This window comes from Mesorhizobium sp. M5C.F.Cr.IN.023.01.1.1 (genome assembly GCF_003997585.1).
GTDB lineage: Bacteria > Pseudomonadota > Alphaproteobacteria > Rhizobiales > Rhizobiaceae > Mesorhizobium > Mesorhizobium wenxiniae.
The window spans coordinates 1-57,671 of sequence record NZ_RZSU01000037.1; the positions used below are offsets into that span (position 1 = coordinate 1).

45 protein-coding genes and 1 riboswitch (1 of these 46 running past the window's edge) are annotated in these 57,671 nt (G+C 63.2%); of the genes, 13 read left to right on the top strand and 32 right to left on the bottom strand.

Features of this window, described 5'->3' with window-relative positions; all coding sequences use genetic code 11:
• Nucleotides 1–156: 156 nt before the first annotated feature.
• The 7 genes from EOA78_RS16605 to oiaX form a co-directional block, all read right to left on the bottom strand.
• The gene (locus EOA78_RS16605; RefSeq protein ID WP_127316059.1) at nucleotides 157–648 is read right to left on the bottom strand and encodes a 6,7-dimethyl-8-ribityllumazine synthase; all 492 of its coding nucleotides are present in this window, start codon (nucleotides 646–648) and stop codon (nucleotides 157–159) included.
• A gap of 77 nt (nucleotides 649–725) precedes the next feature.
• A riboswitch (FMN riboswitch) is annotated at nucleotides 726–974 on the bottom strand.
• Nucleotides 975–1,098: 124 nt separating this feature from the next.
• Entirely contained in the window at nucleotides 1,099–3,387 is a 2,289-nt protein-coding gene (locus EOA78_RS16610) for a xanthine dehydrogenase family protein molybdopterin-binding subunit (protein WP_127316060.1), read from the bottom strand.
• Nucleotides 3,388–3,396: 9 nt separating this feature from the next.
• Nucleotides 3,397–4,383: a xanthine dehydrogenase family protein subunit M gene (locus EOA78_RS16615; protein WP_127316061.1), complete on the bottom strand. Its 987-nt coding sequence runs from the start codon at nucleotides 4,381–4,383 to the stop codon at nucleotides 3,397–3,399.
• A 3-nt stretch (nucleotides 4,384–4,386) separates the two neighbouring features.
• Nucleotides 4,387–5,046 carry a 2Fe-2S iron-sulfur cluster-binding protein gene (locus EOA78_RS16620; RefSeq protein ID WP_127316062.1) on the bottom strand — a complete coding sequence of 220 codons (660 nt, stop codon included), beginning with the start codon at nucleotides 5,044–5,046 and terminating at the stop codon, nucleotides 4,387–4,389.
• Between the two features lie 90 nt (nucleotides 5,047–5,136).
• Entirely contained in the window at nucleotides 5,137–6,021 is an 885-nt protein-coding gene (locus EOA78_RS16625) for an AraC family transcriptional regulator (RefSeq protein ID WP_127316100.1), read from the bottom strand.
• Between the two features lie 167 nt (nucleotides 6,022–6,188).
• Nucleotides 6,189–7,523: a four-carbon acid sugar kinase family protein gene (locus EOA78_RS16630; protein ID WP_127316063.1), complete on the bottom strand. Its 1,335-nt coding sequence runs from the start codon at nucleotides 7,521–7,523 to the stop codon at nucleotides 6,189–6,191.
• A 12-nt stretch (nucleotides 7,524–7,535) separates the two neighbouring features.
• Nucleotides 7,536–8,786 carry a 3-oxo-isoapionate-4-phosphate decarboxylase OiaX gene (oiaX, locus tag EOA78_RS16635; RefSeq protein WP_127316064.1) on the bottom strand — a complete coding sequence of 417 codons (1,251 nt, stop codon included), beginning with the start codon at nucleotides 8,784–8,786 and terminating at the stop codon, nucleotides 7,536–7,538.
• Nucleotides 8,787–8,929: 143 nt separating this feature from the next.
• Between oiaX and EOA78_RS16640 the strand changes: the two genes are divergently transcribed.
• Entirely contained in the window at nucleotides 8,930–9,643 is a 714-nt protein-coding gene (locus EOA78_RS16640) for a transcriptional regulator NanR (protein WP_127316065.1), read from the top strand.
• Nucleotides 9,644–9,645: 2 nt separating this feature from the next.
• Here the strand turns inward: EOA78_RS16640 and EOA78_RS16645 are convergent, their stop codons facing one another.
• From EOA78_RS16645 to mtnK, 9 genes are all read right to left on the bottom strand, one after another.
• Nucleotides 9,646–11,484: a hypothetical protein gene (locus EOA78_RS16645; protein WP_127316066.1), complete on the bottom strand. Its 1,839-nt coding sequence runs from the start codon at nucleotides 11,482–11,484 to the stop codon at nucleotides 9,646–9,648.
• Complete coding sequence (locus EOA78_RS16650; RefSeq protein ID WP_127316067.1) at nucleotides 11,481–12,518, bottom strand: Gfo/Idh/MocA family oxidoreductase; 1,038 nt, start codon at nucleotides 12,516–12,518, stop codon at nucleotides 11,481–11,483. The genes EOA78_RS16645 and EOA78_RS16650 overlap by 4 nt, the downstream gene beginning before the upstream one ends.
• Nucleotides 12,518–13,582 (bottom strand): ABC transporter permease, encoded by a 1,065-nt coding sequence (locus tag EOA78_RS16655; protein WP_127316068.1) that lies wholly within the window; start codon nucleotides 13,580–13,582, stop codon nucleotides 12,518–12,520. The genes EOA78_RS16650 and EOA78_RS16655 overlap by 1 nt, the downstream gene beginning before the upstream one ends.
• Complete coding sequence (locus EOA78_RS16660) at nucleotides 13,575–15,131, bottom strand: sugar ABC transporter ATP-binding protein (protein WP_127316069.1); 1,557 nt, start codon at nucleotides 15,129–15,131, stop codon at nucleotides 13,575–13,577. The genes EOA78_RS16655 and EOA78_RS16660 overlap by 8 nt, the downstream gene beginning before the upstream one ends.
• Entirely contained in the window at nucleotides 15,128–15,787 is a 660-nt protein-coding gene (locus EOA78_RS16665; protein WP_127316070.1) for a DUF2291 family protein, read from the bottom strand. Before EOA78_RS16665 ends, EOA78_RS16660 begins: the two co-directional genes overlap by 4 nt.
• Nucleotides 15,788–15,863: 76 nt before the next feature.
• A complete protein-coding gene (locus tag EOA78_RS16670; protein WP_127316071.1) occupies nucleotides 15,864–16,805 on the bottom strand; it encodes a D-ribose ABC transporter substrate-binding protein in 942 nt (313 codons plus the stop codon).
• Nucleotides 16,806–17,105: 300 nt separating this feature from the next.
• The gene (locus EOA78_RS16675) at nucleotides 17,106–17,933 is read right to left on the bottom strand and encodes a phosphogluconate dehydrogenase C-terminal domain-containing protein (RefSeq protein ID WP_127209653.1); all 828 of its coding nucleotides are present in this window, start codon (nucleotides 17,931–17,933) and stop codon (nucleotides 17,106–17,108) included.
• A 359-nt stretch (nucleotides 17,934–18,292) separates the two neighbouring features.
• Entirely contained in the window at nucleotides 18,293–19,384 is a 1,092-nt protein-coding gene (mtnA, locus tag EOA78_RS16680; protein WP_127316072.1) for an S-methyl-5-thioribose-1-phosphate isomerase, read from the bottom strand.
• The gene (gene mtnK / locus EOA78_RS16685; RefSeq protein ID WP_127316073.1) at nucleotides 19,381–20,652 is read right to left on the bottom strand and encodes an S-methyl-5-thioribose kinase; all 1,272 of its coding nucleotides are present in this window, start codon (nucleotides 20,650–20,652) and stop codon (nucleotides 19,381–19,383) included. Before mtnK ends, mtnA begins: the two co-directional genes overlap by 4 nt.
• A 136-nt stretch (nucleotides 20,653–20,788) precedes the next feature.
• On the opposite strand from mtnK, the gene EOA78_RS16690 reads away from it, so the two are divergent.
• Genes EOA78_RS16690 through EOA78_RS16700 form a run of 3 tightly spaced genes read left to right on the top strand, consistent with a single transcriptional unit; the run spans nucleotide 20,789 to nucleotide 24,484 of the window.
• On the top strand, nucleotides 20,789–22,315 hold the full coding sequence (locus EOA78_RS16690) for a sugar ABC transporter ATP-binding protein (RefSeq protein ID WP_127316074.1): 1,527 nt from the start codon (nucleotides 20,789–20,791) through the stop codon (nucleotides 22,313–22,315).
• 57 nt (nucleotides 22,316–22,372) lie between these two features.
• On the top strand, nucleotides 22,373–23,368 hold the full coding sequence (locus EOA78_RS16695; protein ID WP_127316101.1) for an ABC transporter permease: 996 nt from the start codon (nucleotides 22,373–22,375) through the stop codon (nucleotides 23,366–23,368).
• A gap of 60 nt (nucleotides 23,369–23,428) precedes the next feature.
• Nucleotides 23,429–24,484 carry a substrate-binding domain-containing protein gene (locus EOA78_RS16700; RefSeq protein ID WP_127316075.1) on the top strand — a complete coding sequence of 352 codons (1,056 nt, stop codon included), beginning with the start codon at nucleotides 23,429–23,431 and terminating at the stop codon, nucleotides 24,482–24,484.
• Nucleotides 24,485–24,553: 69 nt separating this feature from the next.
• Here EOA78_RS16700 and EOA78_RS16705 read toward each other — a convergent pair whose 3' ends face one another.
• Both EOA78_RS16705 and EOA78_RS16710 read right to left on the bottom strand, forming a co-directional pair.
• Nucleotides 24,554–26,608 (bottom strand): bifunctional aldolase/short-chain dehydrogenase, encoded by a 2,055-nt coding sequence (locus EOA78_RS16705; protein ID WP_127316076.1) that lies wholly within the window; start codon nucleotides 26,606–26,608, stop codon nucleotides 24,554–24,556.
• Nucleotides 26,609–26,695: 87 nt separating this feature from the next.
• The gene (locus tag EOA78_RS16710) at nucleotides 26,696–27,661 is read right to left on the bottom strand and encodes a sugar-binding transcriptional regulator (protein WP_127316077.1); all 966 of its coding nucleotides are present in this window, start codon (nucleotides 27,659–27,661) and stop codon (nucleotides 26,696–26,698) included.
• A gap of 188 nt (nucleotides 27,662–27,849) precedes the next feature.
• Between EOA78_RS16710 and EOA78_RS16715 the strand changes: the two genes are divergently transcribed.
• Nucleotides 27,850–29,487: an acyl-CoA synthetase gene (locus EOA78_RS16715; protein WP_127316078.1), complete on the top strand. Its 1,638-nt coding sequence runs from the start codon at nucleotides 27,850–27,852 to the stop codon at nucleotides 29,485–29,487.
• A 159-nt stretch (nucleotides 29,488–29,646) separates the two neighbouring features.
• The gene (locus EOA78_RS16720) at nucleotides 29,647–30,102 is read left to right on the top strand and encodes a DUF417 family protein (RefSeq protein WP_127316079.1); all 456 of its coding nucleotides are present in this window, start codon (nucleotides 29,647–29,649) and stop codon (nucleotides 30,100–30,102) included.
• A gap of 114 nt (nucleotides 30,103–30,216) precedes the next feature.
• Here the strand turns inward: EOA78_RS16720 and EOA78_RS16725 are convergent, their stop codons facing one another.
• Both EOA78_RS16725 and EOA78_RS16730 read right to left on the bottom strand, forming a co-directional pair.
• On the bottom strand, nucleotides 30,217–31,113 hold the full coding sequence (locus EOA78_RS16725) for a PhzF family phenazine biosynthesis protein (RefSeq protein WP_127316080.1): 897 nt from the start codon (nucleotides 31,111–31,113) through the stop codon (nucleotides 30,217–30,219).
• A gap of 186 nt (nucleotides 31,114–31,299) precedes the next feature.
• Nucleotides 31,300–31,653 carry a VOC family protein gene (locus tag EOA78_RS16730; RefSeq protein WP_127316081.1) on the bottom strand — a complete coding sequence of 118 codons (354 nt, stop codon included), beginning with the start codon at nucleotides 31,651–31,653 and terminating at the stop codon, nucleotides 31,300–31,302.
• A gap of 241 nt (nucleotides 31,654–31,894) precedes the next feature.
• Here EOA78_RS16730 and EOA78_RS16735 point away from each other — a divergent pair, with 241 nt between their 5' ends.
• The 4 genes from EOA78_RS16735 to EOA78_RS16750 all read left to right on the top strand — a co-directional run bounded on the left by EOA78_RS16735 (nucleotide 31,895) and on the right by EOA78_RS16750 (nucleotide 38,674).
• Nucleotides 31,895–32,503 (top strand): TetR family transcriptional regulator, encoded by a 609-nt coding sequence (locus tag EOA78_RS16735; protein WP_127316102.1) that lies wholly within the window; start codon nucleotides 31,895–31,897, stop codon nucleotides 32,501–32,503.
• Between the two features lie 54 nt (nucleotides 32,504–32,557).
• The gene (locus EOA78_RS16740) at nucleotides 32,558–33,718 is read left to right on the top strand and encodes an efflux RND transporter periplasmic adaptor subunit (protein ID WP_164783790.1); all 1,161 of its coding nucleotides are present in this window, start codon (nucleotides 32,558–32,560) and stop codon (nucleotides 33,716–33,718) included.
• A 248-nt stretch (nucleotides 33,719–33,966) separates the two neighbouring features.
• Nucleotides 33,967–37,113 carry an efflux RND transporter permease subunit gene (locus EOA78_RS16745; protein WP_127316082.1) on the top strand — a complete coding sequence of 1,049 codons (3,147 nt, stop codon included), beginning with the start codon at nucleotides 33,967–33,969 and terminating at the stop codon, nucleotides 37,111–37,113.
• 67 nt (nucleotides 37,114–37,180) lie between these two features.
• Nucleotides 37,181–38,674 carry an aldehyde dehydrogenase family protein gene (locus tag EOA78_RS16750; protein WP_127316083.1) on the top strand — a complete coding sequence of 498 codons (1,494 nt, stop codon included), beginning with the start codon at nucleotides 37,181–37,183 and terminating at the stop codon, nucleotides 38,672–38,674.
• A gap of 166 nt (nucleotides 38,675–38,840) precedes the next feature.
• Here EOA78_RS16750 and EOA78_RS16755 read toward each other — a convergent pair whose 3' ends face one another.
• The 12 genes from EOA78_RS16755 to EOA78_RS16810 form a co-directional block, all read right to left on the bottom strand.
• Nucleotides 38,841–40,550 (bottom strand): APC family permease, encoded by a 1,710-nt coding sequence (locus EOA78_RS16755; protein WP_127316084.1) that lies wholly within the window; start codon nucleotides 40,548–40,550, stop codon nucleotides 38,841–38,843.
• A 363-nt stretch (nucleotides 40,551–40,913) separates the two neighbouring features.
• A complete protein-coding gene (locus EOA78_RS16760; protein WP_127316085.1) occupies nucleotides 40,914–43,283 on the bottom strand; it encodes an aminomethyltransferase family protein in 2,370 nt (789 codons plus the stop codon).
• A 305-nt stretch (nucleotides 43,284–43,588) separates the two neighbouring features.
• On the bottom strand, nucleotides 43,589–44,218 hold the full coding sequence (locus EOA78_RS16765; RefSeq protein WP_127316086.1) for a sarcosine oxidase subunit gamma family protein: 630 nt from the start codon (nucleotides 44,216–44,218) through the stop codon (nucleotides 43,589–43,591).
• Nucleotides 44,211–47,195 (bottom strand): sarcosine oxidase subunit alpha, encoded by a 2,985-nt coding sequence (locus EOA78_RS16770; protein WP_127316087.1) that lies wholly within the window; start codon nucleotides 47,193–47,195, stop codon nucleotides 44,211–44,213. The genes EOA78_RS16765 and EOA78_RS16770 overlap by 8 nt, the downstream gene beginning before the upstream one ends.
• A complete protein-coding gene (locus EOA78_RS16775) occupies nucleotides 47,195–47,470 on the bottom strand; it encodes a sarcosine oxidase subunit delta (RefSeq protein ID WP_127316088.1) in 276 nt (91 codons plus the stop codon). Before EOA78_RS16775 ends, EOA78_RS16770 begins: the two co-directional genes overlap by 1 nt.
• A 16-nt stretch (nucleotides 47,471–47,486) precedes the next feature.
• On the bottom strand, nucleotides 47,487–48,740 hold the full coding sequence (locus tag EOA78_RS16780; protein ID WP_127316089.1) for a sarcosine oxidase subunit beta family protein: 1,254 nt from the start codon (nucleotides 48,738–48,740) through the stop codon (nucleotides 47,487–47,489).
• A gap of 92 nt (nucleotides 48,741–48,832) precedes the next feature.
• Nucleotides 48,833–50,140 (bottom strand): type III glutamate--ammonia ligase, encoded by a 1,308-nt coding sequence (glnT, locus tag EOA78_RS16785; RefSeq protein WP_127316090.1) that lies wholly within the window; start codon nucleotides 50,138–50,140, stop codon nucleotides 48,833–48,835.
• A gap of 47 nt (nucleotides 50,141–50,187) precedes the next feature.
• Nucleotides 50,188–51,516, bottom strand: coding sequence for an FMN-binding glutamate synthase family protein (locus EOA78_RS16790; RefSeq protein WP_127316091.1), 1,329 nt, complete (start codon nucleotides 51,514–51,516; stop codon nucleotides 50,188–50,190).
• Between the two features lie 6 nt (nucleotides 51,517–51,522).
• Entirely contained in the window at nucleotides 51,523–52,254 is a 732-nt protein-coding gene (locus tag EOA78_RS16795) for a GXGXG domain-containing protein (RefSeq protein ID WP_127316092.1), read from the bottom strand.
• 4 nt (nucleotides 52,255–52,258) lie between these two features.
• Nucleotides 52,259–53,155, bottom strand: a complete 897-nt coding sequence (locus tag EOA78_RS16800) for a glutamine amidotransferase family protein (RefSeq protein ID WP_127316093.1) — start codon at nucleotides 53,153–53,155, stop codon at nucleotides 52,259–52,261.
• A gap of 132 nt (nucleotides 53,156–53,287) precedes the next feature.
• On the bottom strand, nucleotides 53,288–53,506 hold the full coding sequence (locus EOA78_RS16805; protein WP_127316094.1) for a hypothetical protein: 219 nt from the start codon (nucleotides 53,504–53,506) through the stop codon (nucleotides 53,288–53,290).
• A gap of 22 nt (nucleotides 53,507–53,528) precedes the next feature.
• Entirely contained in the window at nucleotides 53,529–54,926 is a 1,398-nt protein-coding gene (locus tag EOA78_RS16810) for an ammonium transporter (protein WP_127316095.1), read from the bottom strand.
• A gap of 167 nt (nucleotides 54,927–55,093) precedes the next feature.
• On the opposite strand from EOA78_RS16810, the gene EOA78_RS16815 reads away from it, so the two are divergent.
• The 3 genes in view from EOA78_RS16815 to EOA78_RS16825 are tightly spaced (at most 14 nt apart) and all read left to right on the top strand, a layout consistent with a single transcriptional unit that may run on beyond the window.
• A complete protein-coding gene (locus EOA78_RS16815) occupies nucleotides 55,094–56,227 on the top strand; it encodes an aminomethyltransferase family protein (protein ID WP_127316096.1) in 1,134 nt (377 codons plus the stop codon).
• Nucleotides 56,228–56,241: 14 nt separating this feature from the next.
• Nucleotides 56,242–56,838 carry a dimethylamine monooxygenase subunit DmmA family protein gene (locus tag EOA78_RS16820; protein ID WP_127316097.1) on the top strand — a complete coding sequence of 199 codons (597 nt, stop codon included), beginning with the start codon at nucleotides 56,242–56,244 and terminating at the stop codon, nucleotides 56,836–56,838.
• Nucleotides 56,835–57,671: the 5' portion of a PDR/VanB family oxidoreductase gene (locus EOA78_RS16825; RefSeq protein WP_127316098.1), read on the top strand. Its footprint extends 129 nt past the window's final position; only the first 837 of its 966 coding nucleotides appear in the window; it begins with the start codon at nucleotides 56,835–56,837; its stop codon lies off the right edge, out of view. The genes EOA78_RS16820 and EOA78_RS16825 overlap by 4 nt, the downstream gene beginning before the upstream one ends.

Sequence of the window (57,671 nt, forward strand, 5' to 3'; positions counted from 1 at the left end):
CCACAGCGCTTTTGAGATGGCGGGGATGCGCGGCCAGGATGCCCTCCAGCATCTCGTCGACAGTGCGGTTGCCGTCGTTGATGATCTTCTTGGTCTGCACCTGCATCCTCCCGATTTCGGTATTTTCGCAAATAGTACAGCGCGTTACCGGGATTTCTACCCGGTGACGGACATTTCAGCGGCGATACGCTCCCGCGCGGCCAGGATCTGCATGCAGGCATTGGCTGCCTCTTTGCCCTTGACCTTGAAGTGCTCGAAGAAGAAGTGGTGATGGTCCGCGCCGTCATGGTAGTTGTGCGGGGTGAGCACCGCCGAAAGCACCGGCACGCCGGTGGACAGTTGCACGTTCATCATGCCGTCGATGACAGCGCTCGCCACGAATTCATGCCGATAGATGCCGCCATTGACGACAAACGCCGCGCCGAGGATCGCTGCATAGCGGCCGGTCAGGGCCAAGGTCTTTGCATGCAAGGGAATCTCATAGGCGCCCGGCACATCGAAGACATCGACGGCAAAGCGTTTCTCTCCGAGAACGGCCAGTTCCGCCTCGAACGCTTCAACGCACTGGTCGACGATGTCGGCGTGCCAGCGCGCGCGAATGACGGCGACGCGGATCGTTTCATAATCTTTCTGGGAATGCTGATTCATGGGTCCATCCTTCCGTTTCGATCCAGAATCAGGACGCACGATACGGAGTCCGAGCCGCAAAAGCGGACCGTGTTCCATTTCGTTCTCTTCCATCCGGACTGTGACCGTCGGCTCCGGAATCACACCGGATCTGCTGACCCCTCCACTAGAGCGACGCGCGTCCTTTTGGACGCGCAAAGGACGCTCTAGCACCTTGAATCTCCGCATCGTGCTTTCCGAAAATCAGTTCTGATTTTCGGGCCGATGCGGTGACCGGAAAGCGCTCGCGGGCTTGGGCCGAGACCCTTACCGCCGGTGGGGACTTTCACCCCGCCCTGAGAACATTGACGGCGTTTGTATGGAAGGGCCGGATAGCGCTGTCAACCAACGTCGTTGCGGATGGCGCAGGAATAGCGATCCGTTCCGATACCTGATCACCCTGAGGGCAGGGGAGCTGATACGTTGCCTGCGTTAAAGGGCGATCACGGGCAAGGCCGGCAGCACCTTGTCCAAGGTGATGGGAAATTCACGCACTCGCACACCGGTCGCGTTGTAAATGGCGTTGGCGATAGCAGCCCCCGCACCGCAGACGCCGAGCTCGCCGAGACCCTTCGCGCCGAGTGGATTGGCCTTATCGTCATGTTCCTCGAGGAAGACGACCTCCATCTCGGGGACGTCGCCATTGATTGGGACGTGATACTCCGCAAGGTCGTGATTGACGAAGTGGCCGTAGCGCGGGTCGAGCACCGTCTGCTCCATCAGCGCGGCACCGATCCCCCAGGTCATGCCGCCGATGATTTGCGAGCGCGCGGTCTTGGCGTTGAGGATACGGCCCGCGCCCATCACAGCCAGCATCCGGCGCATGCGGATCTCACCGGTATCGCAATCGACTGCGACCTCGGCGAAATGCGCTCCATAGGAATGCTGCGAATAAGCCTTGTATGACTGGGTGGTAGCGCCTGCGGCTACGGAGCCTTCGGCCTCGAGCCCGTCGGGAGCGATCCTCCGGATGAGGTCGGCCAGGCCTGCCGACCGCTGGCCGAACCTGACTTCGCTGTCGGCAAAGCTTGCCTCGGTGGCGTTCGCGCCGCGCAATGGCGAGGCTTCGCTCGACCGCGCCGCCTCCAGGATCCGTTGCTTGAGGGCGTTGCAGGCGTTATGCAGCGCCGAACCCGCGCTTGCCGCGCCCCAGGAACCGCCGGAGCCGGCCGTACGCGGGAAGCGGCTGTCGCCGAGCTCCACTTTGACGGACGAGATCGGCACGCCGAGGCTCTCCGCGGCGATCTGGGTCAGGATCGTATAAGTGCCGGTCCCGATATCGGTCATGTCGAGCCGCGCCGTCACCCGACCGTGCCGGTCGATCGCAACCCGCGCCGTCGCCGCGCCGATGTAGTTCGGACGGATCGCCGCCGCCATGCCGCAGCCGATGAGCTTCCGGCCCTCTCGGGTGCGGCCGGGTGTCGGGTCTCTCCGCTCCCAACCGAAGCGGCGGGCGCCTTCCTCCATGCAGGCCACGAGATTGCGGGTGGAGAACGGCACGCCGCGCTCGGGATCCTGCGCCGGTTCGTTGCGGGTCCTGAGTTCGATCGGGTCCAGGCCGAGCCGCTCGGCGAGCTCATCCATGGCGCATTCGAAGGCCAGCATGCCGGGCGCTTCACCGGGTGAGCGCATCCATTCGCCGCGGTTGATATCCAGCGGAACCAGGCGATGGCGGGTGAGACGGTTCGGCGCCGCATAGAGCGAGCGGGCAAAAACCGCCGTTTGCTCGCAGTACTCCTCGAAGCTGGACGTTGCCGACCAGACATCGTGCGCGATCCCGGTGAGCCGCCCGTCGGCGTCCGCGCCGAGACGTACCTGTTGGATCATCTCTGCGCGGTGACCGGCATTGGCGAACATCTGCTGTCGCGTCAGCGCGATCTTAACGGGACGCTGCAGGACCTGCGCTGCAAGCGCGGCCAGGATTGTATCGGAATGGGCAATCAGCTTGGAGCCGAAGCCTCCGCCGATGAAGGGGCTCACGATACGCACACGCTCGGGCGGGATGCGAAGCGTGCTGGCGATCCCAGCCCGGAAGTTCGCGAGTGTCTGCGCCGATGTATGGATCGTCAGCTCGTTGCCTGACCAGGCGGCGAGCGTCGCATGGGGCTCCATCGGATTGTGATGTTCGAAGGGGGTCCGGTAAGTAGCATCGATCTTGACCGGAGCCGCCGCAAAGGCGCTCTCGAAGTCGCCGACCACGCTGTCGGTCTCGAAGCCGGCGTTGGTCCGCTTCGGTGCATAGGCGTCGGCCACACGCCCCGGCAAATCGTAGAGACCCGGCTCCTCGTCGTAGCGCACTTTGATGAGGCTCGCCGCAGCGCGTGCCGCCTCGAACGTCTCCGCGACGACCAGCGCGACGGGCTCATCGTAATACCGCACCCGCTCGCTGTTGAGCGCGGGCCGGGCGCGGGTGAAGACCTCCGGCACGGTCGGCGTGACCGCCGGGCCGAAATCCGGCTGGGCCGGCGCATTCCGGTGCGTCATGATGAGCAGGACTGCCGGCGTCCGTTCGGCCTCGGCCGTGTCGATCTCGGCGATGCGCCCCTTGGCGACGGCGGCACCGAGAATATAGCCATAGGCTGTTCCGTCCAGCGCATTCTCGTAGGCGTAGGTGGCGCCCCCTGTCACTTTGAGCGGACCGTCGATGCGGTCGATTGGGCGCCCGATGATGCCATCGCGTGTTTCGGAAGGGCGGTTTTCGCTGGTCTTCGTCTCTGTCATCGTGTCACCTCACGCACTCTCGACGGCGGCAGCGAGCGTGTGCCGCATCGTCCGTTTCGCCAGCGGGATCTTGAAATCATTGCCGCCATATCCGACGGCTCCGGCGAGCGCGGCTTCGGCCGCATCGGTAAAGGCGCCGTCGGACGCCGCCGCTCCTGCGAGCGTTCGCTCCGCCTCCGATGCGCGCCAGGGCTTCGCTGCCACGCCGCCCATGGCGATCCGAGCGCTTAGGACACGGTCGCCGCTTTTCTCGACGATTGCTGCCACCGACACCAGCGCGAAGGCGTAAGAGGCACGGTCGCGCACCTTGCGGTAAACCTGCCGGCCGGGCGGCGGCGGCGGCAGGGTGACCGCGGCGATCATCTCGCCGTGGCCGAGCACGGTCTCCACATGGGGCATCGCCTCGGGCAATCGATGGAAATCGTCGATCGGGATCGTGCGGGTCTCGCCGCCGGGCGATATGGTCTCGATCCTGGCGTCGAGCCCGGACATGGCGACCGCCATGTCGGAGGGATGCACCGCGATGCAGGCTTCGCTCGCGCCAAGTACGGCGTGCATGCGATTGAAGCCCTGAAGCGCCGCGCAGCCCGAACCCGGCTCGCGCTTGTTGCAAGGCATGTTGCGATCGTAGAAGTAGGGGCAGCGCGTTCGCTGCAGGAGATTGCCGCTGGTCGAGGCCTTGTTGCGTATCTGGCCGGACGCTCCCGCCAGCAGCGCTTGCGTGAGCATTGGGTAGCGTGACCTCACCCGCGGATCGGCGGCGAGATCGCTGTTGCGGACCTGGGCGCCGACCCGAAGCCCGCCTTCCGCCGTCTCCTCGATCCGATCGAATGGCAGCCGGCTGATGTCGACGAGATGCGCTGGGCGCTCGATCTCGAGCTTCATCAGGTCGAGCAGATTGGTGCCGCCGCTGATGAACTTGGCGCCCGGCCGGGCCGCAACCGCGGCGGCTGCCTGCTCGGCATTTGCCGCACGTTCATACGTGAAGGATTGCATTGCTCACGCCTCCTCTGCCGCGTCGCGGATTGCAGCGACAATGTTCGGATAAGCGGCACAACGGCAGATGTTGCCGCTCATCCGCTCGCGGATCTCGGCATCGGTGAGAGCGACAGAAGCCGCCGCCACGTCAGCGCTCGCGTGGCTCGGCCAGCCGGCCCTGGCCTCGCCCAGCATACCGACCGCGGAGCAGATCTGGCCCGGCGTGCAATATCCGCACTGGAAACCATCGCGGGCGACGAAGGCGGCCTGCACCGGGTGCAGCCGGTCGCCCTCGGCAAGGCCCTCGACCGTGGTGATCTCGTCGCCTTCATGCATTGCGGCAAGCGTCAGGCAGGAATTGATCCGGCGCCCGTCGACGAGCACCGTGCATGCGCCACACTGGCCGTGGTCGCAGCCTTTCTTCGAGCCGGTGAGACCGAGATGGTTGCGCAGGGCGTCGAGCAGCGTCGTCCGCGGGTCGAGCTCGACGGCAAAATCCTTCGCATTGATCCGTAGGGACATCGGCATCGTCGGTACCGGCGTGGGCGAGGCGGCCGCCGTGACGCTGTCGGCCGGCTCGGCGTCAACCGGTATACCGGTAGCCAGGAGGACGCCGGTTGCCACTCCGCCCTCCAGCACCGTGCGACGCGTCGGCCCGCTCCTGCTGTCTGTTTTGGCCATGCATGATCTCCCAGTCGCAGTTCTGTCACTCATCGACACTGGAGGTGGGGGTCCACGCGGCGGCTTTCTTTCAAGAAATCGGCGGCAATGTCAGGATTCCGGAGAAGAATTCACCCGATAGACCCGAGGCGTCGTGCCCCTGAGACGCCGGAAGGTCGTGGTGAAGTGGCTCTGGCTTGAGAAGCCGAGCCGAAAGGCAATGGTGCCGATCGACAAACCCGTTTCGCGCAGCAGCATTTCCGCTCGCCGCACCCGTTCCTCGATCACATAGGCATAGGGTGCAAGGCCGGTCGTCGCCTTGAAGCGGCGGGCAAAACTGTCGACGGCCATATCCGCGACGGCTGCAAGCTCGCTTAGCGAAATGTCGGAGTTCACATGTGCATTGATATGATCCCGGACTCGACCAAGCGCCCGGCGGCTGAGACAGCCCTGACGTACAGACGCGTGTTGATCCCGGTTCAGGTTGGCCACGCGGAGGCTGACGAGGGCGACCAGATGCTCGACATAGGCCGTGTCCGGCTTATGACCGAGTGCCATCTCGTCGCGAAGCGAACTCAGGAGCGTGGCGATGACCGCGTCTTCCTTGTTCACCAGGATCGGCAAATCTCTCAGGCGTTCGCATCCGGGAAGCCCGATATCGGGATCGATCCACAAGGCTGAATAGGAGAGGTTTACATCGCGATAGAAGCCGAGCCGCTCCGCGCCCGCGGGGACGAAGGTGAGGGCTCCGGGACGATCCATTCCGTCGTAGAGGGATCCTGCCTCGTGCCGGATAGATGTATGGGACGTTCCGCCTTCTTCGGTCAGCACGATCAGATGATGAGGCGCCGTCCAGCGGAGTTCCGCCTCCCGGCACGCCCACCGCCGATTATCGAAAACGATCGAGGAGCTGACCCACGACGCGGTATGCAGGGGCTCCGACTTCTCCTCTTGGCTCCGAATCCGTCCGTCACCAAGCAACGGTCTGAATGACATCGCGGCATCCCGCTGGTTCACTCGCGGAGCCGTGGTCAGCCCCGGCTTGAGCGCTTGCGCCGCCCCGCCGCTACGCATATGGCGGCTTATGTGGGACAGGCATCGTGCGTTGGTAACCGCGCCGTGTTCAAAAACTCGTGAGATCAGGAAGATCAAGCGCCTTCCTGTCAAACGCCGAGCCCATCGCGGATGGCGCAGAAATAGCGATCGGTTCCGACCTGGCCACCCTTGAGCGCGACCTCCAATCCTTCGATCGCCTTGACGCGCGAGTGGGCGACGCAAAGCGGCGAGCCAGGCGAGGCGGGCAGCGGCATCCGCACCGTCAGCGCATCGACGCCCATCTGGCCGAGTGCATGGCTCGACGTGTCGCCGCCGGCGATGACCACGCGCTGCAATTTTTGTTCGATCGTCAGCTCGCGAAGAAGTTCGCCGAGGCCGCGGCCAAGCTTGTGGCGGGCGCCTGACTGCCGGTCGATTTCGGCGCCGCGGTCGGCTGCTGGTCCAAGCGCCGTGTAGAGGACGACGCTGCGCCCGGCCTCCAGACTGGCGCGACCGCTTGCTGCCGCGCGAGCGATCGCCTTGTCGGAATCCTCTGAGATCAGTTCGACAGGGTCCACCTCGATCCCATCGAAACCGTCCGTTAAAGCATGCCGGATCTGTCGTTCCGTTGTCGGCGAACAACTGCCCGAGACCACCGCGATCCGGTCGGCTGCACCCGGCGGCGAAATGCTGGACTCGGCACTGACGGTTCCGTTAGACGCCCATTCGGCCAGCAGCGCATACTCGATCCCGGAAGAGCCGACGACGAAAGTGCCGCCCGGACTGCGAACGCGCCATATCTCCTTGCCGGCCAGTGCCTGACTTTCCAGGCTGTCGACATCGACAAGCACAATGTCACTAGCATTTTCGATCAGGCGATCGAACGCTTCCGATCGGGACGCCGACTGCAGCGTCGCGAGGTCGACCAGTCCCGAGGTGAGGTCTGTCTGCCGCGACAGATGGATCAGCAAATCGGATTCATCCATCGGGGTGATCGGGTGGCGGCTCATCACGGGATGGCGATCGATACGGAAATATTTGTCGCGGTAGGCCGCGAACAGATGGCCGAAGGCGGTGTAGCGCTTGAGCTGCGGCGCGCCGACCACCAGCGGCACGCTTTCCTGGCTGAAAACCGAGCGGCCAATCTCGATCGCCCGGCCGATGCTGCCGATCGCCGGACTGGAATCGAAGGTCGAGCAGACCTTGTAGTGGCAGATCTCGGCATTCAGGGTCTTCAGCCAGGCGAAGGCGTCCCGCAGATGTCCGTCCATCCATTGCGGCGTCTCGCTGCGGCTGGTGCCGGCCAGGCCGACGGCGCGGCAATGCCTGAACTGCGAAAGCAGGGGCTCGTCCGGCTGGCGCATGAACAGCACGGTCGGCACACCGCCGAGCTCGAGCGCCTCCATGACGTCGGTCGAGCCGGTGAGGTCGTCGCCATAATAACTGAGAAGCAGGTTTTGCATGGCGCGCTTTGCTCAGGCGGCTTTGCCGTCGCCGAATTTCTCGATCGACCGCGCCAGTTCGGGATGGCTCAAGGCGAACTTCGCCAGCGGTATGCCATCGACCGCCGCCCGCCAGGCTTGCTGCACGGCGCGCACGCCGGCACCCGGCCCGTCCGGGTGGCTGACGATGCCGCCGCCGCAGAGATAGAGAAGATCGACCGTTCGGCCGGTTCGCTCAAAGGTTTCGGGGGCCTGTCCGCCCCACTGGCCCGAACCGGCGACCGGCAATGCGCAATCATCAGGCGAAAAGATCGGCGTGGTCACCGCCTTGAACGATTCGACGAATGACCAGTCCGGCTCCCAATATTTCGAGGCGATGCCATTGATCTGGAATTGATCGACGCCGAGCAGCCGCCAGAACTGCTGCCAGACCTTGAAATCCATGCCAAGCCCGGGGTGACGGGTGAGAATGTCCCAGCCGTTGCGGTGGGCGTGGATCACCAGGCTGGAGCGCTTTCTGAGGAAAGCCATGCCGCCGAAGCCGACGGAGTTGATGTTGACCACAGCGCAATTGCCGCCGGCCTTCGCCACCAGATCGTGGTTGCGCATCATCTCGTCAGGATCGGCATGCGAGATGCCGAAGGCATACATGACCTTTTTACCGGTCTTCTGCTCATGGTCGAGGACGAGCGGCATGATCGCCTTCACCCGTTCCGACAGGGGCGAATAGGCAGGGCTCATCAGCTTCTCGTCGTCCTTGATGAAATCGACGCCGGCGGCGATCAGCTCACCCACCATCTCCGCCGTTTCGCGCGGTCGAAGCCCCAGCGCCGGCTTGACGATCGTCCCGATGATCGGGCGGTTCTCCACGCCGGTCAGTCGGCGGCTGCCGGTGACGCCGAATTGCGGACCGGGATGGGCGCTGCGATACTCATCCGGCAGCTTCATGTCAACGACGCGGATGCCGGACAGGCCCTTGATCGAAAAGGCGCCACCGATGGCGATGGTCATCAGCGCCGAAAGATCGGTACCGATGGCATCCAGCGGAAACGCGATCTCGACATCCGCGCGCTTGAAGGGCCCGTCGCCGGCTTCGGGAAGCGATGGATAATCGGCGTCCGGCAGATGCTGTATCGCCAGGACGCGTGCCGCGACCCGCGCCTTGAGCTCTTCGGTCTCGCCGGGCAGCGCGACGAAGGTTCCGGTCGACTGATCGCTGGCGATCTTGGCCGCCAGCGCCTCGATGCTCGCCGAGGTCTCGATGCGATAGGTGAGGGTGATCATAGCTCGAAAAAAGTTCCCTGATCTTCGAAATCTGGTATAATGAGTACATAAGTATTGCAAGCGATATCCTGCTCTCGCGCAGGCATTCCGGCAATCGTGGCGACAATGTTAAATAGACACCGATCAAGGAGTGATTCGCGACGATGAACCGTTCGGAGCCGATCGTCCGGCGCAAGCTTTCCGACGAAGTATTTTTGAGGCTGAAGCGCCTGATCACCAGCGGCGAATTGCAGCCAGGCGACGACATGCCGTCGGAGCGCGAACTGATGGAGCGCTTCGAGGTCGGCAGGCCTGCGATCCGCGAAGCGATGCAGGCGTTGAGCAATATGGGTCTTGTTGCGATCTCGCACGGCGAGCGGGCGAAAGTGCTTCAGCTGACCGCCAAGTCGATCATCAAACAAGTCGACGGCGCGGCCAAGATCATCCTGTCGTCGTCGAAGGACACGCTGGAACACCTCAAGAGCGCGCGCATCTTCTTCGAGCGCGGCATGGTCAGGGAGGCCGCCGAAAAGGCCACAGCAGAGGACGTTCAGCGGCTGCGGGCCACCGTAGCCGAACAGCGGAGCTTTCGCGGCGATTCCGAGGCCTTCATATCCGCGGACATGAAGTTTCATACCCAGATCGCGGCAATATCCGGCAACCCGATTTATGTCGCGGTCAGCGAAGCGATGCTTGGCTGGCTGAAGGAATATCACACCGAGATGCTGATCTGGACCGGCAAGGAAAACTTCACGCTGACCGAGCACGAAGAGATCATCGGGCGCATCGAGCAGAAGGATGCGGACGGAGCCGAGAAGGCGATGATCAAGCACCTCGAGCGCTCGCGCGCGCTCTACGTGATGAATTCCGGCAACTGATTTCACCCGATCCGGGTGATCGCGTAAGGCGGCATCACAAGGTGGCGTCGTTCGAACCCGGAAATATCAACCGTCACTTCGCTCGCCGTCAGATTCGCCAGCCACATGACGGTCTGGCCCGCGGGAGAACGGCCGGCCAGCGTGAGCACCCGCGTCTCATCGCTAGTCCTCGCCGCTATGTGCCTGAAGCCGGCCAGTTCGCAAAGGCCCTTGATGGCCTCGAAAATCGGCCGGGGTTCACCTTCGCCGACGGGTTCCCCGGATGCCGCCAGCACGCCGAACGGTCCGGTGAAGCTGGACAGCGTGAGCATCTCCAGCCCGGCCGGGGCGACGCGCGCGGCATAGCCGATCGTCCATGCTGCCGCGAACATGCCGGCATGGCGAGAATCCCGGTCGGCCATTGCGATGCGCTGACGGTGCGGATTGGCCTTGGTCGCACCGCCATAGGGGTTCTGCCGCATGGCGATGGTCGACGGGCCGATTCGGTAGTGTTTTGGCCCGAAGATCGCCCGCACCGATGCAGTGATGAAAGGCAGCGCCTCCAGCGATTGCATGACGCTGAGATCGTCGGCGGCGTGCACGATCGGGCATGTGCAGTGGGTGACGAAATCGAGCAAATCGGCGGGAACGCGCTTGCGGTTCAACTCAGTGAAATAGCTGAACATGCCGCCGCCGAGTCGGATATCGGGAAAGGCGCGCCGCGCGGCGGCATAGACGTCCTCGAGCGGCGGACATTCAGGCCATGCACTTCCCGGCGGCGTCGACTGCCGGTCGACCGAGGGCGAAACGGCGATGGCCGAGAGCTTCAGCCCGGCCTGTCGCACCGCATCGGCGACGCCTGAAAGCTCAGCGTCGAGATCGCCAACGCAGGAAACGACGCATTCAAGCGTCGTATCGACCGGGCGGGCTGCGGCGAGCCGGACATAGGACTGCAAGGCTTCGAGGCCGTGGCCACGCGTCGGGTCGTAGTGGAACATCAGCTGTTGCGGGCCAAGCGCGGACAGTGTCGGAAGGTTTGCCAGCGCCGCCTCGACCTCATCCGGGTAGATGATCATGCCGATATCCGGTAGTGCCGGTCCGGCTTCGCCGAGCTCGACGCGGATGTATTCGGCGGCTGTTGCGGCAGCCGGCGCCTTCACGTCGCCTGAGATGCGCAAGCTGATTGTCTGGCGCAGAGTCTCGCCGGCAGGCAGCACATAGGGCCATGGCAGCGCGAGCGGCCGGACATAGGTCTTGTACGACGCGTCCGACCAGTTGCGCTGGTCCTCCATCTCGAACACGTCGCCTTCCATCCGGCATTCGGCGGTGACGCCGGGCCGGACCTCATGGGTGATCGCCCGCAAATCCTTGAAAGGCTGCCAGGGATCGATCAGCTGCGGAAGCTTCGTTTCCACCACGCTGCCGTCGGTGTGCTCGACGGTGATCGGGCCCCCGGCCAGGCCGGCGATCGGATGCAGGATGCAGAAGCCGCAGCGATTGGTCTCGAAATCGTCTTCGGGACGCGCGCTCACGTCGAAAACCAGCTGGCCGTCGGCGGAACCTTCGATCGTCGCGCGAAAGTCGAGCCGGCTTCCCTTTGGTCCGACGCAACTTGCCGAATAGCTGACGGAGAAAGTGTCGGCACCCTGGTCGATGACTAGATCCGTGAGCGCCGGCTCGTAAGTGCCCCAGTCGCGGTCCCTGATGACATAAGCGATGGTGCGCAGCACTTCGATGCCGCCGTGGCGGATGGTGCGCAGATTGCCGTTGACAAAGTCGGCGCTGAGTGCGCCGGCGCGCAGCCTGACCGGCTCGGCCTCGACCGCGCGCGTGCCATAGAGGAGGAAGGCGTCGGCGGTCATCTCAGCAAAGTGTCGAGCTGCACCGGCTCACGGCTCGCAGCGCCCGCATAGGCGGCCTCGACCAGGGCCAATGTCCTGAGATTGTCCGCACCCGAGGTTGCCGGCTCGGTCCCGTTCGCCAGGCAATCGACCCAGTGCTTTTGGATGGCGACGACGCTTTCCTGGATGTTGTGCCATGGTCGCGATGCCCATGGCAGCAGCGGTGGCGAGACGTCGCTGACCGCGGTTCCGTTCCTGCCGGTGACGGTGAGCCGGTAATCCTGCTCGAGCCGGATGGTGCCGCCGCTGCCGTCGATCTCGACCAGCGTCTGCGGAAACGGCTCGGTGGCGAGCTTGGTCGCATAGCTGCAATCGACCACAGACGTTGCGCCGCTCTTGTGGTCCATCAGCATGGTTGCGACGTCCTCGCCGGCGATCTCAGGATTAATGCGAGCGGTTCGTGTCGTGATCGTCAAAACTTCGCCCAGCAGAAAGCGGGCAATGTCGAGACTGTGGATGCCGAGGTCCTCGATGATGAAGCGCTTTCCCGTCGCCAGATAGGGCTGGCCGGAGAACACGTCATAGGCCGAGCGGAACGAGATCCGTCCGAAGAAGGGTGTGCCGATTTCTCCGCTGTCGAGCACGGCGCGCACCGCCTGGATCGGCGACTGCCAGCGAAAATTCTCATGCACCATCAGCGGCACGCCGGCGTCAGAGCAGGCCTTCGCCATGGCCTTGGCGTCGGCAAGCGTCGGCGCGAACGGCTTTTGGCAGATTGCCGGAACGCGATGCCGCGCCGCCATCTCGACAAGCGGACGGTGGCTCGGCGCGGTGGTGGCGATATCGACGAAATCCAGTCTTTCGCCGGCAAAAAGTGCTGCCGCGTCGGTATAGCGCCGCGTGATGCCGAACTGGTCGCCGACTATCCTGAGCCGTTCCGAATCGCGGTCGCAGATGGCGACGATCGAGGCACCGGCGATGTCGCGCCAGGCGTGCATCTGGTTGACAGCAAAGAAGCCGCAGCCGATCAGCGCTCCACGCAGTTCCGCCGCCATCAGCCCGCCTTTGCCATCTGCATTAGCGTCACGCGGCTCTGCAGCCGGCGCTGCGCCTGGTCGACGACGACAGCGACGATGATGACAAGGCCCTTGATCACCATCTGCCAGAACGAGCTCACCCCCATCATAACCAGCCCGTCGGAGAGAATGCCGATGACGAAGGCACCGACAATGGTGCCGCCGATCGTGCCGCGGCCGCCCGACATCGAGGTGCCGCCGAGCACCGCCGCTGCGATGGCGTTGAGCTCGAAGCTCTCGCCGGTCGCCGGATGCGAGGCCATCAGCTCGGACGAGATGATCAGGCCGACGACCGCCGCGCAGAAGCCGGAGAACATGTAGACGAACATCTTCACCATGTTGACCCTGACGCCCGAAATCCGCGCCGCCCGTTCGTTGCCACCGACGGCGAAGATGTGGCGGCCGAGGGGGGTGTATTTGGCGAGATAGGCCGCCCCAAGTGCTACGACGACAAGTAACCATATCGAAACCGGCAGGCCGAGCAGCCGGCCGGCGCCGAGGAAGCCGAACCCGGTCGTACCCAGATCGGGCTTGCCGACAAGGTTCGGGAAGGTGCGGCCATCGGACGACAGCAGCGCCAGGCCGCGTGCGACATAGAGCACGCCGAGCGTGGCGATGAACGGCGCGACATTCAGCCTGGTGATCAGCAATCCGTTGACGGCGCCGATCAATATGCCGACCGCCAACGTGATCAGTGCGATTTCGAAGACGTTGAAATAGATCGTATAGCCGACCTGCAGGTCGATGCCGTTGAGCACGAGATAGCCGGCGACCATGCCGCACAGGCCGACGATCGAGCCAACCGAAAGGTCGATGCCTCCGGTGATGATGACGAAGGTCATGCCCATGGCGAGGAAGGCGTTCAGCGCCACGTGCTTCGACATCAGGATCAGGTTGGCGGCCGACAGGAAATTCGGTGCCGCGATCGAGAAGAAGATCAGGACGGCGATCAACGCAATGAACGTCCTCGCCTTCATCAGCGTCAGCAGGACGGAGCCGCTCGAGGCGGAGGCAACTGAGGCCTTGGCCGGGATGTCAGTCATGGGCGTGGCTCTCCGTGTGCGGGACCGGTCCGTGGCCAAGCGCCGATGCGGCGACAAGTGCCGCCTCCGTCGCCTCGGCGCGATCGAACATGCCGGTCAGTTTTCCATTGCTCATCACCGCGATCCGGTCGGACAGCGCCATCACCTCGTCGAGATCCGAGGTGGCGAAAAGTATGCCCAGTCCGTCGCGGGACAGTTTGCGCATGGTGCGGAAGACGTCGGCCTTGGCGCCGACATCGATGCCGCGGCTCGGTTCATCCATCAGCAGCACCTTGGGTCCGGTGAGCAGCGCCTTGCCGATGACCACCTTCTGCTGGTTGCCGCCCGACAGCGACGAGACCTCTTGCGCCGGATTGGCGACCTTGATCGCCAGCTCCCGCACCATCTGCGTCACCGCCTGGTTTTCCTTGGCGCCACGGATATGGAACAGGCGGACAAACCGCGACAGGCTGGCCAGCGTCAGGTTGCTGGCGACCGAGAGGATCGACACCAGCCCTTCGCGCTGGCGGTCCTCGGGGATCAGCGCCAGCCCGCGCCGGATCCGCCGTGTCGTGTCGCGCTCTCTGATCTTTTTGCCGGCGATGAAGATCGCTCCGGTGGCATGGCTATGGCGTCCCATGATGCAGTCGAACAGCTCGCTGCGTCCGGCGCCCATCAGGCCGTATATGCCGAGAATCTCGCCGGCGCGCAGCGACAGCGAGACGTGATCGACCGCAAGCCCGCCGGTCACGCGCGGCAGGCAGATGTCCTCGGCGCGGAATATCTCTTCGCCCGGAACATGGCCGTCGGCCTTGGCGAAGTCCTTGGCGTCCGAGCCGATCATCTGCCGCACGATCCATTGCGTGTCGACGTTTTTCATCTTCTCCTGGCCGGTGATCCGCCCGTCGCGCAGCACGGTGATGTAGTCGCCGATGCGGATCAGTTCCTCGAGCCGGTGCGAGATGTAGACGATCGCCACGCCGCGCGCCTTGAGGTCGGCAATCACCTTGAACAGGATCTCGACTTCCGCCGCGCTCAGCGCCGAGGTCGGTTCGTCCATGATCAGGATGCGCGCATCGAGCGAAACCGCCTTGGCAATCTCGACCAGCTGCTGCTGGCCGATACGCAAATCCTCGACCAGCATGTCCGGCCGGATGCCGGCTTCCAGCCGCTCGAGGAATTCCGCCGCGCGGCGCTCCTGTTGTCGGCTGTCGATCTTGCGGAACCGGTTGGTGATCTCGCGGGTGGCAAAAATATTTTCTGCGACCGTCAGGTTGCCGAACAGGTTCAGCTCCTGAAACACCATGCCGATGCCGCGATTCACCGCGTCCCCGGATGAGGAGAAGGAAACCTCTTCGCCCTCCAGGATTATGCGGCCGAGCGTCGGCTGCTCGACGCCGGCGATGATCTTCATCAGCGTCGATTTGCCGGCGCCGTTTTCGCCGACCAGCACGTTGACCGCGCCCTTGCGCACCTCGAAATTCGCGCGCTTGACCGCGACGGTGCCCGAATAGACCTTGGAGACGTCTTCCAGCGTCAGGATGACATCGTCATCGGTGGCGGCAGTCATGGCTTCGGCCCGATCTCTGCCTCCGCCGGCGTCACCAGCGGCAGGTCCTGGCCGCTGCCGATGACATAGGCGCCGACAACCCTGACGCTCCGGCCCTCCAGCGCGTCGCGCGGCAGCTTGGAAAGCACCGTCTTGTCGGCGTAGATGTTGAACGCCTTGCCGAACTGGGCGAAGTCGATCTGGTTGGTGAAATCGTTGAACTGGATGAAGTCGAGACTGTCGCGCAGCGCGGTGCCACGCATTGCGGGTCCGATCTGCACCCGCGCATCCGCCTTGCCGTCGCCGTCGGCATCGACATCCATGGTTGCCGCGCGTGACTGTGTATTCGCCGCAACAATCTTGCCTTCGAGGCGAACCGAGATGGTCCATGGCGAATTCGCCTGCTTCTTCGGATTGCCATACTTGGCGCCGGCAGCCGCTGGATCGGCTTTCGCCAGGGCGTGAACCTCGGAAAATGGCCCGGCCTTCTGCTGGAGATAGGGCACCGCCTTGGCAGCCCAGATATCGCCGACCATCTTGTCCGCATTGAAGGCCGGAGGGTTGCCGCCGTTTTCCGCTGACGGTGTCGGAAGGATCTTGCAGGCGGTCAGGCTGACGCCGACGGTCACGGCAAGGATCGGCGCAGCGAGGATCGAACATGTCGGCTTGTTCGGCATGGCGGTCAGGGCACCCAGTAAATGGAAGCAAGGGACGAGCCGGAAGCTCGTCCCTTGCGATTGATGTCACACCGGCTCAGTTGGTCAGCGCGAAGGTTTCCAGCTTGGCGGCATTGTCGCCATTGATCAGGACGCAATCCATCAGCTGCTTTTCCTCGGCCGGAGACTTCTTGTTCTTGATGAAGTCGTTGGCCTGCTCGACTGCCATCTGCGCCTGCGCATAGGCCGGCTGCAGGACTGTGGCCTTGATGCCGCCTGAAGCGATCGAATCGCGCACGTCATTCGATCCGTCGAACCCGACGACGATGACATCCTTGCGGCCGGCGGCGGCAAGGGCGGCATAGGCGCCCATCGCCATCGTGTCGTTGCCGGAGATCACGCCCTTGATGTCCGGGTTAGCTTGGAGGATCGATTCCATCTTGGAATAAGCTTCGGTCTGGCTCCAGTTGGCCGACTGCTGCGCCACCATCTTCAGGTCCGGATAGTCGTCGATGACGTCGTGATAGCCCTTCGAGCGAATGCCGGCGTTGGTGTCGGATTCCTTGCCGACCAGCTCGACGAAATTGCCCTTCTCGCCCATCAGCTTGACGAACTCCTGCGCGCCGAGCTGGGCGCCTTGATAGTTGTTGGAGACGATCTGCGCGACGGCGACGCCGGTGGCGTTGATCTCGCGATCAATCAGGAAGGACGGAACGCCCGCGTCCTTGGCCTTCTGCACGGCGGCGACGGTGGCGTCGGCGCCGGCATTGTCGAGGATGATCGCCTTGGCGCCGCGGCCGATCGCGGTGTCGATCAGCTCGGACTGTTTGTTGGCGTCGTCGTCGTGGACAAGCACCAGCGTTTCGTAGCCGAGTTCCTTAGCCTTGGCTTCCGCTCCGACAGCTTCCGCCTTGAAGAACGGATTGTCGTGCGAGGGCGTGATGATGGCAATGAGATCCGCCGCATAGGCGGGTGCGGCGGTGCCAAGCGCCAGCATGCCGGCAAAAGCCGCAAGTGTCATTCTGCGAGTGAGTTTCATGAATTCCTCCCGTTTGAAAAGCCCTGATCAACTCAGGCCACTGTCTGCATTTCAATTCGTCATGCGGCACAAGAGATTGCGGATCGCTTCAGTGTCAAAACCGTTTGCCGGCTTCCTCTGAACGGATCGTCGCACCCCAGTCCCAGCCGTCCTCCGCTCGCCCAGGCCTCGAACTCCTGACGAGGCCTGATTTGCCCGAGCTTACGAACAGCTAAGCCAACTGGTATAATGAGTCAATCACTAATTCAGATGATCTGTACCCGGCCTTTCCTTCTCCCGCAAAGGGAAAGCATCTCAGCCTCAGGTGATGCGCTGAATGCTCGCTGCAATCTCTTCCGGCTCGAAGACCCGCTTCCAGTCGTCACGCATCAAGACCGGCTTGCCGAACTCGATGGCCTTGTTGCAGGCGTCGGAGAACACACCCTTCGTCTCGCCGAAGATGACGGCGCCGAGCACGTTCATGTGGCCAAGCAGGAAGTCGAGTGCGGCCTGCTGGTCGACCCCGCGCGCGACGACCTCGTCGACCGCTTCCTTCATGACGACCAGCAGCGAGGCGCAGACGGTCTCCGAAAGGCCCGGCTCGAGCAGCGCCATCTGGTCGACCGTGACGCGATGCGATCGCATGACAGGGGCCCAGATGATCTTGGCGATCGCTTCGCCCTTGGCGAAATCTTCCTCCGGTCCCTGCATCAGCGCGCTGACCATATGCTGCTTGGCCTTGACGCCGCCGAAATAGTCCTTCTTGGCCGCCATATCGGTCTCGTCGTTGAAGATCGGCGGATGGCAGGGATGGGTGACGAAATAGGTCAGGTCCGGCCGCTTGGGCAGATGGCCGGCGAAAGGTGCTGCGGCGTCCAGCACGACGACCATGGTGCCGGCAGCAAGCTTGCCCTCGATGCTGGCCGCCACCTTGCCGATATGGGTGTCGGGAACCGCCAGGATGACCACCTCGGCGCCATCCAGGGCTTCGTCGGCGCTGACAGCGTCAATGCCCAACCCCGTCTTTAGCCGCTCGCGGCCGACGTCGCTGACCTCGACATGGCGGATCGTGTAGTGAGAGCCGCGAAAATTGGTCGACAGGCGGTAGCCCATTTTGCCGCCGGCACCAAACAGCGCAATCGTTGTCATCTTTGCCATACTCCTGATCTCGAACGATGGCTCTGCCAATCGTCATCTTAGTAGCTGGTATAATCACCCTACCAAGCTTTGGCAACTGCATAGGAATCGGATGCGGCCCGCTCCCTCAGTGTCGTAGGTTGTTAGCATCACCCACCGCATCGACGGACGATCGCGTCGCTTTAACGTGTCCGCGTGCCGGCGAGGCGAGCACCAGGATGTCACGCAGAACCGGCCGTCATCAAAATGCCGGCTGTCAGAGATGAGCTACTCTGAATGAGACGCAATACCGCGCCCTTGCTGCGGATAAGGACAGCTGGACTCTCGGTTATCCGCTGATGCCGCTTTCGAAAGTCAATGGAGCCGGATCATCAGCGTCCGGGAAACATTGCCTTCAAGCCTTCGCGCGACGCCTTGGCGACGCCGCGTTCCGTTATCAATCCGGTGACCAGCCGTGCCGGCGTCACGTCGAAGGCCGGGTTCGCCGCGGGTGTCGTTTCCGGCGAGATGCGGACCTGCGCAACCTCGCCATTCGAGGTCTTGCCCCAGACCAGCGAAACCTCGTCGCTGGAGCGCTGTTCGATCGGGATTTCGGCCAGCCCGTCACCCACCGTCCAGTCGATGGTCGGCGAAGGCAGCGCGACATAGAACGGCACGTCGTTGTCGGCAGCGGCCAGCGCCTTCAAATAGGTGCCGATCTTGTTGCAGACATCGCCGTCGGCGGTGGTGCGGTCCGTGCCAACGATGACCATGTCGATCTGGCCGCGCTGCATCAGATGGCCGCCGGCATTGTCGACGATCAGCGTATGCGGCACGCCATGGCCGGCCATCTCCCATGCGGTCAGCTGAGCGCCCTGGTTACGCGGGCGTGTTTCGTCGACATAGACGTGAACGGGAATGCCCGCTTCCGTTGCCAAATAGATCGGCGCCGTGGCGGTGCCGTAGTCGACGGTGGCCAGCCAGCCGGCATTGCAATGGGTCAGGATGTTGACCGGTTCTCCCGGCCGCTTGCGCACCGCGATTTCCTTGATGATTTCAAGGCCATTAACGCCGATGGCCCGATTGAGGCCGACATCCTCGTCGGCGATTTCTCCGGCGCGCCGGTAAGCAGCCTCGGCGCGTTGTCCAGATGGAAGCGGCCGCAGGAAACCTCGCATCTCATCGAGCGCCCAACGCAGATTGATCGCGGTCGGGCGCGTTTCGTGCAAGACCTCCCAGATGCCGTCGAGTGCTGCATCGGATGGATCGTCGGCCATCTGCATGGCGACGCCATAAGCGGCGGTGACGCCGATCAGTGGCGCGCCGCGTACCCACATGTCGCGGATCGCCGTCGCGATGCCGGCAACCGTGCCGACTTTTTCCACGCGGAAATCATGCGGCAGCCAGCGCTGATCGATGATGTCCACCGAACGGCCGTCGTCGCTCAGCCAGATGGTGCGATAGTGACGGTCGCCGACGTTCAAATTCTGTTCTCCCGTTCGATCAGCGCGGCCAATTTGTTGACCTCGTCGATGCTGTGAATCTGGCGCCGGTTGACGGCGATCTGACGGCCGAATTTCAGCGCCTTCGCCTCACATGTGGCGCGCAGATCCTCGTCGGCAATGGTCTCGAAATCAGCGTTGTGCGCGAGGCCGAGAATGCGCCGGTGGATCTCGATCCCGGCAAAGCCCAGCAGGTCGTCCCAGATCGAATGCAGCACATGGTCGAGCGCCTGCTCGGCGCCAAGTCGGTCGCCCTGATCCTCGAACAGGCTCTTCTGGTAGAGCATGCCGGTGCGTTCGGTTCGCCAAAGATGCGCAAACTCGGTGCGGAACACCGACCATGTCTCGACGGTCACATCGAGCAAATAGCCGCGCATGGCGTCGCGCTTTTCCTTCTGTTCGTGACCGCGCTGCGAAAAGAACGCCATCCAGAAATTGGCGAGCAGCATGCCGACATCGAAGGCCATCGGCCCGTAGAAGGCGAATTCGGGGTCGATCATCCGCGTTTCTGAGTCGGTGACCATGATCGAGCCGGAATGCAGGTCGCCGTGCAGCAACGCCTCAGCATTGGCCGCGAAAAGATGCTTCAGCCGTTGCGCCTCGACCTTGAGATCGCGGTCGGCGCGCAGCTCTGCGACGATGCCGTCGAGCTGCGGGCTCGTATGCCGGTTCATCTTGGCGTCGAAATACGGGTCTGAGAAAACCAGGTTCTCGGTAATGTCGCAGAGCTCGACATTGTCGGCGAACAGCGCCAGATCCGCCTTGCGATCCTTGGTTACCATATGCAGGTCGGAGCCGCGAAACAGGGTGCGGGCCATGAACAGGCCGATATCCCTGGCGATGTTCGGCAGCTGGCGGCCCTCGATCAGCGCCCGCCGCAAGATGATGTGCGGCGACAGATATTCCATGATGATCAGCGCCTGGCCCTCGTCGAAGTGATGGATCGCCGGCACCGAGCCTGGCGCTCTCGCCTCTTGCCGCGTCAGCGCGTGATATTCGAAGAAGGAGCGCTTCAACGGCAGCGGCCAGCTGTCGCCGACCAGGCGAACATAGGGCAGGGCCTGCTTGACGACGGCAGCACCCGTGGCGCCCTCGACGATGAAGACCAGGTTCAGATTGCCGTCGCCGACCTCGCGGACCTTCCAGCGGGCCGTGTCCTTGCCGATATGCGAACACAGCGCCTCGTTGGCGCCAAGGCGTGCCGCCAATGTCTCGACGGACAGTGCTTCGAACGGCGATTTCCCAGTCATCCTCACCCTCCCGCTTATGTGCTCCCATCATAATGGAGCCATGGCGGTCGGGCCAAGCTAGGAAGCTCTCTGGCAATTGTCAATCGTGTTGACAATTGACGGAACAGTCCCTAGCGTCATGGTCAGGGAGGAACGAATGGGCAATGATGCCGTGTTCCGCGTCGACGGGCTGAGGAAGTCCTTCGGCCATATCGAGGTGCTTGGCGGCGTCTCGCTCGATTTGCATGCCGGCGAAGTAACCGTGCTGATGGGCGCCAACGGCGCCGGCAAATCCACCCTGGTCAAAATCGTCAGCGGCATCTACGAGCGCGGCGGCGGCGCGATGAGCCTCGCCGGCCACGACTTCGCACCGGAGGACTTCGCGCCAAAAACGCCGGCGGAGGCGATCCGCGCCGGCGTCGTCACCGTTCATCAAAACATCAATGACGGTGTCGTCGCCGACCTCGACGTCGCCACCAATTTGACGCTCGACAGGCTGAGCGGCAGCGGCGCGCCGACCCTGTTCAATCCGGGCCGGGTGCGTCGCGAGGCAAAAGCGGTTGCCGACCGCATGGGGCTGGCCATCGACCTGAAGGCCCGGATCAGCGATCTCTCGCTGGCCGACCGCCAGATGGTGGCGATTGCCCGCGCCATGGCGCATCAGCCGAAGGTCCTGATCCTCGATGAGCCGACCTCCTCTTTGTCCAGCGCCGAAGCCGACCGGCTGTTCGCGCTGGTCGACAGGCTACGCGAGCAGGGCGTCGCGATCCTATACATCTCGCACCGCATGTCCGACATCAGGCGGCTTGCCGACCGGATCGTCTCGATGCGAGACGGCGTCATCTCAGGTGTTTTCGACCGCAAGCCGCTCGATTATGAAGGCGCCGTCAACGCCATGCTTGGCCGCAAGATCCACCTCGACCGGATCGTCGCCAGGAATTCGGCCAAGCCTGTCCTGACGATCGACGGGTTGCGCATTGCAGAAGGCTCCATGCCGATCTCGCTGACGCTCGGCGACGGCGAAGTCGTTGCCATCACCGGCCTCGTCGGCGTCGGCAAGACCGCGCTCGCGGAGACGCTGTTTGGCGTCCGCAAGCCGCTCACCGGGACCATGACGTTGAACGGAAAACCCTATGCTCCGGGTTCGACAGGCGAGGCGATCGCCGCCGGCGTGTTTCTCGTCGCCAAGGACCGGAGCGAAAACGGGATCGTCGGCGACTTCAACATCCAGGAAAATATCAGCCTGCCGTTCCACCGGCGGATGTCGCGTATGGGCGTTCTCAAGCGCCGCATCGAGCGCGCCACCGCCCGCCAGCAGATTCGGGAACTGGGCATCGTCTGCCGCTCGGAGAAGGACGAAATGTCAGCCCTTTCCGGCGGCAACCAGCAGAAGGTGATGGTCGCCCGCTGGATCTCGCAGGCGGCAAAGCTGTTCATTCTGGACGAGCCGTTTCAGGGCGTCGACATTTCGGCCAGGCGCGACATCGCCGCCAAGCTGCGGGCGAGCGCGAACGGCCGTGCGACGCTGCTGTTCGTCACTGAACTCGACGAGGCGCTGGAGACCGCCGACCGCATCCTGGTGATGTCGGAGCAGACAATCGTTGGCGAACACCGCAACGCCGACATCGACCTCGAGCGCTTGTTGGCCGAAGTGGCGGGCAGGCCGTTGCACAGCGCAGCGTGAGGGCGGGCAGATAATGGGACGTGGAATGGAGAGGGCATGGGTTCGGGTTTGGTAAGGATGGCAGCGCGCGACCATGCCATCCGCTATGGCTTCATCGTTCTGCTGTTCGGGTTGATTGCATATTTCGCCATCGCCGCCGATGGCTTCGTCTCGCCGCAGAGCGCCGTCTTCATCTTCCAGTCGGTCGCCATCACCGGCGTGCTGGCGCTCGGCGTCACCGCCACCCTCGTCGTCGGCGGCTTCGACCTGTCGATCGGCTCCGTCGCCACCAGCGCCATGATGGCAGCCGCCTATGTCATGGTGGTGCTGGAGCAGAACGCCGTCGTCGCGGTTGTCGCCTGTCTCTTGATCGGTGCCGTTGTCGGCCTCATCAATGGCTGGCTGATCGTCTATATGCGCGTACCGGACCTTCTGGCGACGCTCGGCATGATGTTCCTGCTCGTCGGCCTGCAGCGCATTCCGACCGAGGGCCGCTCGATCGCCACCGGCATGACGATGCCCGATGGCGCGGTCGCCAATGGCACGTTCGGCGCTGGTTTCCTGGCGCTTGGCCGCCACCGCTTCGATTTCTTCATCCCCAACCTCATCCCGGTTTCGGTAGTCGTCTTGCTCGTGCTTGCGGTGCTGATCTGGTTTTTTCTCGAATACACCCGTTTCGGACGCATGATGTATGCGGTCGGCAGCAACGAACGGGCTGCCGAACTGGCCGGCGCGCCTGTCAAGGCATACAAAATCTGGGCCTACGTTATTTCAGGGGTTTTTGCCTCGATCGGCGGCATTTTGCTCGCTGCCCGGCTTGGACGCGGCGACATCGCCTCAGGTAATAATCTCCTGCTCGACGCTGTCGCCGCGGCGCTCATCGGCTATGCGGTCCTCGGGGCCGCCAAGCCGAACGCCTTCGGCACGGCCGTCGGTGCGGTGTTTGTCGGCGTGCTGCTGCAGGGCCTGACGATGATGAACGCGCCCTACTACACGCAGGATTTCATCAAGGGCGGGGTTCTTGTGGTTGCCCTAGTCTTCACCTTCGCCCTTTCCGGCAGGGGCAAAAGGTAGGGTTCGGCAGATAGGATTTCGACCGGCTGAAATTTGAGTTCAACAAGTGGAGGAGACAACATGAAGATCACGAGAAGACTTTTGGGGAAGGCAGCACTCGGGCTTGCCGGCGCCGCGCTGCTGATGCAGGTCCCGGCGATGGCGCAGGACCGGCCGGCGCCGTTCGACAAGCCCGGCGCCGTCAAGATCGCGCTGGTCCGCTATCTCTCGACCGGTGACTTCTTCCAGGCCTATCTGTCCGGTGTCGAAGCACAGGTCAAGGCGCTCGGCGTCGATCTACGCGTCCTCGACAGCCGCCAGGACGCCGCCCTTCAGGCGGATATGGTCGACCAGGCCATTGCGCTTGGCGTCCAGGGTATCATCATCCAGCACGGCTTGACGGAATCGATGAAGGAAGCCGCCCAGCGCGCGGTCGACGCCGGCATCAAGGTCGTAGCGTTCGACGTCAACGTCGAAAACCCCAAGATCCCGCAGATCGAACAGTCCGACCGCGACCTCGCACGCCTCGCGCTCGAACAGGCGATCAAGGACAATGGCGAGAGCTGGAAGGCCGGCTATGTATATGTCGCCGGCATCGCGCCGCTCGACCGCCGCAACGAGACCTGGGTTGACTTCAAGAAGAAATATGCGGGGATCAACGAGGCGGCGATGTTCGGCACGCTCGACAATCCGATCGCCAATTCCGTCGCCAACCAGGCCCGCTCGGTGTTGTCGGCCAACCCCGACATCAAGGTGATGTTCGCGCCCTATGATGAATTCGCCAAGGGCGTGAAGATCGCCGTCGACGAGGCGGGGTTCAACAAGGACATCAAGATCTATTCGGCCGATATATCGACCTCCGACATCGCCGCGATGCGCGAGCCCGACAGCGCCTGGGCGGCAACCGCCGCCACCAATCCGGCCGTCGTCGGCCAGGTTTCGGTGCGCGCGCTGGCGCAGCTTTTGGCCGGCGAAGACCCCGGCCACAACGTCATCGTGCCGCCGACGCTGATCACCCAAAAGGATCTGATCGACAAGGACATCAAGAACATGGAAGACCTTTCGGCCAAGCTGCCGCAGTTCGCCCATGCCGATGTCGCGATGCCGGCCTGGATGCCGAACCCGAACGCCAAGTAGCTTTTTATCGCAGGCAAAAGGAAAGAGCGGCTTGCGGGCCGCTCTTTTGCGTCTGGACTGTTCTTGAGCCTACCGCAGCGCCGCAGCGATGTTGCCGCCGTCGACCGTCGTGACACTGGCGGTGGTCCGCTCGGCCAGCGCCTGATGCAGGAAAGCCTGGGCCACGTCTTCGGCCGTCCCTTCCTGACCAAGCAGATTGCCCGCCATATATTCCTTTTCCGACACGCCGCGCGCGCCCGAACGGCTGGCGATCATGGCGTCGGTAAGCAATCCGGAACGGATGCGATCGGCGTTGACGGCATTCGAGCGGATGCCATGGGCGCCATAGTCGAGGGCATACTGCCTGGACAGGAACAGCGTCGCCGCCTTCGGGATGCCATAGGCGCCGAACTTCGGACCCGGATTGATCGCCTGCTTGGAGGTGTTGAAAAGGAGCACGCCGCCGGTGCCCTGTTCGAGCATGATCCGCACCGCGTTCTGCGCCGCCGACTGGTGGGCGAAGAAATTCAGCTCGAAGCTCTTGCGCAAAGTGGCGTCGTCGAGTTCGCCGATCCGGCCTTCCCAGGCAGCCCCCGCATTCGAGACGAGAATGTCGAGGCCGCCGAAGACGGCCACCGCCTTGTCGAATGCCGCGCGCATCTGCGTCGGATCGGTGATGTCGGCGCCGATGCCGATCGAACTGTTGCCGGCTTTCTTCGCCGCTTCCGCCGCCCTTGACGCATCGAGATCGACGACGACGGCATGGGCGCCGTTGTCGGCGAACAGCTTTGCCGTGGCGGCGCCGATTGCGCCGGCGCCGCCGGTGACCAGCACAACCTGGCCGGTCAGCGGCTTCGGCTTTTTGGAGGCGAGCTTGGCCTGTTCCAGCGACCAGTATTCGAGCGGGAACAGGTCGGCTTTGGACAGCGGGCGGAAATCGCCGACCGCTTCGGCCCCGCGCACCGCCTCGATCCACATTTCACCGACGTCGGAGGCAATCTTCGCATCCTTAAGCGTTCGGCCATGGCCGAACATGCCGAGGCCCGGCACCAGCGTCAGCCGCGGCATCTGGTCGAGCATCGTGCGCTTCACATCATCGAGCGCGTCGTTGGTTTCGAAGTAGGCGCGATAGTCCCTGGCGAATTTCTCGACATGTTGGCGGATGACGGATTTGTAGTCGCCGATCTTGTCTGCGTCGGGCGCCGGCAGCGCCATCGGCCCGGTCTTGATGCGGATCGAAAGGTCGGGCGTCGATACGCCGCGCCCGGCATAATCGGCAATCCTGGCCGAATTGATGAAATCGACGATCGCCTCCGAGGTGCGGAAATCGCTGATCATGCGGTCGAAGCGGCCTTCGCCGCGCGCTACTGCCACTGAGCCGCGCAGCATCGGCGCAATGTCCGCAGGCTTGGCCAGCTTGGCCGGCAAGGCGGCTTTTTCGGCAAGCGGCTTGCCGTGGCTGGCGATGAACTCCTCGGCGGCGTTCACATAGTGGATCATCCGGTCGTAGGCCTGTTTGGCATCATCGCCGAACGTGAAAATGCCATGCTTGTCGAGGATCAGGCCTTCGACCGCCGGGTCGGCGTCGAAGACATCGGCAGCCGCCTTCGCCAGGTCGAAGCCCGGCATGATGTAAGGCACGAACCCCATCTTGCTGCCGAAGACTTTCTTGCTCAGGGCCTCGCTATCATCCTGGTCGACGATGGCCAGAACGGCGGTCGAGTGCGTATGGTCGACGAATTTATGCGGCAGGAAGGCGTGTAGCAGCGTCTCGACCGAGGGGTTCGGCGAAGACGGGTCGATGAGGTTCACTCGCTGCAGGGCGACCATATCCTCGTCGGAGAGTTTCTTGAGCGACCGCGCCTTGAGCAGGGGGCCGAGCTTGACCGCCGGCAGGCCCTGCGGCTCGATGACGCCCATGTCCCAGCCGCTGCCCTTGACGCAGAGTACGTCCCATTCGTCGCCGACGAGGTCGGTGGCCCTTGTCTTGCAGGATGTGTTGCCGCCGCCATGCAGGACAAGCCGCGGTTCGCCGCCCAGTAGCCTTGTCGTATAGACGCGCAGCGCCAGGTCGCGGGCGACACCCTTTGTTGCATAGTCGGCAACCAGCTTCTCCGCGTCGCCGTCATTCCACAGGTTCTTCATGTTCGCTTCGTCCGATTTGCTCTCGTTGTGAAACAGGAATGCCGCGACGCCTTGATGACAATTAGTCCGCGGCTGGAATTGTGTTCTCTAGGCGACCTTTTCCGCCGCCGGTCCGGCATGATCGAGCAGCCGTCGCGCCATCCGGGCGCCGACCACCAGATGCGTGCACAGCCCACCTACGATCGCCGCCACCAGCGGTTCGAATTTGCTGTCCTCCTGCACCACCACGAGGCGCTTTTCAATTTTGCGCAGCGATGACAGCTCCGCCGAAATGATCCGCCGGTTGTAGCTGCAGTCGAGCGCTTTGCCTTGCGCGTCGATGATCTGCCCGGCGATGACGCCGGCAGCCCCGGCACGGCGCAGCACCTCCATTTCGCTCGCAGTCAGCGCGCCGCATTTGACAACATGGCTGTCGGCGTCGACGGTGCCGACCGAGTAAAGCGCCAGGTTGCACGCACTGATGCCCGACAACTGCTCGCGGATCACCGGCTCGGCGCGCAGGCCGCGTGCCAGTTCCTCTGTCGTCAGCACCAGCGGTGCGTAGAAATTGAGCCCCTTGGCGTTGAGCCGGCGTGCGATTTCCATGGTGCATTGGTCGGGCCGGTAGGAATAGGGGGCTCCCAGATTGCCGCAGAGCTGCACCACCGTGACATCCTGCAGATCGGCATAGGACATGATGTCGGCGATCGTATAGATGGTCCTTCCCCACGCGACGCCGATGCGGTCGCCCTTCTTGATCAGTTCGAGAAAGACGCTGGCGGCCAGCACCGCGATGTCGGTCGACGGATCGGCGACATGGCCGTTTTCCGGCGCGATCCAGACGGCATCGAGCTTCAATGCGTCTTCGAGCTTGCGCGCCATGACATCGTCGGTGAAAAGCTGGGTCGAGGTCGAGATGTTGACGATGCCGGTCTCGCGCGCCTTGCGCAGATACATGGCGACCGAGGCTCGGGAAATCTTGAGCTGGCTGGCCACCTGGTCCTGACGCAGGCCATGGGCATAGTAGAGCCAGGCGGCCTTGTGGATAAGCTGTTCTGCCGGTCGGATCGCCATGCCATCTCCTAGTTGACATTATTCATGGCTCTCGACAAAAGTCAAACCGAGCAAGGGTAAACGATGCCCTTTCGCTCGCTGAATCTAGAACTTCATTGTGCCAAATGCGCTCTATCGTGGCATCGTTGATGGTGACGCGTCGGAGGCCTGTGGTTAGAAGGTTCGAGAAAGATATTGGGGAGGACGGGATGGGCAATCCCTACGAACAGGATCTCGACAGGAATCCAGCCAACCACCAGCCGCTGACGCCGCTCAGTTATCTGGAGCGGGCGGCAAAGACCTTTCCCGACCATGTCGCCGTCATCCATGGTCGCCAGCGCACGACCTATCGTGATTTCTGGCGGCGGTCGCTGAAGCTTGCCTCGGCGCTGCAGAGGCGCGGCGTCGGCAAGGGCGACACCGTCACCGTGATGCTGTCCAACACGCCGCCGATGTTGGAAGCGCATTTCGGCGTGCCGATGACCAAGGCGGTGCTGCATTCGCTCAACACCCGCCTTGACGCCGCGGTCATCGCCTTCCAGCTCGACCATGCCGAAACCAAGGTGCTTGTCGTCGATCGCGAATTCGCAAATGTCGTCAGCGAGGCGCTGGCGCTGGCTAAGGTAAAACCGCTGGTCATCGACTACGACGATCCCGAATACGCCGCCGACGCCCCTTACCCCAAGGGCGAGCGGATCGGCACGCTCGACTACGAGAACTTCGTCGCGGGCGGCGACGAGGATTTCGCCTGGTCTATGCCCGACGACGAATGGGACGCGATCTCGCTCAACTACACGTCCGGCACCACAGGCAATCCGAAGGGCGTCGTCTATCACCATCGCGGTGCGGCACTGATGGCCTACGCCAACACCATCCATGCCGGCATGGGCAAGCACGCGGTCTACCTGTGGACGCTGCCGATGTTCCACTGCAATGGCTGGTGCTTTCCGTGGACGCTGGCCGTACAGGCCGGCACCCATGTCTGCCTGCGCTGGGTGCGGCCGAAGCCGATCTACGACGCCATCGCCGATCACGGCGTCACTCATCTGTGCGGCGCGCCGGTCGTCATGTCGGTGCTGATCAATGCCAGGGACGAGGACAAGCGGCAATTTCCGCAGACGGTCACCTTCAGCACGGCCGCAGCACCGCCGCCGGAAGCGGTGCTGTCGGGCATGGCCGATGCGGGCTTTGCGGTCATCCACCTCTATGGCCTGACCGAGACCTATGGCCCGGCCGTCGTCAACGATTGGCATGGTGAATGGGATGGGCTGGAGAAGGGTCTCAGGGCGGCGACGAAGGCCAGGCAAGGCGTGCGCTATGCTGCGCTCGAGGATCTGACGGTGATGGACCCCGAGACGATGGAGGAGACGCCGGCTGACGGCGAGACGATCGGCGAGGTCATGTTCCGCGGCAACATCGTCATGAAGGGCTATCTGAAGAACCGCAAGGCGAGCGACGAGGCCTTCGCCGGCGGCTGGTTCCACTCGGGCGACCTCGGCGTCAGGCATCCCGACGGCTACATCCAGCTCAAGGACCGCTCCAAGGACATCATCATTTCCGGCGGCGAGAACATCTCATCGATCGAGGTCGAGGAGGCGCTTTACAAGCATCCCGCCGTCGCCTCCTGCGGCGTCGTCGCCAGGCCCGATGACAAATGGGGCGAGGTGCCGGTCGCCTATGTCGAGCTGAAGCCGGGCAGGGCGGCGACCGAAGCCGAGATCATCGATCACTGCCGCGTGCTGCTCGCCCGATTCAAGGTGCCGAAAGCGGTGATCTTCGCCGAAATCCCGAAGACCTCGACCGGCAAGATCCAGAAGTTCAGGCTGAGGGAGATGGCGAAGGGGTAGGCAGGTCAGGACCATAATCCGTGTCAGATCATTGTTGGCCCAGCTAAGCCAACATGAACGGAGCAAAATAGATCCCTCAGTGTCGGATCGAGTGCCTCCCGATCGTCCTCGATACAGAACCAAGCCGACGGAAGAAGATCTAGCAGGAGGAGCATTCCGATGGAGAACACCGCGGTCAGCAAAGCGGGGCGAATTCTCGCTCTGATCGGGGTCATACTGCCGCTTCTCATGATCGGCGGGATGAAGTTCACGGCTGTTGAGATCGAGGCGTTGAGGCCGCTGATCGGCGGCACGCCTTGGCTCGCCTGGATGTATCCGGTATTCGGTGAAGCTGGTGCCTCTTATGTGCTTGGCGTCGTCGAGATCGCGACCGCGCTTCTGCTGATTGCCTCTCCCTGGTCGACGCGCGCCGGTGTGGCCGGTGGGGCATTGGCCGCGCTGATTTTCCTGGTCACCTGTTCGATCATGGTTGCCCTGCCGATCTGGGAGCCTGCGCTCGGCTTTCCCGCGCTCGGTCCCGCCGGTCAGTTCCTGATCAAGGACATTGCGCTGCTCGGCATCGCGCTTGTCATACTGGGCGAAAGCCTGAACAGACTAAACAGATCGGCTACCTAAGCGGATCCAAGTCGAAGGCGAGTGGCAGAATCACGTCATCAGCGCAAATGGCGGGCTACTGCGAATTTGTGGGACGGGCACAGGTTCGCCGCGGCCACCGGACTACACATTCGACTAGATCGAAAACGCTCCGCTCGCCACCACGATGCCGCGTCCGGAAACGCTCACTGAGCCGGCATCTACACCTACCTCAATGATGCTGGTACGTCCGAGAGTAGTGCCTTGCTCGACCTTGATTACGCCGGGCTGTGCAAGACCGTGTGCAACGAGATGTGCGGCGAGCGGACCAGCCGCCGTTCCGGTTGCCGGATCTTCGGAAATGCCGACGGTCGGGTTGAAAAAGCGTGCATACGCTGTGGTTCCGGGCTGCAGCGGATCGAGTGAGAAGACGTAGCAGCCTTCCCCGCCGACCTCGTTGAGCAGGTCGAAAAGTTGTTTGGCATCAGGCGAAATCCGGTCGACGGCTTGGCGATCGCGGATTGGCACCAGGAGATGGGCAGCCCCAGTCGAGACCACCTGGCAAGGCACAACGTCCGCCGCTATTTCTTCAGCATTAAGGCCGAGTGCCGTGGCAAGAGCGCCAAGGTTTGAGAGCTGCCGGCCGGCCACTGGGGCTTCTTGCCGCATAATGATCTTTTCGAGTTTCCCCTGGCTTTGCCAGATGGCCAATGGATACACCAAGTCGCCGATCTGTTGATGAAACCGTGTAGGGCCATCGCCCAGCTCGAGCCGCCCCGCTGCAGCGAGCCACCACCAAGCCCCTAGCGTGTTGTGTCCGCCTGCACCGAAAACCTCTACGCCTTTCGGCGTGAAAGAGCGCAATTTCCAATCGGCGTCCGGCCGGGTCGCCGGCAGGACAAAGGTGGTCTCGGACTGGTTGAACTCACGTGCAATGTTCTGCATGAGCTCGAGCGCCAACTCGCCACCGCCGTCCACAACCGCAAGCGAATTGCCCGTCAGCGGCGCCACCGCGAAGACATCGACGAAATGAAATGGAATTGTTCTGCTCATGGTTTCCTCCGGTGACCGCGGCCGTTTGCGTTGCTCGGCTGAATGTTTGGAAGGTCGCCAATGTCCCGCATTGCAGAACAATCTCTAATGCATGTCGCGCAAAGTGTGCAGCGGTTTTGCGATAGCGACATGCACAAAACAACAACCTAAAGCGCGTCGCGTGAGGCCGGTCAAATGCGACGCGCTTTAGCGAAGATGCGAGAGCACGTTGAGCAACTTGCCGGTCGGGTCGGCAATGAAGAAACGTCTTACGCCCCACGGTTCGTCGATCAAATCATAGACCACTCTGCAACCGATCTCGTTTGCGCGAAGATACACCTCGTCGACATTGTCGACCTCGATCGACAGATCGGGTACGGGGGTGCCTGAGCCGCCCTCGCTGGCGATGCTGATCTGGGGGATGGTTGTTTCCCCGGATGCCAGCGTTACCAGCCACCCGTGGTCCATGACGGCATCGAGCCCGAACAAGTCGGTATAAAACTTCCGGACATCCGGAATGCTGGCGGTTGCGACATTCGAGACGATGCGCAGGACGGTCATCTGATACTCTCCTTCCGCGGCATTGGATGACAATACATTAGCCGAGCGGGCTTAGCGCGGATAGCGGGGTGCCTGTGCACGGCCCGCTGCAGGCTTCATTAACGCTGTTCACGCCCAGGTTGTGTCGACAGGTGTCACCGGTCGCCCAGACAGGTAACATCACCTGTTGACACGCGGTCCATTTCGAATTACGAGTGACGAAATTCAAAATTCGTCACTCGTAATGAGCTAATGATAAATGATGCATGACACCCTCGACACGACGGCTGACCTGGTCCGGCAGGAGAATATCGCGCGCATCCTCGATTGCGCTGAGCGACTGTTCCGCCACTACGGCTACGGCAAGACCAATGTCGCCGACATAGCGCGTGAACTCGGCATGTCGACGGCCAACATCTACCGTTTCTTCGCCTCCAAGGTTGAGATCCACCAGGCCGTTTGCGGCCGTATGCTCGCTACCTGCTACCAGTTGACCTACGACGCCTGCCATAGTCCCGGAACGGCCAGCGAAAGGCTTCGCCGCTACGTGCAAACGCATTATCAGTGGACCCGTGACACCATGCTCGACCAGGAGAAGGTGCACGAAATGGTGGTCGTTGCCATCGAACGCGATTGGCACGTCATCGAGAGGCATATCGACAGGATCCGCGGCTTGGTGGCGGAGGTGATCAGCGAGGGAATCGCAACCGGCGAGTTTGCCGACCAGGACCCGGAAGTCGCTTCGCGGTGTTTCGCCGCCGCTATCATCACCCTCTGTCACCCGCAAATGGTCGCCCAGTGCCTTGCCAAGAAGAATCGGGCGATGCCGGACGAGCTTATCGAGTTTGCCATCAGGGCTTTGAAGAATTGACCGGCGGCGTCCGCAGGGCGTCGACAATCCATCTCCAGTTCGGGAGTACCGCAAGTGCCTTTGTCCAAATCCATCATGAACAGGCTGCCGGCTATTGGACCGGCTCTGGTCGTCGTCGCGGCGCTTGGGCTCGCCGGTTGCTCGCAAGAAAAAGTGGAAGTCAAGGACATCGTCCGGCCGGTCAAGGTGGTCGAGATCGCCAAGGCGAACGATACCCGTGAGCTCTCCTACTCCGGATCGGTGCGCGCACGCACCGAGATGAATCTCGGGTTCCGTATCAACGGCAAGATCACCGAGCGCCTGGTCGACATCGGTCAGCGCGTGAAGCCGGGCGACGTTCTGGCCCGCATCGATCCGGCCGACTACGACCTTTCGGTCAAGAGTGCCGAGGCCAGCCTCGAGGCCGCCGAGCGGCAGGTCGAGACAACGGGCCTTGCCCGCCGTCGTGCCGAACAGCTGTTTGCCAAGACCTTCGCGTCGAAATCGCAGCTCGAACAGGCGACGCTCAGCTACGATCAGGCGGTCGCCACCCGGAATTCCGCGCGCTCATCGCTTGACCAGGCGAAGAACCAGGTCCTCTACACCGACCTCAAGGCGGACAGGAACGGTATCGTCACATCAGTCACCGCCGATGTCGGTCAGGTGGTCGGCTCCGGCACGCCGGTTGTGACCGTTGCCGTCGATGGCGAAAAGGAAGTGCTGATCGCCGTTCCGGAAATGGATATCGCCCAGTTCAAGCCGGGCAAGAACGTCAAGGCAAGCTTCTGGTCCGACGATGCGCTGACGCTCGACGGCAAGGTCCGTGAAGTCGCCGGCAGCGCCGATCAGCAATCGCGTACCTTTGCCGTTCGCGTCAGCCTGCCCAACGATCCGCGCGTGCTTCTCGGCATGACCGCGAACATCGAGGCTTCGGCGGCCAACAACAGCCCGCAGAGCGTATCGATCCCGTTAAGCGCGCTGGCGCAAAAGGAAGGCCAGCAGATCGTCTGGACCGTGGACCGCAACGGCGAGACCGTCCATGCGCGTCCGATCAAGGTAGCCGAATTCACCGCCGACGGCGTGCATGTTGCCGAAGGATTGAACCCCGGCGACGTCGTCGTTGCGGCGGGCACGCAATTCATGACCGAGAATCTGAAGGTCAAGCTGACCGGCGATGCGGTGCAGCAGTCCGCATCGGCGGACGACGATGGCGACGCCGCCAAGCGCGTGCGCTGACGGCCAAGAATAAAACGGCTTTTCCTCGCATCGGCGCAAGCCGTGAGGTCAAGCGGTTCATGGTTTCCGGGCGGCAGGTGCCCGATTGTCGAGACGTCAGGTCGATGTAACCCCCCACATCGATCCCCGCGTCCCACCGCGATGAGTGTCTCTCCGCTCGGAAAGCCTCGCCGCCCGGAAGCCAGCGTTAGAAGCTCCGTGGGCATGCCATGTGCGTGCGCTGACGATCAGACAAATGGACTGGCGCTATGACCACCGATACCAATGAGAAGCGGCCCTTCAATCTTTCGCGCTGGGCAATCGGGCACCCGAGCATTGCGCGGTTCCTGTTCGGCCTGATCATCGTTGCCGGTGCGCTCGGCCTGATGCGCATGGGCCAGAAGGAAGACCCGGACTTCACTTTCCGCGTCATGGTCGTCCAGGCTGTCTGGCCGGGGGCCTCGATCCAGGAGATGGAGGACCAGGTCGTCAACAAGATCGAGCGCAAGCTGCAGGAAACGCCGCATCTCGATTTCGTCCGTTCCTACACGCGCGCCGGCAGCGCCATCATCACCTTGCAGGTGGAAGGCGACACCAACCCCACGCAGGTCGCGGATGCCTTTTACCAGGTACGCAAGAAGGTCGGCGATATCGCCAATGAGCTGCCTCAAGGGCTGCTTGGGCCCTACTTCAACGATGAGTTCGGCGACACTTTCATCACCCTGCATTCGATCAGCGGCGACGGCTACAGCTATCCCGAGCTGAAGAAACTAGCCATCCAGGCGCGTGACATGCTGCTGACGACGCCCGGCGTCGAGAAGGCCGTGATCATCGGCGACCAGCCGGAAAAACTCTACATCGACGTTTCGTCCAAGGCGCTTGCCGAGCGTGGCCTGACGCTCACCGATCTGCAGAACGCGATCAAGGGCCAGAACAATGTCGATCCGGCAGGCTCGGTCGATACCGGCCAGCGTTCGGTGCGCATCTCGGTCGAAGGCAGTGTGACGGAGGCGGCCGACATCCGCGAACTTCGCCTGCGCGCCGGCAACCAGGTGACGCGCCTCGGCGACATCGCAACCGTGACCACAGGCCTCGAAGACCCCTATCAGCGCAAATACCGCTTCAACGGCCACGACAGTGTCCAGGTCGGCGTCGTCATGGCCAAGGGCTTCAACGTCACCGATGTCGGCAAGGAGGTCGAGGCGACCTATCACCGCTTCGAAGAAGCGTTGCCTTACGGCGTTTCGGTCGATCAGATCGCCGACCAGCCGGAAGTCGTGCGGGAAGCGGTGAGCGAGTTCATGAAGGCGCTTGGCGAGGCGCTGCTGATCGTGCTTGTCGTCTCGTTCCTGACGATCGGCTGGCGTTCGGGCCTGGTGATCGCGATCACCATACCGCTCGTTCTGGCCGCCACCTTCGCCATCATGTACGAGATCGGCATCGATCTGCAGCGCATTTCGCTCGGCGCGCTGATCATCGCGCTCGGTCTGCTCGTCGACGACGCGATGATCGTCGTCGAAATGATGGAGCGCAAGCTCGAGGAAGGACTGGTCAAAATCGAGGCGGCGAGCTTCGCCTATACTTCGACGGCCTTCCCGATGCTGAGCGGCACGCTGATCACCACCGCCGGCTTCATCCCGGTCGGCTTCGCGGCCTCGACCGCCGGTGAATACGTACGCACACTGTTCTACGTCGTCGGCATCGCGCTGGTCGTGTCCTGGTTCGTGGCGGTCTACTTCACGCCGTGGCTCGGTCACATGATCCTCAAGCAGCGAAAACACGCCGGCAACCATCACGATGTCTTCGACACGCGCTTCTACCGCCGGCTTCGCGCCACCGTCGGCTGGTCCGTGCGCCACCGCATCATCGTGCTGGCCATGACGCTGGTGACCTTCGCCACCAGCCTGTGGGCGTTCCAGTTCATCCCGCAGAATTTCTTCCCGCAGTCATCGCGTCCGGAAATCCTTGTCGACCTCTGGCTGCCGGAGGGCACCAGCATCAAGGAAGTCGAGACGCAGGCCAAGGCGCTCGAGACCAGGATGATGGACGACAAGGACAAGCGCTTCATCGCCACCTATATCGGCGAGGGCGCGCCGCGCTTTTTCCTGCCGCTCGATCAGCAGCTTCGCAATCCGAACTTCGCCCAGCTTCTGGTGATGGCCAATGACGAACCGGCCCGCGAGCGGCTGATCGTCAAGCTGCGCACCATTCTGGCCGAGGATTTCCCGTCGGTCCGCGCCAAGGTTGACCGCCTGTTCCTCGGGCCCCCCACGGGCTGGCCGGTGCAGATGCGCGTCATGGGTCCGGATCGCCAGGAGGTGCGCCGCATCGCCGACGAGGTGAAGGCGAAGTTCCAGGCAAATCCGCTGCTTGGCGCTGTCCACGACGACTGGCTGGAGCCGGTGCCGGAGATGAAGCTGGTGATCGATCAGGATCGCGCCCGTGCGCTCGGCGTCACCTCGCAGCGCATCCGCCAGATGCTGCAGGCAACCATGTCGGGCGCGCCGCTCGATGATTTCCGCGACGGCGAGGAGACCGTTTCGATCGTCGCCCGCGAACCGGAAGCAAGCCGTCACCTGCTGTCGGCGGTCGACTCGGTCTCTGTCCCGACGGATTTCGGTGGCTTCGTGCCGCTGTCGCAGGTCGCCAAGGTGGTCCCGGTGCTGGAGCAAGGCGTCGAGTGGCGGCGCGACCGCCTGCCGACCATCAGCGTGCGTGCCACGTTGCCGGATGGCGTGCAGTCGAACGATGTCGTCATGAAGATGTACAGCGAGATGCAAGGCCTGCGCGACGGTCTGGCGCCCGGCTACAACATCGAGATCCAGGGCGGCGCCGAGGATTCGGCCGAAAGCCAGGCCTCTATTGCTGCGAAAGCTCCAATCATGCTGGCCGTCATCGTCGTGCTGCTGATGATCCAATTGCAGCATTTCGGCAAGGCGATGCTGGTGCTGGCGACCGGTCCGCTCGGCATCATCGGCGCTGCGGCGGCACTTTTGATCAGTGGCGCGCCCTTCGGCTTCGTCGCAATCCTCGGCGTGATCGCGCTGCTCGGCATCATCATGCGCAACTCGATCATTCTGGTCGACCAGATCGACCAGGATATAGCGGCCGGCATGGAGCGCTCGGAGGCCATCATCGGCTCGGCGGTCCGCCGTTTCCGACCGATCATGCTGACCGCGCTGACGGCGGTCCTGGCACTGATCCCGATCTCGCGCGGCGTCTTCTGGGGCCCGCTCGCCTATGCCATGATGGGCGGCATCCTCGTTGCCACGGTGCTCACTATCCTCGTCCTTCCGGCAGGCTATGCCTTGTTCTTGGGCAAGGAGCGCAAGAAGGCCGAGGATGCGGAGCAGGCGGCCGAGCCGGAGCTGGCAGAAAACGACGACAGGCCGCGACTGGCTCTGGCCGCCGAATAGCGCTGTTGGCAGATGTGACGTCCAGGGTTTAAATCCGCCCACCGGCAGAGCGCTGGAGGAGGACGTCATGACCATAGTTCAGGCACCGGTGGCGCTGCGCCAGCCGATCGACGGACGCCACCGTCGGATGTTCGTCGATGGCGCCTGGCTCGACGCCCGTTCGGGCCGCATCATGGAGACCCGCAATCCGGCAACCGGCGCGGTCATCGCCACGGTGCCGCGCGGCGACCGCGATGATATCGAGCTGGCGGTGGCCGCGGCGCGCAGGGCCTTCGACGGGCCGTGGAGCCGGTATAAGCCCTACGAGCGACAGGTGCTGCTCCTCAGGATCGCCGACCTCTTCGAAAAGCACTGGGAGGAGATCAGCCGCTCGGACACGACCGACATGGGCATGCCGATCGTGCGCACCCTGGCCAACCGCAACCGCGTCATCGGTATGCTGCGCTACTACGCCGGCATGGCGACCTCCCTGCATGGCGAGACGATCGAGAACTCGCTGCCGGGCGAAATCGTCTCCTTCACCCGCAAGGAGCCGGTCGGCGTCGTCGGCGCCATTATCCCCTGGAACGCACCGACGGCCGCTTCGATCTGGAAGATCGGGCCGGCGCTTGCCGCGGGCTGCACGGTGGTGCTGAAACCTTCCGAAGAGGCGCCGCTGACGCCGCTTCTGGTCGCCGACATCATGAACGAGGCCGGCGTTCCGCCAGGCGTCGTCAACATCGTGACCGGCACCGGTGCCGAGGCAGGTGCCGCACTTGCCGAGCATGTGGGTGTCGACAAGATCGTCTTCACCGGCTCGACGGCAACCGGTCAGTCGATCGTCCGCGCCTCGGCCGGCAACCTCAAGCGCGTCTCGCTGGAGCTTGGCGGCAAGTCGCCGGTCATCGTCTGCGCCGACGCCGATCTCGACAGGGCGGTGCCGGTCGCGGCGATGTCGGTGTTCGCCAATTCCGGCCAGATCTGCATCGCCGGCTCGCGCCTGTTCGTCGAACGCTCCATCCATGACGAGTTCGTCGAGCGCCTGGCGGTCTATGCCAAGGGCCTCAGGATCGGCGACGGCATCGACCCGGCGACCGAGATCGGCCCGCTCGTCTCCGAAAAGCAGCTGCAACGGGTCGCCTCGTATCTCGAGGCCGGCACGGCGGAGGGCGCGACCCTCGTCACCGGCGGTGAACGCCTTATGGAGGGTGCGCTGGCCGCCGGCAATTTCCTCGCGCCGACGGTTTTTGCCGGTGTCTCGGACGACATGAGGATCGCGCGCGAAGAAATCTTCGGGCCGGTCATCTCGGCATTGCCGTTCGATACGCTCGACGAGGCGGTCGAGCGAGCCAACAATACGCCCTACGGTCTTGCCGCAGGGGTCTTCACCCAAAATCTCGCCACCGCCCACCAGCTTTCCAGGAAAATCCGCGCTGGCTCGGTCTGGGTGAACACCTATCACGCCATCGATCCGGCCATGCCTTTCGGCGGCTACAAGATGAGCGGCTACGGCCGCGAGGGCGGTGCCGAGCACCTCGACGAGTATCTCAACACCAAGGGCGTGTTCATCAGGATCGATTGAGTCTCACGCGGGATATGGCATGAAACGAAAAAACCCGCCTCGGCGGCGGGTCATCAGTGCCAAACGGCACTACAGCTAAATCACTAGCATAACTGCCGGCACAAAGCAAGAACAAACGTACAAGGGGATCGAGCGCGCATCGCGCGCTCAACCTTTGAGGCGGAGGTCAGATGACGAACAGCCAATTGGCGAGCAGCATCACCACGACGCCGGCGATCAGCGTCAGGTAGGGCAGGATGCCCGCCTTTCTGACGGCGAGATCGGATGAGGTCATGCCGAGATCAGCCAGCATGTGGTCGGGGAATTTGCCCTTGTCCTGGATGTAATGCCGGAAGCAGAACACCGGGATGATGAGGGCAGCCGTGATCAGTCCTGCCCACAGCGCCATCGGGTTCCAGATCTTTGCACCGGCGCCCATGAAGATCATGTTGACATAGGCAAGGATGGCGCCGAGGCCGAGCAGCCAGCTCGGTGCCTTCCACGGCCGCGCGATATGGCCGTTGTCGATGCGATGGATCCAGCCGGCATTGAGGTTGAGGAAGTTGAAGATGATGTAGCCGCAATTCGACACGGCGAGGATGAAGAAGAAGCTGGTCGCGTCGGCCGAAGCGATGGCCAGCACGGCCAGATTGAAGATCAGGTCGGTCCACATCGCCCGCGTCGGGGCGCCGTGCTCGTTGACATGGCTGAGATAGCGCGGCAGCCAGCCGTCGACTGAGCCCTGATAGAGCGTGCGCGAGGACCCCGCCATCGCCGTCATGATGCACAGCACCAGTGCCAGGATCATCAGCATCACCAGAAGGCTATGGATCAGCTGTCCGCCGCCGACCATGCCGGCCAGTGCGTCGGCAACGCCGGAGCCGTCGACGATCGGGGTCGCCAGCATGCCGTTCAAACCGAGCACGCCCTGGAAGGTGAACGGCACCAGGATGAACAGCAGCATGCACAGCAGACCGGAATAGAAGATCGCCTTGAAGGTGTCGGTGCCGGGATTCTTGAACTCCGACGTGTAGCAGACGGCGGTCTCGAAACCGTAGGTCGACCAGGCGGCGATGAACATGCCGCCGAGAACGAGCGTCCAGCCGGCGATGTTCCAGGCACCGGGCTCGGGCGCATAGGCGGCCGCCAGCGGCACCAGCGGCGAAAAGTTCGCCCAGTTGATCTGGCCGGTGATGATCGGCACGACGCCGACGATCAGCATCGGAATGATGACGAACAGGCCGATATATTTCTGCACGTTGGCGGTGCCTAGGATGCCGCGATGCTGGATGGAGAAGATGATCAGCATCAGCACTGCGCCGATGAAGAAGGTGGCATTGAAGGTGAAGGAGACCGGACCCAGCGTGTGCCCGTAGAGCGTCCAGTTGCGGATCGCTGGTGTCGCGGCCGCGCTCACCGCCGTGATGGCGTCGGCGACACTCGCCCCGGCATTAGCCGCGATATAGGTGGCGACTTCCGGCGAGGTGTCGGTAAACAGCGGCACCGGCGCCAGCGCGTTGAGGATGTAGGCGGCGGCGATCGAGCAGCCGAGCGACAGCACCGGCGACCAGGCGAACCAGTTGCACCACACCGACAGCGGCGCGATGAACTTGGAATAACGCAGCCAGGCGGTGGCGCCATAGATCGAGGCGCCGCCGGACTTGTTCGGAAACAGGCCGGCGATTTCCGCATAGGTAAAGGATTGCAGGAAGCCCATGATCATGGACACAGTCCAGATCAGGAAGGCCAGCTTGCCGGTCGTGCCGGCAATGCCGCCGATCGAAAACAGGACAAGCGCGGGAACGCCGCTTGCCACCCAGAAGGCGCCGCGCCAATCGATATTGCGGTGCAGCTGCCCTTCGGCAGGCGGCACCAGGGCAGAGACTATCGTGCTCATATGCGTGGATTCCCCATTTTGATGTTCCCATCGGCGACGACCGACACCTCGCGGTGCGTCACCGACGCGCGCGTTGAACGATCTCAGGCGTTTTCCGCTCAGTAGTATTTTTTTCTTGGCAGTGAAGATTGACGCGTCACGCTTTCACGTCAAGCTTTTTGTGAAGCTGTGCACATCGCAGATGTGAAACATGCTCTTACCTTCTCTCCTTGTGGGAGAAGGTGGCCTCGCGAAGCGAGGTCGGATGAGGGGTGTTCCAGCTTGGCACCGACAGCGCTCCGTCCAACACCCCTCTTCCGTCTCGGCGCTGCGCGCCGATCCACCTTCTCCCACAAGGGGAGAAGGCAAGGGCGGCTGCTGCTATCAGGAGCGCGGTCTGCTCTTTTGCGGATCGTAGTGGGCGAAGGGCACGACGCGCGCCGGCAGCCGCTTGCTATGACCGTCGAGCTTGCCGATCTCGACCTCGGTGCCGATCGCGGCATGAGTTACGTCAAGTCTTGCCAGCGCGATGTTCTTGTTCAGCACCGGCGAGCGCATGCCCGATGTGACGACGCCGATCTGGGCGCGGCCGACATGGACGCAGTCGCCATGGCCGACCGCGACATTGGAATCGATGTCGAGGCCGACCAGTTTTGTCTGCGGGTTTTCCTTGCGCCGGATCAGCGCCTCGCGGCCGATGAAATCGTCGGTCTTGGTCTTCAGCGGCACGGTGAAGCCGATGCCGGCCTCGAACGGATCGGTCTGGTCGGAAAATTCGTAGCCGGCGAAGATCAGCCCGGCCTCGATGCGCACCATGTCGAGCGCCTGCAGCCCCATCGGCTTCAAGCTGTGCGGCTGGCCGGCCTCCCAGATAGCGTCGAACGCCTTCTCGCCGTCACGAGGATGGCACCAGATCTCGTAACCGAGTTCGCCGGTGTAGCCGGTGCGCGAGACGACGACCGGAATGCCGTTGCCGCCGCCGATGCGGGCGACGGCGAAACGGAACCATTCGAGCTCCTCGATCGACGGCTGCAGCGGCGAAGTCCAGATGATCTCCTTCAGGATGTCGCGGCTCTTCGGTCCTTGCACGGCGACATTGTGCATCTGATCCGTCGACGAGCGCACCAGCACGTTGAGGCCGAGTTTTGTCGCCGTCTCGCGCAGCCACTCGCCGGAAAGGTCGTCGCCGCCGACCCAGCGGAAATTATCCTTGCCGAGCCTCAGCAGCGTGCCGTCATCAATCATGCCGCCATGCTCATAGCACATGGCGGAATAGACCACCTGGCCGACGCCGAGTTTCTTGATGTCGCGGGTCAGCGTGTATTGCAGCAGCGCTTCGGAATCCGGGCCGGTGACCTCGAACTTGCGCAGCGGCGACAGGTCCATGATCACGGCATCCTGCCGGCAAGCCCAGTATTCATCGATCGGGCCCTCCTTGGCGAAGGAATTGGCCAGCCAATAGCCCCTGTACTCGACGAAGTTGCGGGTGTGCTTGGCAAAGCTGGAATGAAAAGCGGTCTCGCGGGTCATTTTCGGTTCCGAATCGGGCGTCATGCGTCTGGCGATCGCTCGCGAGAATTTGTGCTGGCCGGAATAGGTCCTCACGTGGATGTCGGTGAGGTTCCAGCCATTGGCCGGTGTCGTGTCGTCGGGGCAGGCCGACGAGACACAGACGATGTCGGTCAAGGCGCGCAGCAGCACATAGTCGCCCGGCCGCGACCACGGCTCGTCGGAAACCATGACGCCATGCGCGTCGATCGCGGTGTTGAAGAAGAAGTTGATCGCCATCCAGCCGGCGCGGGGTCTCACCCCCTTGTCCGACAGCGCACGGTTGAAATTCTCCGAGCAGTTGGGATGACCGGGATAGCCGATGTCGTCGTAATATTTGGCGGCGCAGGCGAGCGCGAAGGCATCATGCCGGCCGCATGTGTCCTGCACCACTTCGACCAGCGGCTCCATGTCCTGGTCGTAATATTTCGAGTGCAGGCCAGGCATCGGATAGCTCGAACCCATCAGCGTACGGGTCGTCGTCACGTCGAGCGGATGGTCGCGTCCCTTGTCGAGCTTGCGCGCCGAAAAGCACTGGAAGTCCGTGCATTGGCGCCCGTCGACATCGATGATCTGCATATAGTCGCCAGCTTTGACGAAGTAGGATTCGGCGGTCGCCGAATGGACGCGCAAATCGAGCACTGGATCGGCCAGCGGGTCGCCAAGCCTGGACTTCGCCGCCGGGCGAATGGTGGCGCGCCGCACAATGATGCTGAGCGGCGTCGCCGTGTCATGGCCGTCGACCGGCATCGGCCCACTTGGGGCGGCGATGAGCATCGAGCCATTGCGGGCTACGGTAAAACTCTGTTCGGTGCCGGCAGGGGTGGCGCCACCGAAGACGCGAACCGTCTTTGCCTGATCCAGCTGCACCTGGCGTCGCTGCAGCCCAAGGCGCAGTGCGGCGAGGCTATCGTCGCCATCGGCCAGCAGCGCCTTGATGCCGGCGGCGTTGCTGTTCGATTTCTCGCCGAAAATGCCGGCATCGGTCGCGCCGGTCTTGTCCCATGCCAGAAGCTCGCAGGCCTGCCCGCCTTCGACATTGCGCACGCTGATCGTGTCGCCGGCCTCGACGTCGATGAGCACCGCGCCATTGCCTCGCACATGGTAGCGCTCCATGCCAGCCGGCAGCGCCATCTGGCCGGGCCGCAGGATCAGGCTCGGCCGGGGCGGTCCGGCGGCGACGGCGGGGTAGGGCGACTGGCTCATCTCAACCCCGGTTTCGAGAAACAGGTTTGCCTGTACGTGAAATTATTTTAGCGGCAAGAATAGCAGTGCTTGCAGTTTTGGCAAGGCGGGCCGACTAGGTGCGGCTCTCCCTTCTCCCCCTGTGGGAGAAGGTGGCCGAGCGCAGCTCGGTCCGGATGAGGGGTGCTGGCGGATCGCAACGGTCAGGATGTAAGCGCCCAGAAATCATTTGATTCTTTGACACCGGATTTCTTCCAACACCCCTCAACCTTCTTGGCGCTACGCGCCAATCCACCTTCTCCCACGAGGGGAGAAGGGAAGGCGGGCTAAGCCAACTCCTCTAAGTAACGGATGTCGACGCCGTATTCGGCGGCCGCGTCGAGCATCGTGTGCCACAGGCTTTCGGCGAAGGTTGCAAACACCAGAAGATTGAACACCGCCTGCCCATCAGGCCTGTCATCGCCACGCCAGAGATTGACGCTGGTATGGTCGATGGACGTCGCGGCAGCGGCGCCGATCGGAAACGCCGTCGGGTGCAGATCGATCGACGACAATTTCGCCAACATGGTGCGCGCCTTGGCTCCCGAGACGCTGATCCAGGCGCGCGCATGCGACTGGTCCGACAGCGAGGCGGATTGCGAAAACGCTTGGCTCAATGTGTTTATCGTGTACTTACCGCCCTTCGACAGGACGAGGAACTGATCCGGTCCCGACCAGATGAGCATCACGTCCGAAGCGCTGACCGCCTTCGGCACATCCGGAGCCGCCAAGCCGAAACGGGCTGGGGTGGCGCTTGCCAGTTCCGCCCCTTTGCCGCGCCGTGCCATCACCTGGATCAAGTCGAAGTTGCGAACTTCAGTGAGGAAAATGCCCGGCGCGACCTCGCGCTCGCCATAAGCGCCCGCAACAAGCGCGTGCTCCAGCGGACTGCGGGGAAGCCACGAAAATTCAGCCACGCTGGCGCCCTCCATCCGGATCGTAAAAGACGGGATTGCACAGCTCGACATCGTAGTCTTCGCCGCGGAGCGGGTCATGCGCATGGACGATCTCGCCGATCCGCTCGCGGCCGCGCTCGACAAGCGCCAGCCCAATCCACTGGTCGAGCGTCGGCGAGAAGCAGACCGACGTGACATAGCCCTGATCGTTGGCGGAACCCGGTATCTCGCCCTTCGGAATGACATGTGCGCCGGAGCGCAGGCGGCGCTTCTTGTCGGTCGGCTTGATGCCAACCACGACCTGCCGATCCGCTGCCGCCAGCGCCTCGCGCCCAGCCATGACGCGGCCGATAAAATCCTTCTTGGTCGACATCATCTTGCCGAGCCCGAGGTCGGCGGCCGTCGTCGTGCCATTCAGCTCCGGTCCGGCGACATGGCCCTTTTCGATGCGCATGACGCCGAGCGCCTCGGTGCCATAAGGCGTCACGCCAAATTGTTTGCCGGCCAGCATCAAATTGCGCGCCAGCGCGTCGCCGCAGCGGGCGGGAACGGAAATCTCGAACGCCATCTCGCCGGAGAACGAGATACGGAACAGGCGCGCCCCGATGCCGCCGCGAAGGGATACCTCCCGCGCGCCCATGAACGGAAATGCCTCGTTCGACAAATCCTCGGCCGGATCGACAATTTCGCGAAGCAGTTCCCGGGTCTTCGGCCCGGCGATCGAGAATTGCGCCCACTGGTCGGAGACGGATGTCAGTTGCACGTCGAGTTGAGGAAACAGCACCTGCCGGCAGAATTCGAGGTGCTGCATCACCGGCCCGGCTTTGGCGGTGGTGGTGGTCAGAAAATAATGGTCCTCGGCCAGCCGCGACGTGGTGCCGTCGTCATAGACCATGCCGTCCTCCCGCAGCATCAGCCCGTAGCGCGCTTTTCCCACAGCAAGATTGGAGAAGGTGTTGATGTAGACGCGATCGAGGAAGGCGCCGGCATCCGGGCCGTGCACGTCGATCTTGCCAAGCGTCGAGACGTCGCAGAAGCCGACGCCAGAGCGCACCGCCTTGACCTCGCGAGTGACCGATTCCAGCCAGTCCTTCTCGCCGGCGCGCGGATACCATTGCGCGCGCTTCCACAGGCCGGTGTCGACGAACACCGCGCCCTGTTCTGCTGCCCAGTGATGCGATGGCGTCAGCCTTGTCGCATGGAAGTTCTCATCGCGATGATGGCCGGCGAAGGCGCCGATGGCGACCGGCACATAGGGCGGACGGTAGATCGTCGTGCCGGTCTCGGGAATGGATTTGCCCGATACCGCCGCCAGGATGGCGAGGCCGGCGACGTTCGAGGTCTTGCCCTGGTCGGTGGCCATGCCGAGCGTCGTATAGCGTTTCAGATGCTCGACCGATTCAAAACCTTCGCGCTGCGCCAATTCGATGTCCGAAGCGGTGACATCATGCTGGTAGTCGACAAAGGCTTTGCCTTTGCCTGCGACATGCCAGAGCGGAGTCAGCGAAAAAGCCTCGTCGTCGGCGACTGGCGGCGTGCCGGCATTGCCGTTGTGTCCGGCACTTTGTGCCGCTGCCGCACCGGCGGCAAACCCTTGGCTCAGGCATGCGCCGAGGCCGAAGGCGCCGTAGGCAGCACCGACGGCCACCATGCCCGGAGGGGCGCTGTCCGGCACGAATGCCGATATATCGTCCTGCCATTTCGGCCGGCCGCGATGGTAGGACGTCAGCCCGACCGCCGGGTTCCAGCCGCCGGAAACGGCAAGCCCGTCGGCCTCGACTTCGGCGCGTGCGCCGCCGGTGAGCGATATCGAGATTTTCCTGACACCGTCCTTGCCGCCTTCGACACCGGCGACCGAACCGTTCAGCACGGGAAAGCCGGCTTTGGCGGCAAGCGCGCGATGCGCGGCGGACACGTCTGGGCGAGCATCGACGACCGCCGCGATCTGCAATCCGGCGCCAAGCGCGGTCTCGACCGTGCGCCAGCCATCCTCATTGTTGGTGAACAGGGCGATCCTCTTCGCAGGGGTCGCCGCATAGCGCGCGACATAAGTCCGCATCGCCGAAGCCATCATCACGCCGGGCGTGTCGTTGCCGGCAAAGACGATTGGCCGTTCGATTGCGCCGGCGGCGACGACACAGCGTTTGGCTACGATCCGCCAGAGTCGCTGGCGCACCTGATGTTCGGGCGGGGAGGGCAGATGATCGTTGACCCGTTCGATTGCCCCGTAAGTCCCGCCATCATAGACGCCGAACAGCGTCGTGCGGGTCATGATGCGGACGTCGGGCAGGGTGGCGAGTTCGGCCAGGGTGCGGGAGATCCATTCGGCCGCCGGCATGCCGTCGATCGTGCCGCCGTCGGCAAGCAGGCGGCCGCCGAGCGCAAAATCCTCCTCGCACAGGATGACGCGGCCGCCGCAGCGCCCCGCGGCGAGCGCTGCCGACAGCCCGGCTGGGCCGGAGCCGGCGATCAGTACGTCGCAATACGCCCACGCCTTGTCGTAATGGTCGGGATCGGCGACGCCAGCTGCGCGTCCAAGCCCTGCGGCGCGGCGGATCGCCGGCTCGTAGATCGCTTCCCAGAATTTCGCCGGCCACATGAAGGTCTTGTAGTAGAAGCCGGCGACGAAGATCGGTGAGAACAGCTGGTTCACCGCCATCAGGTCGTGGCGCAGCGACGGCCAGCGGTTTTGGCTGGCGGCTTCGAGACCGTCATAGAGCTCGGTCGTGGTCGCTTTGGTGTTCGGTTCCCGGCGAGCGCCCGTGCGCAGTTCGACCAGCGCGTTGGGTTCTTCCGAGCCTGATGTCAGAATGCCGCGCGGACGGTGGTATTTGAACGAGCGGCCGACCAGCTTGACGCCATTGGCGATCAGCGCCGAGGCAAGCGTGTCGCCTTGGAAGCCGGCAAAGGTTTTGCCGTCGAAGCGAAAATTCAGCGGCGCCGAGCGATCGATGAGACCTCCGCTCTCCAGCCGGTGCGTCTGCGCGTGACTAACCATCAGGCGCCAACCTTTGCAGCGCCAGCGCCCGCCGCCGGCTCGACCGAGGAAATCTCATGTGTCAGCGTGTTGCGGGTGATCTTCAGCCAGGCCCGGCAGCCGCCAGCATGGTACCAATGTTCGCTCATCGCACCGGCAATGTTGTCGCGCAGATAGACATAGTCGACGACGTCGTCCTCCGGGGCGCCGGCTGCCGGACGCACCGGCTTGGCGTCACCCAGATAGCTGAACTCGCCGAGTTCGCGTTCGCCGCAGAAGGGACAGACAATACGCATGCTTTGTGGACCGTCCTCAGTGCAGGTTCGGTTGGGCGCCGACGCCCTTTTCATCGATCACAGCACCCCGCCGGAACCGGTCGAGGCGGAAGCGCGCCGCCTCCTTGTGTGGTTCGTCGCGGGCCAGAAGATGGGCAAAGACGAGGCCGGAGCCGGGCGTCGCCTTGAAGCCGCCATAGCACCAGCCGGCATTGAGGTAGAGCCCGTCCACCGGCGTCTTGTCGATGATCGGCGAACCGTCCATCGACATGTCCATGATGCCGCCCCACTGGCGCAAGAGGCGCACGCGGCCGATCATCGGCATCAGCGCCATGCCGCCCTCGCAGACATCTTCCATGACCGGCATGTTGCCGCGCTGGGCATAGGAATTGTAGCCGTCTATGTCGCCGCCGAAGACCAGCCCGCCCTTGTCGGACTGGCTGACATAGAAATGGCCGGCGCCGAAGGTCATGACGTTGGGGATCAGCGGCTTGATCGCCTCGGAGACGAAGGCCTGCAGCACATGGCTTTCGATCGGCAGGCGCAGTCCAGCCATCGCCGCGACGCGCGACGAACTGCCGGCGACGGCCATGCCGACCTTGTCGGCGCCGATCTTGCCGCGCGAAGTCTCGACGCCGGTCACCTTGCCGTTGGCGTCGCGCGAAAAACCTGTCACCTCGCAATTCTGGATGATGTCGACGCCGAGCGCGCTCGCCGCATGGGCGTAGCCCCAGACCACCGCGTCGTGGCGCGCCGTGCCGCCGCGCCGCTGCAGCAGGCCGCCTTGCACGGGAAAGCGTGCATTGTCGAAGTTCAGGAACGGCATCATCTTCTTGACCGCCGCCAGGTCGAGCAGCTCGGCATCGATGCCGTTGATGCGCATCGTGTTGCCGCGCCGCGCATAGGCGTCGCGCTGCGCATCGGAGTGGTAGAGGTTGATGACGCCGCGCTGGCTGACCATCGTGTTGTAGTTGAGATCCTGCTCCATGCGCTCCCACAGCTTCATCGACAGTTCGTAGAAGCCGGTATTGCCGGGCAGCCCGTAATTGGAGCGGATGATGGTGGTGTTGCGGCCGGCATTGCCGGAGCCGATCCAGCCCTTTTCCAGCACGGCGACATTCCGCATGCCGTATTCGCCGGCCAGGAACCACGCCGTCGCCAGGCCGTGGCCGCCACCGCCGATGATCACCACGTCGTAGTGATCCTTCGGGCTGGCGTCGCGCCATGTGCGCTGCCAGGTCTTGTGGCCGGAAAATGCGGCGCGGGCGAGCGAGAAGATCGAGTATTTCATAAATCTATTCCGAGATCGCTCGCGCCACGCAGGACCTTTCTTGACGCATCGGAATCATCCGAAAACCGCCTCACACTTTTCGGTCCGATGCTTTAGATATCCAGCGTGTGGTCACGCTCCCACTGGGTGAAGTGGGAAGCATAGGAATTCCATTCCTGGTGCTTGAGCTTTAGATAAGCCGACGAGAATTCCTCACCCAGCGCCGCCTTGAGCGATTTGTCGTTGTCGAACTCGCGCAAGGCGTCGAGCAGGTTGAGCGGCAGCTTCGGCGCGCCCTCCACCGTATGGCCGAACTGGTACATGTCGATGTCGTAGCGCTTGCCCGGATCGGCCTTCGAGCGGATGCCGTCGAGGCCGGCGGCGATGATGACCGCCTGCAGCAGATAAGGGTTTGCCGCGCCGTCGGGCAGGCGCAGCTCGAAACGGCCGGGGCCGGGCACGCGCACCATATGGGTGCGGTTGTTGCCGGTCCAGGTCACCGAGTTCGGCGCCCAGGTGGCGCCCGAAATGGTGCGCGGCGCATTGATGCGCTTGTAGGAATTGACCGTCGGGTTGGTGATCGCGGCAAGTGCTGAGGCATGCTTCATGATGCCGCCGAGAAAATTCTTGCCCTTCGCCGACAGGCCGAGCTCCATGGCGTTGTCGGCAAAGACATTGGTCTTGCCGTCCTTGTCCCACACCGAGATGTGGGCATGGCAGCCATTGCCGGTCAGGCCGGGGAATGGCTTCGGCATGAAGGTGGCGCGCAGGCCGTGCTTTTCAGCCACGGATTTGACCATGAACTTGAAGAAGGAATGTTTGTCGGCGGTCGCCAGCGCATGGTCGAAGGCCCAGTTCATCTCGAACTGACCGTTGGCGTCCTCATGGTCGTTCTGGTAGGGAGCCCAGCCGAGTGCCAGCATGTGGTCGCAGATCTCGGCGATGACATCGTAGCGGCGCATGACCGCCTGCTGGTCGTAGCAGGGCTTTGACGCCGTGTCGTATTCGTCGGAAATCGTCTTGCCGTCCGGCGAGATCAGGAAGAACTCGGCCTCGACGCCGGTTTTGACATGCATACCGTCGCCGGCCGCCTCGTCAATCAGCCGCCTCAGCGTGTTGCGCGGCGCCTGGGCGACCGATTTTTCGTCCATGACGCAATTGGCAGCAATCCAGGCGACTTCCGGTTTCCACGGCAGCTGGATGACCGAATCCGGATCCGGCACCGCCAGCATGTCTGGATGCGCCGGCGTCAGGTCGAGCCAGGTGGCAAAGCCGGCAAAGCCGGCACCGTCCTTCTGCATGTCGGCGATGGCTTGCGCCGGCACCAGCTTGGCGCGCTGCCCACCGAACAGGTCGGTGTAGGAAATCATGAAATATTTGACGCCGTTCTCTTTGGCAAAGGCGGCGAGATCGTTCCCCATTGTAGTTCCTCGCTTATGGTATTCTTGGTGGTTTGATATCTTATATCTTAGAAGCCGTTCTTCCCCGGTATCCAGTTGGTGCCGGCCAGCGGTACGCCGGCCATGGCGGCGGCTTCGATCGTCAGCGCGACGAGATCCTCGGGCTCGAGATTGTGCAGGCTGTTCTTGCCGCAGGCGCGCGCGATCGTCTGCGCCTCCAGCGTCATCACCTTCAGGTAGTTGGCCAGCCGTCGCCCGGCCGCTATCGGATCGAGCCGTTTCATTAGCTCGGGGTCTTGCGTGGTGATGCCAGCCGGATCGCGTCCCTCGTGCCAATCATCATAAGCGCCGGCGGTGGTGCCGAGCTCGTTGTATTCCGCCTCCCAGCGCGGGTCGTTGTCGCCGAGCGCGACAAGTGCGGCGGTGCCGATCGACACCGCGTCGACCCCGAGCGCCAGCGCCTTGGCGACATCGGCGCCGTTGCGGATGCCGCCTGAGATGATCAGCTGCACCTTGCGGTGCATGCCGAGATCCTGCAGGGCCTGCACTGCCGGCCTGATGCAGGCAAGCGTCGGCTGGCCGACATTCTCGATGAACACCTCCTGGGTTGCGGCGGTGCCGCCCTGCATGCCGTCGATCACGACCACGTCGGCGCCCGCCTTCACCGCAAGGGCTGTATCGTAATAGGGCCGCGCGCCGCCGACCTTGACGTAGATCGGCTTTTCCCAGTCGGTGATTTCGCGCAGCTCCAGGATCTTGATCTCGAGATCGTCGGGCCCGGTCCAGTCGGGATGGCGCGAGGCCGAGCGCTGGTCGATACCCTTCGGCAGCGTGCGCATTTCGGCGACCCGGTCGGAGATCTTCTGGCCGAGCAGCATGCCGCCGCCGCCGGGCTTGGCGCCCTGGCCGATGACGATCTCGATCGCATCCGCCCGGCGCAGGTCGCGCGGGTTCATGCCGTAGCGCGATGGCAGATACTGGTAGACGAGCGTCTTGGAATGGCCGCGCTCTTCCTCGGTCATGCCGCCGTCGCCGGTGGTCGTCGAGGTGCCCGACAGCGTCGCGCCGCGGCCGAGCGCTTCCTTCGCCGGGCCGGACAGCGAGCCAAAACTCATGCCGGCGATGGTGATGGGGATTTTCAGCTCGATTGGCTTTTTCGCATGGCGCGAACCCAGCACCACGCTGGTGTCGCAGCGCTCGCGATAGCCTTCCAGCGGATAGCGCGAAATCGAGGCGCCGAGCACCAGCAGGTCGTCGAAATGCGGAAGCTTGCGCTTGGCGCCGGCGCCGCGGATGTCATAGATGCCGGTCGCCGCGGCGCGGCGGATCTCGGAAAGCGTGTAGTCATCGAAGGTCGCGGATTTGCGCGGCGTCGTCGGCGGGTTGCGATAGGTCATTGAGCCTCAATACGCGTCGGCGTTGTCGATGTTGAAATTGTAGAGCGTTCGCGCCGAACCGTAACGCGTGAATTCCGCCGCCTTCACGCCGGTCACGCCGGCACGGTCGAGCAGGCCCTGCAGGAATTCCAGATGCACTGGCCGCATCTCCTTGGCGATGCAGTCGGCGCCGAGGCTGCCGACCTTGCCGCGCACGAACAGCCGCGCCTCGTAGATGGAATCGCCGAGCGCGTCGCCGGCGTCGCCCAGCACCACCAGATTGCCGGACTGCGCCATGAAGGCCGACATGTGGCCGATATTGCCATGGACGACGATGTCGATGCCCTTCATCGAGATGCCGCAGCGCGACGACGCATTGCCTTCGATGACCAGCAGCCCGCCCCTGCCGGTGGCGCCGGCATACTGGCTGGCATCGCCTTTGACCGTTATCGAGCCCGACATCATGTTTTCGCCGACGCCGGGTCCCGCCGAGCCATGCACGGTGATGGCGCTGCCGTCGTTCATGCCGCCGCAATAATAGCCGACGCTGCCGCGGACATCGATCGTGATCGGCTGGTCGACGCCGACGGCGACCGAATGGCTGCCTTTCGGGTTGAGCACTTCCCAGGCGGTCTCGTTCGAACCAGGGGTCAGATTGTGTAGCGCCTGGTTGAGCTCGCGCAGCGGCATCTCGGCTAGATCGAACACCCCTGACGCATGGCTCTGGTCGAGTACCTTGGAGACGTTGGTTGCCGGCATGAGCTCAATGCTCCCAGAAATAGACGGTTGCGGGCTCGGGCTCCCAGACCCTCGCACTGTCGATGCCGGGCAGTTTGGTGAGCGCGCGATATTCGGAGCCGAAGGCGACATACTGGTCGGTTTCGGCCATGACGGCAGGCTTGCAGGCGATCGGGTCGCGCACAACGCCGAAGCCGTTCTTGGTGCCAACGACGAAGGTGAAGAAGCCGTCGAGGTCGCTCAGCGTGCCTTCCAGCGCTTCGCCGAGATTCTTGCCGTGCGCCATCTGCGAGGACAGATAGGCGGCCGCGACTTCGGTGTCGTTCTCGGTCTCGAATTTCATGCCTTCGCGGATCAGCTCGCGGCGGACATTGTTGTGATTGGACAGCGAGCCATTATGCACCAGGCACTGGTCGGCGCCGGTCGAGAACGGATGCGCGCCCATCGTCGTCACTGCCGATTCCGTCGCCATGCGGGTATGGCCGATGCCGTGCGTGCCGGTCATGCTGCGCACGTCGAAACGATCGACGACCGCTTCGGGCAAGCCGACCTCCTTGTAGATTTCGACGACGTCGCCGGCGCCCATGATGCGGATATCGGGGCGCAGCGCCTGGATGGTTTCGCGCACTTCATCGATCTTGTCGGGCGCGGTCCTGACCACCGCATGCGTCGATTTCACCGCGATGTTCACCGGCGTTCCGATCGCCCTGGCGAGTTCAGCGTCGAGATTGCGGAAATCGTGCTCCGGCTTTGCCGACTGGATGGTGATCTTGGCCTCATTGCCGGATGGCGCTCCATAGATGGCGATGCCGGCGCTGTCGGGACCGCGATCGCTGAGCGAGATCAGCATCTCCGAAAGCATCGAGCCGAGCCGGGGCTCGAGCGACTTGTCCTTCAAAAAAAGTCCGACGATTCCGCACATGTCAGGCTCCCGAGATGAGGTACGATTTAGGTGCTAACAGCTTCATAAGTCGAATTCAACTCGTATGAAAGTTTTTTTCATCTTGGACAAGTCGTCTGGCGCAAATGGCGCGCCAGACGACCCGGCGGCGACTTAATGGCGGTCGATCGCCTTTCTCGTCTCATCTCCAGTGCGATCCGCAGCCATATCGGCCTCGATCTCAGCGTTCTCGTGGCGCGTCTGGAGGACGTGCCATCCGATCCAGAAGACGAGGCCGATGATCACCATCACGACTTCGGAACCCTGAAACGGGTAGATCGCGCCGACGTCCTTGAGGTCCACGGCCCAGCTTTCCATTCCATTGGTAGACATTGCGGTTCTCCTTGCCCGTTGACTATTTGATCATGGCCTTTTCGGCGGTTCCCACTTCGCGGACCGACGCCTCGAAAGCATGATTGAGGGCGAAGTCGACGCCCTCGAGTTCCACCTTCGCCGGTACGCGCAGGAGGTTCATGCTGTTGAGGATCTTGCAGACCACGAAGGTGGGGACGAAACCGAGCACGAACATCAGCACCGCACCAGCGAAATTGCCGACCGGGTTGATGTGCGCGAAGCCCTCATAGGGCGAGGACGGCTGTCCCCACAGCATGAAGCCCGCCACCACGACCCCGAGGAAGCCGCCATAACCGTGCACGGCGACGGCGCCGACCGCATCGTCGATCTTGAAGCGGCGTTCGACGAAATAGTGCAGCTTGTAGCAGATGGTCGGGACGATCGCGCCGATCAGCAGTGCCTGGATCGGGTGATAGAGGTCATTGCCGGCTGAGGCCGAGATAATGCCGCAAAGCCCCATCGAGAATGTCCAGAAGGGGTCGCCTTTAGAGACGATGTAGCCGGCCAGCATACCGCCCGACAGCGACATCAGGAAGTTGAAGGTGATCGCCGAGAGCGTGGTCGGCGCGAGATAGATGTTGGTCGCCGTCCAGGTCTCGCCGGTGATCTGGCCGGCAATCGTGGCCGGGCTGATCAGCGGAATGTTGCAGGCGGCGTAGAAGCCCCAGAAGCCGGTAAAGATCAGGAACAGGCCGATGGTGACCAGCCACACATTGTGGGGCGGGATGTCGCGCGCCGTGCCGTCGGGCTTGAATTTGCCGATGCGCGGACCGAGCACGATGAGGAAGGCGAGCGCCGCTCCGCCGGCGATCGCGTGCACGACACCCGATGCATACGCATCATGATAGCCCCAGAGCTTCACCATCCAGCCTTGCGGATGCCAGCCCCAGGACGCGTCGAGGATCCACAGGACCGAGCCGACCAGCACCGCGACGATCCAGAACGCACCCGAGCGCGCGCGTTCTATGATCGAACCCGAGACGATCGACGCCGTCGTGATGGAAAACAGCAGGAAGGCGCCCCAGAACACGCCGTTGAGGCGATGCCACAGCGCGGCGTCGGTAGGCGTGACTCCCGTCTCGCCTGGATTGACGCCGGAGAGGTGGGTGCCCATCAACGGATTCCACGATTCGGCGAAAGGTGCGGTGACAAGTCCGCCGGCGATGCCAGGCCCGTTGGGGAACCCGAAATAGATCCACCAGCCGAAGAAATAGAACGTGATCGTGACGAGCGGGATCGCCATCGCGTTCTTCATAAGCGTTTTCAGATGATTGCGCCGGCGCGACACGCCGACCTCGTACATGCAGAACCCGACATGGATCAGGAACATCATGACGATGGTCACCCAGTAATAGAATTCCGTGAAAATGGTCGTTAGAGCGTTGAGATTCCCTTCCATTTCATGTCCCCTCCGTTCAGTTGCGTTCCTTGCCTCTGAGTAAAACTTTTTGCATCTTAGTATTGCGCGCTTTTGGAGTTTTGAGTCAATATGGCGCGGACCGTCGCCGGGCCCTCAGTGCCCTTGAGCGGCGAAACGCCGGCAATCGTGTGAGGAGAAGCAAGTCCATGACCGCATCCTGGAGATTTTCGACCTTGGCGGATCGCCATCGTTCGCTCGGTTCGAAGCTCGAAGACTGGAGCGGGATGGGCACCGCCTGGACCTACGACAAGGACGCTGACGAGGAGTATGTCGCCATCCGCACCAAGGCCGGGCTGATGGACGTGTCGGGCTTGAAGAAGGTCCACATCACCGGGCCGCATGCCTCGCACCTGATCGACTTGGCGACGACGCGCGACGTGGAAAAGATCTATCCCGGCAAGTCGGCCTATGCCTGCATGCTGAACGAGGCCGGCAAGTTCACCGACGACTGCATCCTCTACCGCACCGGCCCGAATGCCTGGATGGTCGTGCACGGTTCTGGCACCGGCCACGAGGAGTTGCAGCGGGCCGCCGTGGGCCGCGATGTATCGCTGCGTTTTGATGACAATCTGCACGACCTCTCGCTGCAGGGGCCGACAGCCGTCGACTATCTGGCAAAGCATGTGCCGGGCATTCGCGACCTCAACTATTTCCACCACATGCAGACCCGGCTGTTCGGTTTTCCGGTGATGATCTCGCGCACCGGTTACACCGGCGAACGTGGCTACGAGATCTTCTGCCGCGGCCAGGATGCCGGCACGATCTGGGACACCATCCTCGACGAAGGCAAGAGCGCCGGCATCATCCCGTGCCGGTTCACCACGCTCGACATGCTGCGCGTCGAGAGCTACCTCTTGTTCTATCCCTACGACAATTCGCAGAAGTATCCGTTCGAGAACGAAGGCCCCGGCGATACGCTGTGGGAACTCGGCCTCGACTTCACCGTCAGCCCCGGCAAGACAGGCTTTCGCGGTGCCGAGGAGCACTACCGCCTCAAGGGCAAGGAGCGCTTCAAGATCTTCGGCGTGCTGCTCGAAGGCAAGGAGCCGGCCGACGAGGGCGCGCCGGTCTATCGCGACGGTAAAAAGGTCGGCGTGGTGACCTGCGCCATGTATTCGCCGCTGGTCAAGAAATCGATGGGCATCGCCCGGCTCGACGTCGACTGCGCCGTCCAGGGCACCAGGCTCGAGATCCGCAACAAGAGCGGCGCCATCAGCGCGACGGCTGAGCCGCTTCCATTCGATGATCCGAAGAAGACCAAGCGCACGGCGAAAGGCTGAGGCATACTGAGAGAATGGCAGCGAAAAGCATCATCAGCCGGCCGGTCTACGGAACCCTGTCCCCGCAGCCCGGCAAGCACCATCTTTTCGTGGCGGATGCAGAAGGAGCGCTGGCGATATCAGAGCTGGGCGCCAAGGCGCCCGATGGTTTCTTTGCCGATGCCCACATCATCTTCATCCCCGGCCAGGATGGTAGACATGTCGCCGCGCTCGAAGCGCTGAAGCCGGCGCAATTCTACCAGGGGCCTTCCTTCGCCAGTGCCTTGCCGCGGCTGAAGCAGACGCTGGCCAACGCCCATATGGGCCTGCGCCTCTATCTCGCCGGCACCGAGGGGCTGATCGGCCAGGCCATGCAGGCGGCGCTCGAAGCCGGCATCGACCACACCTCCATCCAGACCGAGCACCGCGGCTCGCTGGCGCGCCGCATCCAGTGCGTTCACTGCAAGGGCATCACCGAAAACGTGACGACGCAGCCGGCAACCTGTTCGCATTGTGGCCTGCTTCTTCTGGTACGCGATCACTATTCCAGGCGCCTCGCGGCATTCCAGGGCGTCTGCATCAATGCGGAAGACCGCAGCGAAATTCCTCCGACGGAGGAGATCTTTCGATGAGCACCGGCACCACCAAGCTTGGCGTCGTGGTGAGCGATGTCGTCCCGGTCAACGAATTGGTCACGCGCTTCCACTTCCGCCGGCGCGACGGGCAGCTTTTGCCGACATTTTCCGGCGGCGCCCATGTTGTGGTGGAGATGCGCGACGGCGAGCGGACGAGGCTCAACCCCTATTCGTTGATGGGCTCGCCGCTCGACACACGCGAATACACGATCTCGGTGCGCCGCGACGACGTCGGCCGCGGCGGCTCGCTGTTCATGCACAGGCATGTCAGGCCCGGCATGGAGATGGTGATCAGCTACCCGGTCAATCTGTTTTCGCTCGATCTGCGCGCCAGGAAGCATCTGATGCTGGCGGGAGGCATCGGCATCACGCCGTTTATGGCGCAGACCGCGCAGCTGGCAGCGGAAGGCGGCAATTTCGAGCTGCATTATACCTGCCGCACCGCCTCGCTCGGCACCTATGCCGATGTGCTCAGAGAGAGCTATGACCGCCGCGTCAGGCTCTATCACGACGACCGCGACGAGCGCATCGAGCTCGACCGGTTGCTGTCGTCGCAGCCACTCGGCACGCATCTCTACGTCTGCGGCCCGTCCGGCATGATCGGCTGGGTGCGCGACCGCGCCGCTGCGCTGGGCTGGCCGACGGAAACCGTCCATTTCGAGCATTTCGCCGCCCCGCAGCCCGGCGCCCCCTTCGACGTGACGCTGGCGGTCAGCGGCAAGACGATCCGCGTCGGCGAGCAGCAGAGCCTGCTCGAGGCGATCGAGGCCGCCGGCGTCGATCCGCCCTATCTCTGCCGCGGCGGCGTCTGCGGCCAGTGCGAAACCAAC

Coding starts and splice junctions, on each gene's coding strand:
- EOA78_RS16820 (WP_127316097.1), top strand. CDS start 56,242: ATGGCAGCGAAAAGCATCATCAGCCGGCCGGTCTACGGAACCCTGTCC.
- EOA78_RS16695 (WP_127316101.1), top strand. CDS start 22,373: ATGGCAGCGCGCGACCATGCCATCCGCTATGGCTTCATCGTTCTGCTG.
- EOA78_RS16605 (WP_127316059.1), bottom strand. CDS start 648: ATGAATCAGCATTCCCAGAAAGATTATGAAACGATCCGCGTCGCCGTC.
- EOA78_RS16730 (WP_127316081.1), bottom strand. CDS start 31,653: ATGACCGTCCTGCGCATCGTCTCGAATGTCGCAACCGCCAGCATTCCG.
- EOA78_RS16665 (WP_127316070.1), bottom strand. CDS start 15,787: ATGCCGAACAAGCCGACATGTTCGATCCTCGCTGCGCCGATCCTTGCC.
- EOA78_RS16630 (WP_127316063.1), bottom strand. CDS start 7,523: ATGCAAAACCTGCTTCTCAGTTATTATGGCGACGACCTCACCGGCTCG.
- EOA78_RS16750 (WP_127316083.1), top strand. CDS start 37,181: ATGACCATAGTTCAGGCACCGGTGGCGCTGCGCCAGCCGATCGACGGA.
- EOA78_RS16760 (WP_127316085.1), bottom strand. CDS start 43,283: ATGAGCCAGTCGCCCTACCCCGCCGTCGCCGCCGGACCGCCCCGGCCG.
- EOA78_RS16715 (WP_127316078.1), top strand. CDS start 27,850: ATGGGCAATCCCTACGAACAGGATCTCGACAGGAATCCAGCCAACCAC.
- EOA78_RS16655 (WP_127316068.1), bottom strand. CDS start 13,582: ATGACTGACATCCCGGCCAAGGCCTCAGTTGCCTCCGCCTCGAGCGGC.
- oiaX (WP_127316064.1), bottom strand. CDS start 8,786: ATGATCACCCTCACCTATCGCATCGAGACCTCGGCGAGCATCGAGGCG.
- EOA78_RS16645 (WP_127316066.1), bottom strand. CDS start 11,484: ATGACCGCCGACGCCTTCCTCCTCTATGGCACGCGCGCGGTCGAGGCC.
- EOA78_RS16610 (WP_127316060.1), bottom strand. CDS start 3,387: ATGACAGAGACGAAGACCAGCGAAAACCGCCCTTCCGAAACACGCGAT.
- EOA78_RS16720 (WP_127316079.1), top strand. CDS start 29,647: ATGGAGAACACCGCGGTCAGCAAAGCGGGGCGAATTCTCGCTCTGATC.
- EOA78_RS16810 (WP_127316095.1), bottom strand. CDS start 54,926: ATGGAAGGGAATCTCAACGCTCTAACGACCATTTTCACGGAATTCTAT.
- EOA78_RS16670 (WP_127316071.1), bottom strand. CDS start 16,805: ATGAAACTCACTCGCAGAATGACACTTGCGGCTTTTGCCGGCATGCTG.
- EOA78_RS16710 (WP_127316077.1), bottom strand. CDS start 27,661: ATGGCGATCCGACCGGCAGAACAGCTTATCCACAAGGCCGCCTGGCTC.
- EOA78_RS16755 (WP_127316084.1), bottom strand. CDS start 40,550: ATGAGCACGATAGTCTCTGCCCTGGTGCCGCCTGCCGAAGGGCAGCTG.
- EOA78_RS16675 (WP_127209653.1), bottom strand. CDS start 17,933: ATGACAACGATTGCGCTGTTTGGTGCCGGCGGCAAAATGGGCTACCGC.
- EOA78_RS16735 (WP_127316102.1), top strand. CDS start 31,895: ATGCATGACACCCTCGACACGACGGCTGACCTGGTCCGGCAGGAGAAT.
- glnT (WP_127316090.1), bottom strand. CDS start 50,140: ATGGGGAACGATCTCGCCGCCTTTGCCAAAGAGAACGGCGTCAAATAT.
- EOA78_RS16795 (WP_127316092.1), bottom strand. CDS start 52,254: ATGCCGGCAACCAACGTCTCCAAGGTACTCGACCAGAGCCATGCGTCA.
- EOA78_RS16775 (WP_127316088.1), bottom strand. CDS start 47,470: ATGCGTATTGTCTGTCCCTTCTGCGGCGAACGCGAACTCGGCGAGTTC.
- EOA78_RS16640 (WP_127316065.1), top strand. CDS start 8,930: ATGAACCGTTCGGAGCCGATCGTCCGGCGCAAGCTTTCCGACGAAGTA.
- mtnK (WP_127316073.1), bottom strand. CDS start 20,652: ATGACTGGGAAATCGCCGTTCGAAGCACTGTCCGTCGAGACATTGGCG.
- EOA78_RS16745 (WP_127316082.1), top strand. CDS start 33,967: ATGACCACCGATACCAATGAGAAGCGGCCCTTCAATCTTTCGCGCTGG.
- EOA78_RS16650 (WP_127316067.1), bottom strand. CDS start 12,518: ATGGCGGCGGAACTGCGTGGAGCGCTGATCGGCTGCGGCTTCTTTGCT.
- EOA78_RS16700 (WP_127316075.1), top strand. CDS start 23,429: ATGAAGATCACGAGAAGACTTTTGGGGAAGGCAGCACTCGGGCTTGCC.
- EOA78_RS16660 (WP_127316069.1), bottom strand. CDS start 15,131: ATGACTGCCGCCACCGATGACGATGTCATCCTGACGCTGGAAGACGTC.
- EOA78_RS16790 (WP_127316091.1), bottom strand. CDS start 51,516: ATGACCTATCGCAACCCGCCGACGACGCCGCGCAAATCCGCGACCTTC.
- EOA78_RS16780 (WP_127316089.1), bottom strand. CDS start 48,740: ATGAAATACTCGATCTTCTCGCTCGCCCGCGCCGCATTTTCCGGCCAC.
- EOA78_RS16615 (WP_127316061.1), bottom strand. CDS start 4,383: ATGCAATCCTTCACGTATGAACGTGCGGCAAATGCCGAGCAGGCAGCC.
- EOA78_RS16725 (WP_127316080.1), bottom strand. CDS start 31,113: ATGAGCAGAACAATTCCATTTCATTTCGTCGATGTCTTCGCGGTGGCG.
- EOA78_RS16770 (WP_127316087.1), bottom strand. CDS start 47,195: ATGGTTAGTCACGCGCAGACGCACCGGCTGGAGAGCGGAGGTCTCATC.
- EOA78_RS16705 (WP_127316076.1), bottom strand. CDS start 26,608: ATGAAGAACCTGTGGAATGACGGCGACGCGGAGAAGCTGGTTGCCGAC.
- EOA78_RS16800 (WP_127316093.1), bottom strand. CDS start 53,155: ATGTGCGGAATCGTCGGACTTTTTTTGAAGGACAAGTCGCTCGAGCCC.
- EOA78_RS16625 (WP_127316100.1), bottom strand. CDS start 6,021: ATGTCATTCAGACCGTTGCTTGGTGACGGACGGATTCGGAGCCAAGAG.
- EOA78_RS16690 (WP_127316074.1), top strand. CDS start 20,789: ATGGGCAATGATGCCGTGTTCCGCGTCGACGGGCTGAGGAAGTCCTTC.
- EOA78_RS16620 (WP_127316062.1), bottom strand. CDS start 5,046: ATGGCCAAAACAGACAGCAGGAGCGGGCCGACGCGTCGCACGGTGCTG.
- EOA78_RS16805 (WP_127316094.1), bottom strand. CDS start 53,506: ATGTCTACCAATGGAATGGAAAGCTGGGCCGTGGACCTCAAGGACGTC.
- EOA78_RS16815 (WP_127316096.1), top strand. CDS start 55,094: ATGACCGCATCCTGGAGATTTTCGACCTTGGCGGATCGCCATCGTTCG.